Genomic DNA, 57,671 nt, shown 5'->3' on the forward strand with positions numbered 1-57,671 from the left:
AACCGATCTCAGGTTAAATAACAAGATTATATTCATGTGCTATTTCTTTTATTATCTTAATACCCCATTGAGATATTAACAATTAAAATAAATCAAAAGAGACACATAAAATATTATTATTAGTGTTTTAACCTATCAAAAACAAACCTGATCACATAGTAAAACTTAAAATACAATTTCATTTTGAGCGTTTTATTAGTAAATATCACCTTTTATACAGTCACCTACTGATATATCGACAATCATTGGTATTCTCTTATTTATTTCTTATTGGAATGCCTACCATGCGATATCAATCAGCACCTGTTAATACTGAAGAAACGCAAGAAACAACAATAGAAAGAGCTGCGCGACAGCAGCAAGAACGCAGAGCTGAATTAACTTATTCATCAAGCGACTATAAGCGCTGGAATGATAATCGAGATAAAGTAGTCGCGGACCGTAAAGTAGAAGAGCAGAACAACCATATTCACGTAGGCGAAGAACGTGAGTTTCCCGATGCAATTCTGTCACCGATGCCGACATCAAGAAAGGAAATGATTGATGCGGCCGGAACACGTGTGCTACCGTCAGACTTGCTAGGCTCTAGCTTTAATAACCAATGCGTCAGCGCAGAGATCGTTGCTCACCAGATGACATCTCTCAGCCCAGCGACAAAGAAAGAAGTAGAAGAAAGTGGTGAGCTTGTTTTCAGTGGCATGCAATATAAACACGCACATGGAACAGTAGGCACTATCGAAGTCATTGATACCTTTGCAGGGCAACAACCCGACAAAAAAACATCACAGATGGCCTACTGGGTCGCGCAAGGCAAGTATCTCGATATACCTAAACACCCTGACCCTCATCGCGATCATTTGTATGTTTTCACACCAAACTTCAGCGGCTGCTCTTTTGTTGTTGATGATTGGAGTGATGATCTAATCAGGGTTTACCATGTGGAAGGCAGCAAAGAAGATAAGCAATACAATGACTTGAAGGACCATCGCAACGGTTTAATCAATTATATGAGTTTTCGCGACTACGGTTTCTACCAAAAAGGGAACACCACCATCAAGAGTGTGAATGGCTTTGCGTTTATGCGCTACAACATTCAAGCTCGTCATTGGGAAATCCATTATCAAAAGCAAGAGCATGCACCCGCACTTGGGCGGCCAACGACTTCGGCTAAAACATTATTCTCCTCAGAAAAGCACACTGTAAAAGTCATGGTTTCGAAGGAATCTCGTGTGGTTGAAACCGGAACCATCGCGATAAACCGCTAAGGCTGAATTAATAGAAAATAAGCAGTAGCGAGTTTCAAACCAACTCGATAAAACAAAAACGCCCCAAGGTTAACTTGGGGCGTTTTTATTAATCTTATATCAAGAGGTTTTAGGCTGCTTTATCGCGACCTTATTCCCAATCAAGAATAACCTTGCCTGACATACCGCTGCGCATTACGTCGAAGCCTTCTTGGAAGTCATCAATCTTGTAGTGGTGCGTGATGATTGGCGATAGATCCAGACCAGATTGGATCAGTGAAGCCATCTTGTACCAAGTTTCGAACATTTCACGGCCGTAGATACCTTTGATCACCAAGCCTTTGAAGATAACTTGGTTCCAGTCGATACCCATGTCTGATGGTGGAATACCTAGTAGTGCAATACGACCACCGTGGTTCATTGTGGTTAGCATTGAGTTGAATGCCGCCGGGTTACCAGACATTTCTAGGCCTACGTCGAAGCCTTCTGTCATGCCTAGCTCAGCCATTACGTCTTCTAGCTTCTCTTCAGCTACGTTTACTGCGCGCGTTACGCCCATTTTACGAGCAAGTTCTAGACGGTATTCGTTCACGTCTGTGATCACTACGTGGCGAGCACCAACGTGTTTCGCGACTGCAGCAGCCATGATGCCGATTGGGCCAGCACCTGTGATAAGCACGTCTTCGCCAACTAGGTCGAAAGAAAGCGCTGTGTGTACTGCGTTACCAAACGGGTCAAAGATAGACGCTAGATCGTCAGAGATGCCTTCAGGGATCTTGAACGCGTTGAACGCTGGGATCACTAGGTATTCTGCGAATGCACCTTCGCGGTTAACGCCCACACCAATCGTGTTACGACATAGGTGAGTACGACCACCACGACAGTTACGACAGTGACCACACGTGATGTGACCTTCGCCAGATACGCGGTCACCGATTTCAAAGCCACGAACTTCCTGACCAATCGCAACCACTTCACCCACGTATTCGTGACCGACAACCATAGGTACTGGAATTGTCTTCTGTGACCATTCGTCCCAGTTGTAGATGTGTACGTCTGTACCACAGATAGCGGTTTTCTTAATTTTGATCAGAATGTCGTTATGACCAACTTCAGGTTTATCAACCTCAGTCATCCAGATGCCTTCTTCAGGCTTTAACTTTGATAATGCTTTAATTTTCATAGTATTCACCAAACATTGTCCCGCTCTATGCGTGACAAAAAATTCTTTCATCTAATGCGTTTAAAGAGGAAATAAAGGCTTTGCCCATGAGCCGACTCAGAAGAGTTGGGAAAGCCTTTTTATCTTTAAACGTAAGCGCTTTTCTCCTTCCTATCTAATCCCTCTCCTATGTTTTAGGAGGAGGCTAGGAAGAGGAAACAAAACTTAGATGATGCCCATGTCCTTACCAACTTGGATAAACGCGTCGATTGCACGGTCTAGTTGCTCACGAGAGTGCGCCGCAGACATTTGAGTACGGATACGCGCTTGACCTTTTGGTACAACAGGGAATGAGAAGCCAATTACATAGATGCCTTTCTCTAGTGCGCGCTCAGCAAATTCTGCAGCTACTTTTGCGTCACCTAACATAATTGGAATGATCGCGTGGTCAGCACCGCCCATAGTGAAGCCTGCGTCTTCCATACGAGCACGGAAGTGTGCTGCGTTTTCCCATAGACGGTCACGTAGGTCACCGCTCTCTTCTAGTAAGTCTAGAACGCGGATAGAAGCGCTTACGATTGCTGGTGCAACAGAGTTAGAGAATAGGTATGGACGAGAACGCTGACGTAGCCAGTCAATCACTTCCGCTTTACCAGATGTGTAACCGCCTGAAGCGCCGCCCATTGCTTTACCTAGCGTACCAGTGATGATGTCGATACGGTCAACCACGTTGTGGTGCTCGTGCGTACCTGCACCTGTTTTACCCATGAAGCCAACAGCGTGAGAGTCATCAACCATAGTCAATGCGCCGTACTTCTCTGCTAGGTCACAGATAGCCGGTAGGTTTGCTACAACACCGTCCATTGAGAACACGCCGTCCGTTACGATAAGAATGTGGCGAGCACCTGCTTCTTTCGCAGCGATCAGTTGTTGCTCTAGCTCTTCCATGTTGTTGTTTGAGTAACGGAAACGCATCGCTTTACATAGACGAACACCGTCGATGATTGACGCGTGGTTTAGTGCGTCAGAGATGATTGCGTCTTCTTTACCTAGAATCGTTTCAAATAGGCCCGCGTTTGCGTCGAAACATGATGTGTAAAGAATCGTGTCTTCTTTACCTAGGAACTTAGAAAGCTTCTGCTCAAGCTCTTTGTGGATGTCTTGAGTACCACAGATGAAACGTACTGAAGCCATACCAAAACCGTGCTCGTCCATACCTGCTTTACCCGCTTCGATAAGTGCTGGGTGGTTAGCAAGACCAAGGTAGTTGTTCGCACAGAAGTTTAGTACTTCTTCACCAGTAGAGATTTTAACAGCCGCTTGCTGTTGAGACGTGATGATACGCTCTGCTTTGTAAAGGCCTTCCGCCTTCACTTCTTCAATTTGCTGTTCAATCTGTTGGTAAAATGCAGAAGACATTCGCAATTCCTTCCTGTTTATTTTGTCGAGTTTTCACTCGATTAGAATTAGGTTGAGCCTTTATGTGACGGGGGTCACAGGCACTTACTTATCAATTAAGTGTAGTGTAATTCAAGGAAGGAAAGACGATTATCCCTCAAGGTGGAAAAGCATTAATGAATCCGAGGCACGAATCAAGTTAATGCTTTTCTATGAGGTTGTAATGAAAGGAGTTATAACCAAGTCGGCTTAGCTAAAAGTGCTTCAAAGTCCTTAGCAGGTAATGGTCGGCTATAGTGGAAACCTTGTCCGAACTCACAGTTTAAGTTTTTCAGGTAATCCACATGGCGTTGTTCTTCGATGCCTTCTGCAACGATCTTAAGGTTGAGCGCTTTCGCCATCGCAATAATCACGTTAACAAGCTCACGGTCGGATTCGTTCTCAAACATGTTCTGCAAGAAACTGCGATCGATCTTGAGGCGATCAAACGGGAACTTCTGCAAGTAACTTAATGCGGAATAACCGGTACCAAAATCATCAATGGTGAGCTTCGCGCCCAGAGTTCGTAAGTTATCTAGCATCTCCATCAGGTCACTGCTGTGGTTAAACAACAAGCTCTCTGTCACCTCTACATCGAACAATTCTGGAGACAACCCCGACTCTTCTATGTGCTGCTTGATCTGTTCGAAAAGTCGATCACAGTATCTAAACTGCACGCTTGAGAAGTTTACCGACACAAACAGAGGTGTAACGTCCTGCCATTTTGCCGCTTGTTGGCACGCTTGACGAATGGCAAACTCACCCAGTTGATGAATCAAGCCATTCTTCTCAGCAATCGAGATAAACTCTTCTGGATTCACAAAACCAAACTTCTCGTCATTCCAACGCATCAGGGCTTCTGCTCCAACAATCGCCCCGCTGTCGAGATCAATGATGGGTTGATAATAAAGCTCTAACAAATCGTGAGAAATAGCATGACGTAAGCGACTTTCCAAGTCTAAGAAACGCTGTAAATCTTGGTTCATGTTGTGGTCATAGAAGCAGAATGCATTACGGCCGTCTTGCTTCACACGGTACATCGCCATATCAGCACAAGCGAGTAGCTGCTCTGAATTATCGCCATCTTCTGGATAAACAGACATACCAACGCTAGCGGACAAGAAGAATTCATGATTTTGCCAAACAAACGGCTCGTTAAACACAGACAATACAGTTGCGGCAAAGCGCTTAGCACTGTCGGCATTGTCTAAGTCTGGAATCACCAATAGGAACTCATCGCCGCCAATTCGTGCCAACAAATCGGTTTTCCGCACCGCCTGATGAAGCCGCTCAGCACTCAGTTTGAGGATCTCATCACCAACAAAGTGTCCCATCGAATCATTGATTTGTTTGAAATGGTCAAGGTCGATGAACATCACCAGTACATTAGAGCCTGTGCGTTCAGCGCGTGACAGCTCTAAACCAAGGCGTTCAGAACCATAAACTCGATTTGGTAAACCGGTTAATGCATCGTGCTTGGCTTGGTAAGCCAACTCCATTTCTGACGATTTACGACGCTCTATCTCACTGGTTAAACGTTGGTTTTGCTGAGATAAGAAGTCTTTGCGCTTCTTCTCTTCTTCCAGTTTGATCTTCAGCTCAACACGTGTGTTATTAAGGTTGAACGCATACAACAAGCCAAACACAATCAAAATTGCGAGGATACTTAACCCGGAAATAAATATTCGAGACGTGTAGATATCGCGTTCGCTAAGTGACTCAAACCAAGCCATCAATTTAAAGTGATGGTGCTCGATTGGCACTTCGAAATAGATCTTCTCTTTTAGCTCTTGAGCCAGTGCTTCAGGCTCAGTGATGTTTTCCTGTTCCAACTTACGGCTGATAGAATCCCATACTTCCATTTCCACATTATTGATCTTCAGCACCATGCGACTGTAACTGTCTTCATGCTCCTGATTAGTCAATTGGGAAATGACTACCTTCTCGTTGATATCCGCAATCAAATAGCCGACAGGTTTGCCTGAGAACATGACTTGCTTTATCACCTGGATAAGTACTTTGCCATCTTCACGCACCGCTCTGACTTCTTCACTGTGGTCGTGATCATTCAATAAACGCGAAGTATCAACACGATGATCGGACTTTTGACCTGTTGTGATAATGGTCGAGCCATCAAGACCTATCAAAGTTAACTGGTTGTAGATCAATTGATTATTGACGATTTTGGTTTCAGATTTCTCTTGCAGTTTACGTTTTAGATTGATCAAACTTGCGCCTAAGCCATACTCCATCGACATGCCTGAAGCGAGGTTGGCAAAGAAGGTTTGTACCGTTTTATCGGTCGATAAATGGTCTATATCTTCACTGGCAATCGTAAATAAATTATCAAGGGTGCCTGCATAACTTTTCACCTTTAGATCGAGTTCTCGATGCTGTGATTCTTTTAGTTTATGTTGACCTAAACTGGTGACCGTAATAATCATCGCCAAATAGAGCGACACCAATATCGCACTGACTGTGATGATCTTCTGACTTGATATTTTTTTTACAGACTTTCTCATATATCTTTCTTACTATCTTCTAAGAAGTAGTCATTATAAAAATAGTAAATAGATGGGTAGTATTTCTCGACCAAGGCTTGGTACGTCCCATCTTGCTTAATTGAATTTAAGTATTGGTTAAACGCGGTTTTTAATTCAGGAGAGTCCTTACGGAAGGCAACCGCCATTTTTTGGTTTTCTGATACTGGGCCAATGACTTTGATTTCCCCCGGCCACTTTTCAAGTGCAATCAATGTATCTGCAACATCAAGCAACGTACTTTCCGCATCGTTTTTCATTATGGCAGGCACCATTTCGTTCAATCGGCGCTGACCATCCGGCAAAATCACTTTTGCGCCGGTGTCATAGAGGTTATACAAGTTCGGGTCGAGACAAGAATGCTCCATCGCTAAGACTTCACGGCCTTTAATGAGTGACTTCACCATTGAAATATCGTCATCAATAGAACCTGTTGGCTTAATCGGAGTTAATGAAGAGTCAGTGCGTGCTACTAGCCAGACTGCGGATGGGAAATAGTCCTCCGAGAAATCAACAATTTGTGCTCGCCAATCAAGAATCGTGACGCCGTTAGCGATCAAATCGCCTTCAATCGCCATCTTTTCACCAACCATCAATTGCGCATCTTTGTATTCAACTTGCTGCCCAGTCAGTTTACCAACCACATTGTTCCATTGGGCTGGGACGTATTGGTAACGTACGCCAAGCGATTTAGCAAATCCCTTGATGATATCGACATCCAACCCCGTCAATGTTTGCATTTCACCTTGATCGATGTAGGAAACAAAGTTGGCATAAGGCACACCAATATGGCGTAACACGCCACTGTCCTTAATGTCTTGCAGATCGCCAGCAAAGGTCTGAATCGGTAGCAGCGTGACCATCCCTATCGCAAGAGTGGTCATGGTTTGCTTAATTGTTTTCACTGACATGATGAATATCCTTCTCTTTCACAAAGCGCCCAATTAAGGGCGCTTTGATACTTAACAACAGCGTTAGAACGAGTAGTACAGGTCTGCAATCGCTTCGATTAACCCTTCTACATCTCTCTCATCGTGGAACAAGTGAGTAGAGATACGCAGCGCATGCGTTTCAAACGAATCGTCTTTGTGCAACTTGAAGCTTGTCGTACGAATGATGTAACCATAGTCCTCGCGAAGACGATCACGGAACAATGTTAGTCGTTCCTCATCCGTCACATCATCAAACGGGTTAAAGGTCGTCAGACCGCTGGTTAGTCCTTCCACGTTTGGTGAGTACATCTTCGCATAAGGTAACGCTTCACTAAGCAGTGTTTTACATTGGTCACTCAATTCTAAAATGCGTGCTTCAATTCGGTCACGACCAATTTCATCCCACATTTTACAACTATCAGCAAGTGCTTGTTTTGACGGATAGTTATCGTTACCAATGTATTGCATTTGTAGCTGTTTGCCTAGGTAATCAGCATGAGAAAGCGATGAGTTGATCAACCACAATGGATTTTCACGATCGCTCCAGTACTCATTTAAACGGTTACCGTTATCACGTACATACAAGATACCTGTCGCGCCTGGGCCACACTGCCACTTATGGCCAGATCCTGCATAGAAATCACAATCCATATCGTGAAAATCTAGGTCGAACATACCAACAGTGTGCGCGCCGTCAACTAACGTTGGGATGCGGTGTTGCTTTGCTAAAGAACAGATAGCTTTAGCAGGGAGAGTCGTACCGGTTTTGTAGGTAATATGAGAGAACACAATAAGGCGCACATTGTGGTGGGTTTCAATCGCATCGCGGAAGGCTTGAATGTAATCTTCTTCCGTGACGTTTTCTGTACCTGTGAAAACCGGAAGCTGAATTTCTACCACGTCCACACCAAAGCGATGTTTTGCCACGTTCATTGGTGACGTTGCAGCAACGTGTTCATGGTGAGTCGTTAGAATGACATCACCTGGCTCAAAATGCAGGCCATTGATGATAGAACATAAGCCATCGGTGGTGTTGCGGCTTAGAATGATTTCATCTGGGTTAGCACCAAAGCCCGGCGCAACTTGCGTCACCATTTCAGAAACATGAGGCCAAGCACCAAACTTGTCTTTCATGTCCCACGGGTACTTAGCAACGATTTTATTGTTGTCTTCGTACCCTTCTAAAACATGTTTTGGCATCGAACCTGTCGTGCCGATATTCATGTAAGTCGTTCGTTTATCCAATACGAACTGCTTTTGTACTTTACGCCAGAAGCGTTTGTCGTTTTTTCTACCTAGTCCGTTGTTGCTCCAATCAATTTTCGGTTCTTTTGCTTGAACTGTACCGGAAAATGCGGAAGCACTGACGCCAGCCACAACTGCACCAGTTGCACCTTTTAAGAAATTGCGGCGGCTGCGATTAGTCTGAATAGATTCCTTGTCGCTCATCTTTTCGATCCTTGTCGGAAGTTTAGCCATATTATTAATTATGAATCCGTAACTATCTGTTACTAAACCATTATTACCTCATCACCCGATAGTTTAGATCTTTCAGCTGCCATTAAGTGACTTTAGTTCCACTTTTTCATTTCATATGATGATATAAGCAACAATTTAACCCCTTTACAATAAACAACTATAAGCATAATGAAATATTCATTGAAACACTTATCACAAACATAAAAGATGGCGCATTTTATAATCTTTGAATCGCGCAAAAATAAACGTTGTAATATTTTCATCACAATTTGGGCGCCAAGGTTAATATTTAAATTGAATACGTTAAATCTGTAACAAATTCAGGTTCATTCATTACAATTATTAAAGTGCCATCCAAATAACAAATCAATTGAATCATTGTCCGAGAAATAAATAAGGCCTCTATGCACGCCAAAAGATAGCAGGATAAAGAAGGTCGATGAAAGTAAGGCGCTTTTAAGCTAAGCGCCCGAAGACGGAAGTGATACGGCTCGCAAGGTAAATCGCTGTTGGTACTGAGAAGGGGTAACACTGGTTTCTAGGTAACTATGGTGCAGCATCAAAATAGACTGCACAATCTTCGTGCCGATGCCCAAAGAGCCACCTTCAGCATTCTTTTCGATATGGTTAATGAAGGTAAAATGAATTCGAGTCTTATCTTCACTCAAATGTGCTTGGCAATGCACTGCTGAACCAATTGGGCTGTGACGGAGTGCATTCTCCAATAAGTTAAGCACTAAACGCTCTAGCAACCCTTTATCGCCGACAGTTTTAATCTTATCTTCCACTTCAACTTTGAGTTCTACCGTTTTTCGTGAAAACTGGCTTTGCATTGTCTCAGCACATTCGGCCATTAAAGCGCTAAGCTCGACAGGGCAATATTCATAATTCGGCATTGGCGCTTCTTTTCTTGCCGCATCAAGTAACGAATGCAATTGGGTAGAAAGCTTCTCACAATTTCGGAAAGCGACGTCAATCAAAGGATCGGATTCCGGATGTTGCAAGCGCCACGTTTCCAAATAACCAAGCACGCTCGATAACGGCGTTTTCAGATCATGACTCAGTTGCAACAAGCTTTGACGACGATGAGACGATTGATACTCCAACTGTAAAAACTGCTGCTGAATGTGCTTCGCCATCATCTGATAGGAGTGCGCAATCGGTACTAGCTCTGGCACTTGGCGAGTAAAATCAGGTTGTAGGCGGAAGTCATGCTCGGCTTGCTGTTGAAGTTGCTTGGTCACACGCTCAATCGGGTTCAATAGACTACGTTTGACCAGCACATAAGCTCCAAGAGCAAAGCCTAAAATGGACACTAAGACCAATCCTGCCAGCGCGATGTAAGGGGTATCGACTTGAGCATTGGCAATAGAGTCATGTCGAGTACTGCCGATCACCACATAGAGATAACCGACCGTAGAGCCTAATTCCTCTATCGCCGCGACAGAAAAGACTTTGTGCTCACCACGATTACGTGGGTCTTCACCCAAAATAGGAAAAGGCTGGTCATTTAAGAATTGCTTAATGGGATTGAGATCCACCGCTCCCATGATCTCCGCTCCTTCTGGTGCTGCATGGGTGGTGATATTGCCTTGGCTATCGAGGAAGTAGATTTCAAAATCAGGGCCAATCAGCATGAGCGTGTGAAAGATCGACTTAAGTGCTTTAGGGTTGTAATCCGTCCCGATCATCAGCGGATTATCGTCACGCATATGGCTTGCCAGCTCTTTATGCAGGCTTTGCTTAGTGCGTAACTCAATGGTTTCTTTTTGCCAATTGTAAGTCAGTGCAATCACCACCGCCGCGAGGCAGAACCACAAGCTAGTAAATACTACCAAGCGAGATTTGAAGCTCATCCTATCGCCTCCTTAAACAGCGGTGTTTTTGCAACACCCGTGATGATTGAAAAATGACGGTGAAAACAACTGCCGACTTACTGTCTTGGCTTGATGTTTTGACTTACTTTCTTGCATTAGTGTCTTGGCTGAAACTTATATCCAACACCCCAAACAGTTTGAATGAAGTGATGATCAGAGTCAGACAACGACAACTTGCTGCGTAAACGGTTAATGGTGCTACACACCGTGTGGTGATAACCAGAATGACTGGTGTTCCAAACGTGATCGAGCAATTCATCTTTACTGTAGACTCTGCCCGGACGAGTCGCGAGAAACTGCAGCAAAGTAAACTCTGTCGCGGTAAGAGTGACATCTTTATCGTTTAGGGATACTTGGTGCAACTCCGGAATGATTCTCAGCGGACCAAAATCCATCGCATCATCGAGGACTTCATTTGCTACTTTGACTTCTGCGGTTTGGCTGACTCGGCGTAGCACGTTTCGCACTCGTGCTTGGAATTCTAATACGCTAAATGGCTTGGTGATGTAGTCATCAACGCCCGCTTCTAAGCCGTCTACCTTGTCCATTTCACCGTCTCTGGCTGTCAGCATGAGCACTGGGCTCCAATCTTGTTGCTGACGCAAATAATGGCAGATGTCTAGGCCATCACCATCTGGTAAACCTCGGTCAAGGATCAATAAATCAAAGGGTTGTTGCTGATATTGCGCTTTAGCATCGGCGACATTTGTGGCTCGCGACACTTGGTGTCCTTGAAACTTGAGATGCATCTGAACCAGTTCTGCCAAATCATCGTCATCTTCCACCAACAAGATGTTCGCGACTAAATTGATTGCCTGTTGTTCCATGGTCCTTTCCTTGCCTTCGAGTATCCTCACTTTGCACATGACCGGAACAAATTAGAAATTCTTTCAAAAAAGGTTCCGATGACGCCATGAGGGATAAAGCGCTCGGCTACAAGCGCTTTGGAAAGGAGACGTCATCGGAGCCTGTGTTACTCGACTCGAGTGATGGTGACTTTCGCACCTGGGTTCAAGAAACGATGGTTCGCAGAAAGTGCTGAGTTTGCTAATCCATCATCTTGGCTAACTACCCCCGCATGGAATGCAACAACGTCATTGCTGTCATTACGAGCAGCATTGAAGCCCTCACCACCACCTGCTGGGCCCGGAATGGTTGCAGCAAGTTCATCGTTCAGTTCTGTGCCGGAATCCCAAACGTTCATGCTCATTTCGTAGCTTTCACCTACTGCGAGCGATTTGAGCGATAACCCCGTTTCGCCAACAAAGGCATCATTGGTATTCACAAACATAGACGCCACAGACAAGTAACCGTAATGACTAGGGTCAACCGTGATGGTGACTTCGTCCGATGCACCCGGCAACACCAATCCATTGCCCGAAATACCTTGGTAAACACTGTCATTGCTGTTCATCAATTCAATCAGCTCAGCGTTACTACCGCCTTCGGCAAGGTGCTCAAGTTCAACAGATGCGGCTTGTCCAATTTCAAACAGCTGGTAGTCACCATTGTGAGTGAGTACAGCAAGCGGTGACATAGGTTGATTCGCAGTCAAGTTCGCAACGTTGACGGTGTAGCGGTACGATTTCACTACGTCATTATCATCATCGCTTGGACAACCGGCGAGCAAGCCGACTGAAGCTGCTACTAGTAAGATTCTGTATTTCATACATCCCCCTTACTTCACAACGATTGTGATGGTTGCGACTGGGTTTAACCAACGATGGCTGCTGCTGTCTAGGTCACTGATGCCGCCGGTTGGGTCGCTATCACCAAGGTTACCCGGATGCACGTGAACTTTGTCGTTAGTTACCGTTGCTTCAACGCCTGTGCCGCCAGTACCAAAGGTAATGAAAGGTGGGTTTGGCATGCTAGACGCAAGTTCATCGTTCGCTTCTGTACCAGCATCGTAACTTCTTAGCGTTGCTCGGTATGTACCCGCTTCCGTTGGAATCTTCCAACTATCCAGACCGACGAAACCATCATTGGTTGGCAACAACATCGCGCTCAAAGAAAGATATCCGTGGTCACCACTGTCTAAGGTGAAGGTGGTTGCAACACCCGGATTCAAAATACCACCAGCAGGATTCTCAACCACCGCACCACCAGCGTTACCAATCACACTAGCAAGCCCAGAGATATCACCGCCTTCTGCCATGGCTTCTAGTTCCGGAGTCGCTGCTTGACCCGTTCTGAACATTTGAAGCTCAGAGCCATGTGCAGCAACAATAAGTGGCGTAAAGTAGATGCCTTTGGTTGCGTTTGTCACCGTGATTTCCAATTCCGCTGCATTCACTGATGCAGAGCCTAGTGCCATAGCGACTGAAGTCATGACGAGTCCGAGTTGGGTACGTTTTTTCATTGTGATTCCATCCTTTAATGAGGGTTGAACTACCCAAGCCCATATGTACGGCTTTACTTCTTTGTTCGTGACTTGAGTAGGTTAAGCATTACGTTTCGAACGTTTTGCGTTCTTGCCTCTAAGAATGACGAGCAAATCTATCAGCAACTTCATCGAATTCTCATAAAATTCTCACAAGTTCTGTTCGAATTCTGTCAACAGCACTTTTTTACTCTTAATCAGCTATTTACACGTCGCGCTCTCCCCTCCTACAATGCGGTATTCTCTGTTTAAATCACGATTCTCACCATGATTCATAACGTTCTGTCTGCCTACTATGGCGAAATCTACGGCATCGCTTTTTTCAACCACTACTTGAGCCATTACGCCCAAAGTGAACAACAAACACTGTGGCAAACCTTGATTGAAGTGGAAGAACTCACTGCAGAAAAGCTCAAACCTGTACTGCTGACAAATGGCATGGATATCGAAAGTCGACACCAAGAGATGCTGAATAAAGGCTTGGCAGATGCAATCAAGTGGATTGGTTTACCATGGCAAGAGTTGGTGGCGACTCTTCTAAAATGGGTGGAGCCTTATGAAGTCAAGTATCGAGAGTGGCATGAAGAAGTGAAAGCTTCACAGCAGTATTCAACCGCTGAGCAAGAAGCTATCGAGTTAATTGCAGACCACGAAACGGCCATTTATCACTGTTGGCAGCAATACCATACTGGTGAATCTGGCTTGCCTGCACTCAATGCATTTTTGGCAAAATATCGTTAAAGCGAGACGGTGACACTTGAACCTCGTGAAACCGTACCAGACAATATCGTTATTCCGCTGCGCAGAACTGAACAATTATGGTTAATCCAAAACTCATTGCCCTACTTCCTGATCTTGCGTCGTTTATCTTAGTGGTAAACGAAGGCAGTTTTACCGCTGCTGCTAAACAACTCGGCGTGACGCCATCGGCTTTAAGTAAGTTGATCACACGATTAGAACAAGCCCTCTCGGTGAAACTGTTTGAGCGAACGACTCGTAAGTTGATCATTACTCAAGCTGGGCAAAAGGTTTACGACCAAAGCATCGCAATGGTGAATGCCGCGCAGCAAGCCGTTGAGCTATCTGCGGAAGATCATGCCGAGCCAACAGGCGCACTCACAGTGGCAGCCCCTGAAGCATTTCTTAATTCGGTGCTTCAACCGTTTGTGTTGCCATTCCTAGAACGTTATCCAAATATTCAGCTTAAGCTGCGTGCAGCAGACGGTGAGATCGATCTGTTCCGCCAAGGTATTGATGTAGCGTTTAAGCTCACCGACAAACCCGATGAGAATCTGGTACTCAAAGAGATCAGCAAGACCAATCTCGTTTTATGTGCTTCTCCAGATTACCTAACCAAACATGGTATGCCTGAGCACCCAACCGAGCTTGAGCAACACGACTGTATTTACCTTGCCGAGAACGACAAAGACAACATCTGGTCGTTCTTTAAAGAGGAAGCCTTTCATTCGATTGCAGTAAGTGGACGCTACGCCGTCAACCATTCTCAAATGCGCTTGAACGGGGTTAAGTCTGGCTTGGGAATTGGGATCTTTCATGACTTCGTGATCAAAGACGCGTTAGAGCAAGGGGAAGTGGTGGAGGTATTGCCGGATTGGATGATCAAGAGTAACTACCATGGCGCTATCGCGATGCAGTATGCGCAAACCAAATACATGCCTGCTCGTCTGCGCGTGTTTATCGACTTCGTTAAGGAGCATTTAGTCTCCGACGATACTAACCATGCTTGAAGAGGCTAACCATGTTTAATGCCATTCATCACGTCGCGATCATTTGCAGCGATTACTCAAAGTCAAAACGCTTTTACACTGAAGTGTTGGGATTGAAAGTCATTGCTGAAAACTATCGTGAAGCCCGAGACTCCTACAAGCTTGACCTCGCTTTACCTGACGGCAGCCAAGTGGAACTGTTTAGCTTTCCGGGCGCACCAGAGAGACCGAGCTTTCCTGAAGCACAAGGGCTACGACATCTCGCGTTTTTGGTTGATGATGTTGAACAGGTGAAAGCCTACCTAGAATCGAATGACGTTGAAGTTGAGCCAATTCGTATTGACGAATTCACAGGTAAAGCCTTTACCTTCTTCCAAGACCCAGATGGCTTGCCGCTGGAGATTTACCAGAAATAAAAAGAGCCAGCACTTCGCTGGCTCTTTTACTATTCCATTCTTTGTCTTTACTAATTCAACGCCGTTTTCAGCTTCTCGACGCGGTTAAACAACAGCCAATCCAGTGCGAGAACCGTAACAATTGCCAAACCACCCATCGGGAACGCCAGACACAATACTACCAACGTTACTAAACCAAGCTTCCAAATGCCGTCTTGCTGAAACTTAGGTGGCGCGCCCAAGGCGGTACTGCGACTAGGACGACGAATCCACCACATCACCACGCCTGTGATTGAGATTAAGATGAACGCCAAACAGAACGCCACGTTGAGCACTTTGTTAAGCACACTGACATCACCTTGGTGCAATGACACGCCTGCCGCCATGAACTTGGCAAACAGGCTGTAATCTTGCCACGTTACATCTACCAACAAGCGACCAGAATATTGGTCAAAGTGACTAGTGCGATCTTGTCTTGGGTCGGAGGTATCGCCACCCATAGAGTTAGCGGCAACGGTATAAACGCCCGTCTCAGAGCGTGGCAAAAACAGCTTATAGCCAGTGAAGCCCATCATTTCAGCCTTGAGGATGATATCATCAATAGAGAGCGCATCATGGCTGCCTGCGTATGCCATATCTTCCTTCATATTGGCATGATCATGAGCGGGCTTATCTTTCGATTCTGGCACAGCAGCGAGCTCTAAGTTCCATGGCATCTCTTCTGAAGCACCGTGGTTGAGATCTTTGTGTGTCAGTGTGGGTTCCGGTTTCTCACCCCATGTGTAATAGGTTGGGAAGGTATTCCAAGCTTGCACCATTTTCGCACCCCAGATCCCTGCCCACGACAAACCTGAAATCAAAAAGAACAACAGAACAATCGACAGCACACCACCTAAATTCGCATGCAGGTCACGCATCAAAATTCGAGGGCCATTGTTAAGGCGAATTTTCAAAAAGCCGGCGCGGCTTGCGTTGTCTCTAGGTAACCAAAGGTATAAACCAGACACCAACAGCAAAATCCCCAAACTTGCGGCGATTTCAATTAAACGGTCGCCTAGGTCGCCGATGAGCAAGGTGCCGTGAATGCTGTTCATCAGTTCATAGATGCTATCACCACGGTCAATGGTGCCTTGTACGTCTCCTGTGTAAGGATTTACTGCAACAATCAGCGAGCTGCCTTCTTGGTTTTGAATCGAGAATCGGTTGGCAATATCGGCCGTTTTAGCAGGTACAAATTGAGTGACATTAAAATCGGGATACGCCTGCTTTACGGTTTCCAATTGTGCAGAGACAGTAACGGTTTTTTCGTGTGGTATGACGTGCAATGTCGTCTCGTATCGAGCCAGTTCGATTTCATCATCAAACAGCATCACCAACCCTGTAAGGGAAAGCATGAGCATGAACGGGATAACGAATAACCCTGCGTAGAAGTGCCATCGCCACGTCATAAAGTAGATGGATTTTGCGCGCGAGGCTTCCTTAAGTTGAGGCTTTGCCGAGTTTCTCAACATATGTATTTTCCTTTTTTCATAGTTAAACGCCCAAATTCAGCCAAAAGAATCCTGCACATACGCATTGGTATGCGACTCTATTTTGACTAAGGTTCGGGAGTACCACTGCTCGAAGTGGCAGTGTTGCTGACTATATACCCAAGTGACTTCAAGATGCTGGATTCAGAGCGTTGTCATTGATTCGAGTGCAAAAGAAAACAACGCTGTGTAATAGACAACTCTTTCCAAGTTGTTTGAAGCAGCAATCGGAGCAATGACACGCTCCCGAAGGGCGAGTTGCCTTGGCTTGTATACTTTGTTGTCGATATCTTGATTTAGACCCACTAGACCTTTAAATCGCCGCCGCGTCTACAAACCAAGTCATTCTCGCTGAACCAAGCATCTCGAGGTTACTTGGGTATCGTGTAATGGTTTTTGTTATGAGAAAAGGGAAACTGGCGGCGCTCTAGGAACTGGTGTTTCAAATCGCACACTTAGAGCCAAATAAGCGTAGCTGTCAGAAATCACCAAGCTCTGTCTTGAAAGTATCGGTGTCGTTGGAAGTGTATCGTGATGAAAAGTCGAGAAGTGGCTAAAAGGACAAGGCTTACCTTTGTGGCTGACAGAGTTGTCACCCTCTTCTATTTGAACCAACTCAAAACCGTTAAGCGTACATAGCGTCGCCCACACGCCCATGCTGTTACCATGAGCATTGATAACAGGCATCAGCGTCACTAGCACCCAACTGAGAGCACTAGCAAATAACATCGAGCGGTAAAAAGGAATTAATCTACGCATAACGGTGACTTAACAAATTTCACACAGCGTAACCAATTCTGAGTGGTAGCTCAAAAACAGGATCAATAAGTGGCTGCTACCTCACAGGTTTTCTTGAATACCTCGATTGACAGGCACAAAAAAGCCCGCCGAAGTGGCAGGCTGATGGTCATTTCTTCAAGTTGGATAAACGGTTAGCTAAACAGTTTGCTCCAGATACTTGGGTTGCGTTTGTCGTGGTACTCTTCACGAAGGCTATCGATTTCACGCAGTTGGTCTTTCGCTTCTTCTAGCTTGCCTGCATCAAGATCCGCTTCAATCTTATCAAGCGTTACCGTCAGCTTGTTAAAGCCTTCTAAGTAGATATCGAACTTCTCTGGTGGGTAATTACCACGCTTAGATTGTTCAACGATCGCTTGCAAACTATCAATCGCAGATTTCATGGTTTCAACATCAGACGCTTCTGCCGCCTGTTTGAATTCCATCTTCATCTGCTTCATGTTTTGTTTTAAGTCGACGGCTTCTGCCATTGCGTACGTTGAGCCTAACGCAATGACACACCCCAACACTAAAGGACGTAACATCTTCACTTCTCCATTGAATGCCGAATTCTGAGCCGGCTTTTTAATGCCAGCAGTGTAAAGCAATCCCTTAACACTTGCATAACCAAAAATGTAATCAAGTTTATGCGTTGCGAATCTCGTCATACTCTGCAATTGGCGTGCGGCCACGCAGCTCTAAGAAGGCTAAGAATTGTTGTGCTGAGTGCGTAATAACTTTACCACTATCGATGCCGACTCTATCCATTAACTCACCCACCAAGCTCAGGTTACCCACATCGTGGCAGAAGTGCGCATCACTGCCTGTGGTGAAGAAGACACCGAGCTCTTTACCGATTTGGGCAATCTCATGGCAACGGTCTACGCTGCCAACACGGCTGTTACCTTTCAATGTGGTGTTATTGATTTCAATCGCGACATTGTGCTCTTTAGCGCACTTCAGTACAGCTTCAAAATCGAAGTCAAAGTTGGGGTTACCTAAATGGCCTAGCGCATCAACGCGACCGTTTTTGATGATGTTCAACAGAGCTTCAGTGTGCGTAGCACTATCTGCTGGGCGGAACACTGGCTCATGAAAGCTAGCAATCACCCAATCCAAGTTGCGATCAACGCTATCTGGAATATCGATGTCACCCTCGGTGTTCATGATGTTAGATTCAACACCGCGAATAATGGCAACGCCTTCAAGAAAGCGAGGCAGAATTTTCTGGTTAGAGAAGAACCAGTAATGAGGCGCACCCGGCATTGATTCCGCGTGGTCGGTCGTGCAAAACATATCCAGCCCGTTCTCTTTTGCCGATTTAGCGTTTTCAATCAACGTACTGTAAGCGTGACCGCTAGCGTACGTATGCGTGTGGGTATCAACCTTAAATTCCATCATCAACTCTCTTGGCGCACAAACTGGCGGCTATTGTATACCCACATGTCAGTGATCGTCAGCCCAATATTGGGACGAAATCTAATCTTATTCCTCACAGATCGTTTTAATCAGCGGCAATGCTTTCTCCCAACCATGATTGAACATCGACACAAAATCACTATGGGTAGAAATGGTGATACTGAGCAACAAGCGATCTTGCAGCACATCGATCTGGTAGATCTCCCGTGATCCGATCCACTTAGAAGCCAAGTCAGCGTCTAATTGCTGCCTATTGTCTGGGTTGAAGATGGCAACATGATGAAACTCAAGTTTATGCAGTGGCAAAACAGTGTCCACTACTGCCCGAGTCCCCCCCATGTCTGGGTCGTAAAAAGTAATATCCCCTCCCTCTTCCCAGTCGCCATCAAATTGAGATTGCGGTGAAAAAGCTTGTGCCCATCGTTTGTACAATTCGATATCCGTCAGCACGCTCCATACGCGCTGCGGCGTGGCTGCAATCTCGACGTGATAATTTAAAGTCAGCATGTTCTCTCCCTTAGCTACTTTCTTGACGCTAGTTCATCCTGATTAAAAATCAAACAATTCGGTTGTAACCAGAAGAAGAATTGCGAGGCCCGACATCAATGGGCAAGTTCGCATGCAAAGGAGCCACGAAGGCGACATTTAGCAGTCGCTGCATAATAAATACAACTCTGCCAACTCAATATTTGGTGCTTTTCATTAAACTTCGCCATATGGATCGAGATAGAAACAAAGTGAAGCACTAACAACGGACAAAACATGAACGGCTTAAAAAACGGTGAATTTCAATATATAAAACAATGCATTAATGAAATGAAGCCGGAACAATTACGCGAAATAAAAGGCGTAATTGAATTTAGAAGGAAAGCGTTAATCGATGAGAAACCGCTTATCTCTGACGAAGAGATGGAGTTTATCACCATCATGTTCAAGAAAATGGAATAGCAAACACATGTGTTTTTTGATTGAAGACTATTTAAACAAAAAAAACAACGGCATCGACATCAATTACAAACTGCAAGAAATTGTCGATGAAGGCGGAGTAAACCTCGGATATGAGGTGCTTATTAACCCCGCTAATTTAACAGATAGCGCAGCAAACGAAGTGTATGATCGAGAAATCAAATACCCGCACATGAGCCGAGCATTAATCGCACGCTTAGATAGGTATATTGCTCGCCATGCATGCGACTTTAAAGGGAAACATCTATTCATAAACCTTGAGCGAAGTAACCTATGCGATAAATATTTGCTGTGTGATATCGTCATTCTCAAGAACAGCCTAGTAAATCTAAAGGCGAATTTGGTGATTGAAATAACGGAAAGAGATTCATGTAAGCGCTGTTCCGAGATCAGAAAAGGATTTGAGTTTCTGCAAAAACAAAAAGTGTTACTGGCCGTTGACGACTATGATTTAAACTCTGACTTTCGAGAAGAAGAGCTCCTTTCCGGCTTCTATCACTTCCTGAAAGTAGAACACTCTGATGAAGCAGATTACTACAACAGAGTGCTGGCACTGAGCAAGAGGACACGAACAAAATTAATCATCGAACGTGTTGAAACGCAAGTGGCACGCAAGCAAATTACCCAAAGTGATGTCCAGTTCTGGGGTTTACAGGGGTTCTTGTATACCACTATCGCAGTGAGCCTTTGAGAAAAATCACTCCTGACGGAAGTCCTTGAGATTACATCTATTGCATTCTACAAAATTACACAATTCCAAACAGCGAAGTTTCTTTTTAATTTTTGGAATTAAAACAGGATTAGAAATTGCTCTAATAATATCGAACTTCACAAGGTACAACCCCATTCTTTGGTTATTATCAACAGGGGGGTAATATTTTATTTCTTCTGCGTTAAATACTTTTTTTGAAAATTCTAGAATTGGATATCCGGTAATAAAAATATAGACATAATCTTTAAACTTACATTGTCTTAGCAAATAATAGCAAATAGCTTTAACAACTAACTCAAAGAAATGCTCTGAATTCATAGCATGGCCCAACATGACCAAACAACTGCGCTTTAGTTCGTTTTCTGGAATAGGAATAAAAGATGGAAGATTATCTAACTTCTCTAAGTTTAAGATGCCAGCCCAATGTCCAACTATGTCACCTTGACTGTTTTTTAATAGGATTCCCTTGTATTTAACCTCATTTTTTAACGCGTACAATTCGTCAATAAAGCCACGTAGCGCAGACACATTGTCATAGAAGTCATGAAATAATTCGATATGTTCATAGTATGTGTGAGATTTAATTTCACTGGTCACTTTGTCTGGCATACGATTATAAGACATAGCGGTTAACGAGAAATCAAACGCTTTTATAAGGTTCGTCAAGACTGCCGAGTAACGAGACGGGCTCTTTTGTTCATTTTCGTCAATGGTAACGATGATGTCCGCAAGATCCTGTTCAAGAGACTTAGCAATAAGAAACTGCTTGTACAATGGAGGGACGACTTTTCCTGTTAGCCACCGACTTAATGTAATTGAGTCTAAGCCTTTAAAGTCATCGTAATATGATTGTTGTAATATCGCGATCAACTCTTTTCTAGAAATTTCTCGCTCCTCTAACCAAGAAGCAAGTTCCCTTTCGAAATTGTAACTCATAATCTCACCACTAAAACTGTATTTTTATTTATTAGCGAATAATATTAACCAGTATCTTTGCCAATAACAAGCCAGCCATACAGTCATTCATGTTTTTCTTTCGATATTTAACCATGACTGACTAAGATTAATAGATTTTAGTCATGAGTAGATCATACACTAAGATAATAAGGCGTCAGGTTAGCAGCTCCGTCGATACTAAAAAAACGATGCTAACACAGTTGATTTTTGTTAAAGATATTATCCCATATTTACTAGTGGGTATTATAAGATAAAATACGAAACAACTATTAATATATAACATAATTATTGAAATCACTCTAAACAATGTTGTCGAGAACGATTTCCCATTTAATGTTCACTAATCAATACGTTTAAACAAATTAACGGTTCGCTTTTGATCCATATACGCAACTAACAACCGGACCCAACAAGTGTTCAGCACTGTCGCAAGGACAATCAAAGTCACGCCTATAATTTGTCTGTGGCTCATTTGGTCATCGAAAAACGCCCATTGCCATAGTGCAGTAAACAGGAGATTGGTGAATATCAGCGGTGCGAGCTGCGAACCACTACTAGCCAATTGATACGCTTTCGAACGAAATACCTGTGTATTGATGATCAAAAGAGACATCAAAAAGACAAGCACTGTATTCGGTGTTTCAAATTCGTGTAATGAAAGCGAGTGCAATAAAACATTTGCATCATTGAAGAGCACCAGCGGTAATATCAGTAAAGCAGCGCAACCGAACGTCCAGAAGTTGATTTCTAGTGGCGACATTCCGCTCTTACTAGCTTTATAAAGTGTCAGCTGCGAACCCGAGTTAAACAAACCACCCGCCAAGCCCAATAACAGGTCGACTCGCCATGTAAACTCACCATCAGAGCCTGCCAACAGAATGACACCAGTAAATGCCATAACAAGTGCCATTATGGTCGATATTCGTATCTGACCGCGCATAAATAGCTTCTCGACGATTGGCATAAACAGTGGTCCAGTAGCGAAAAGGACCACGCCTTCAACAAGAGTGAGCGTTTGTAACGAGGCAATAAAACAAAGCTGACACAGCCCAATACAAAAAGCTCGAAGTAAAATGGGTTTAAACGTACTGGCTGTCGGTAGCCTCAGTCTTTTGAACCTTAGCATCACTAACAGAATGAGCGCTGGAGTAAAGAAGCGTAAAAAACTGAACATGGTGACCGAAAAATCATTGCTAAGCTGCTTTGCTAACAAACCAGTAACAGATAAGCTTAATGTAGACATCAACATGAAGACGATGGGTTTGTTTTCTACGTTCATTGGATACTCCTTAATTCATGGAGTATTTTAGGCAAAGGCATTAATCATAAATAGCGAGTTATTTTAAACGCTAATGTAAGAAAAACTTACAGATTGAGAGTTAACCTACCACTAACTACAAAGGTAATAGGAGTGAAGACACTATGCGCAAATTAGTCCCATTGAAGTCGATCTATGCCTTTGTTGCTGTAGCAGAGACTGGCAGCATGACAGAGGCGGCTCAACTGCTCTCTGTTAGCCATTCCGCTGTTAGCCAAGCCATTAAATCTCTAGAAAACCAAGTCAACAAACCTTTATTTGATCGTGTTGGTCGCCAAGTTCGCCTCAATAATGAAGGCAAAAAATACTACCGAAAAGTAGCTCCGGCACTTGAACAAATCGTTGATGCCACCGAAGCCTTAATCCACGACCAAAATTCCAAACGGATAACACTTAATATGGTCAACTCACTTGCGTTGCACTGGTGGATCCCACGCATGTCGAGCTTGCAAGATTTCGCTCCTCAGTTAGATGTCCGCCTATCCAATCTGATTGGGCAGTTCCGTTTAGAGCAGGAAGGCATTGACGCCGCAGTGGTGCATGGCAGCCCTCAAGAGTGGCAAGATTACTATTGTGAAAAGTTGAGCGAAGATGAGTTAGTGTTGGTGTGCAGCCCCGAGTTACTAGCGCAACCTGATAATCGAGACATTCAACAACTGCTATCAACTTACCCCATTATTGAAGTCACTAACGATCGCAGAAAGCACGACTGGCAAGTTTGGGAAGAAGAGACAGGATTACTGCGGCCTACCAACAAAAAACCAATGACCTTCAATATGTCGATTCAAGCTGTGCAAGCCACAACACGACGGCTGGGCTTATTGGTAACACATCGCTTGTTTGTGAAAGACGACATCAAATATGGACAATTAGTGGAATTGGGTGAGCCTATCACTAACCCCTATCAACAATTTTACTTTGTATGCCCACCCCATAAGCTCAAACAAGAGGCATTTCATTTGTTGAGATCTTGGTTGAGGCAAGAGTTCAGCTAATTCGAGCGCAGCCCGTCGTTTCGTCGTCTATAGGCGTTATGAAATATATTCGTTTCTGTAGTGAATAGATTAATGCCGGAATTGGTATAAAGTAAAAGAAGTACTTTTGAACTCCAAGGATGGCTTTATGAGGTTGTATCATGTCTTAATAAGTGGCGTTTTACTCATTGTGCCAATGACAAGCTCCGCAGAACAAACAGTCAGTGCAAATGACTCGGATTTAAAAACGTTTATTATTGGCGGCCAACAAGCCACTGCCAATCAACTTCCTTTCTTTGCTCGCCTGATATTGCACCGTACTGGCTCGAGTCAGTTTGCCAACATCTGTGGTGGTACCATCGTCAATGATAGATACATCATGACCGCCGCACACTGTGTCGAATCCGACGTGTTTACCGATGGTTGGACAATCGATGATCTTCGAGTTTTAGTCAAAAACCCAACCATGAATGATGTGTTTGTTGAAGAATTCAAAGACGTACGCGCTATCACGATTCATCCCGATTACAACGCGAGTAACTTGTGGAGCAATGACATCGCGATATTGGAACTAACCCGCCCTATCACAGACAACGTCCAATCCATCACATTGCCACAGGATTTTGGTGACTACAGTAACCGGTCAGTGTTCCAAATCTTTGGCCTTGGTCAAACCTCTACCAACGATGCGACAGGACCGAATTACCTGCGCTGGGCAGAAATCCAACCTCTTACAGATTCACAATGTTCTTCACTGGTTTCAGGTTTTAACTCTCAAGAAAGTTTGTGTGCGAACGGCTTCCCAAACCAAGCTTACACGGGGATATGTAGTGGTGATTCAGGCGGCCCGTTAACGTATCAAGATGGTAGCGGTAATTATCAACAAATCGGTATCGTCAGTTACGGCTCATCGGTTTGTGAGTCCCCTGCCATTCCAAGCGTGTTTACTGAAGTGCTCAATTACACCCCTTGGATAGAAGCCCAAACCAGTGCTGGGGCGAAGACAAATTACGACGCTGCTTTAGCGGCAAGGGAAGATTATCACAGTCAAGGCGACTCTGGGTTTGACCCAGAAGACACCACAAGCAATGACTTCGGTAATAATGGCAGTGATGGTGGCTCTGTCGGTTTTGGCCTACTGACGCTTGGCAGCTTATTCGTATGGTTACGTCGCCGCCAGCCCTTGTAGCACGTAGCTTCATTCACAGTTACACTTTGTAGAATAAAAACTCTAAAAGTGCGTATATTCCAGTTCATTTGATGCCGATAATCCTGTTATTATCGGCTACCCAACTATTTTCAGATCAAACTAATGAATAATGCCGCATCGAGTCGCCATATGAGTGCGATGCTGTTCCTGACTCTCGGCGTCACGTTGTCCATCTTTGCTGGCTTTGCCCTCTCGCAAATGTTTGTTATCCAGAAAGATGCGTTTCAGCTTATCTCTGTGGTCAGCTCCGTGATGATCGTCAGCTGCTTGCGCTATCAATGGCGTGCATTGCCTGCCATTATTCTGAGTTTATTGGCTTACTATATCGGAACGGGACGTAGTCTAGAACATGCCTCACTCTACGCTCTCACCGTCCCTCTATTGCCTTTTGTTTTTTCGAGTTTGTTCCACTACCTCAATAACCGCTCACTTCATCAACCAGCCGCACAACGGATCAGCTTATTTTTTGTCATCGTAGGCTGCTTGTTCCCGTTCGCAAATACCATAAAAATGATGCTGGTGAATACCTTCGTTGACGGGCGCTTTTTGAGTGCTGACTTTTTGTTTTATGCCACACTTGGCAATTACTTGACCCAATTACTCGTCACCCCAATTTTGTATGTAATGGTCAGCCTTATTACCGATACAGACACTCAATCTTATCTCGCACTCGATAAAAGGCTTAGGGTGTCCAACTCTCGCTGCCGTGAGTATTTAGCTTGGTTGGCAAGCTGCGTCATTTTATTTGTTGCCGCCGCTCTTTCTTCATCCTCATTTATGCTCAACTCGTTAAGCTTCTTTGCGGTTTTACTGGTCGTAATTGGATTAGCCAAACACGGATTAATTCGACCGCTGTTTGTGGGCTCTCCATTCATTCTGTTGGTGATTCATGACGGCATCAGTCACTACAATGCCGACCGAATTTATGCTGACCAGTTTTATGGCCTGCTTGTCATCATTGCGGTATTGACCACGCTCGCGTATTTGTTGGGCGGTTACTCAGTGAAGCTCTTCGAGATGACTCAACGACAAATCCGCTCAGAAAGGATTGACCCGTACACCGGCCTGTCAAACATCGCTCAATTAAAAGAAGACATCAGCCATCAGTCTTATTCATTGCTGATTTATCTCGACCTGACACCAACGCTGTCGATGCTGACGGACTTAGGTCATGAGGGGAAATCACAACTCATCATGCAATTGAGCGAATTTTTATATTCGCGAAATGAAAGCATCAATCGTTGCTATCGTCCGCCTTTTTCCACAGGGTTGCTGAGTTTCACTCACTATTCCGATGTTGCAGAACAAGAACTTCAAGAAGTCGTGGAATATTTAGAAAGCTTCCAGTTTTACTGGCGTGGAACGTCTGTCGCCTTGGTCTCACCAACCGTTTATTGCTCGGTCGTTAACCAAGGGCAAGATATTGAAAAAGTCGTATCAATTCTGTGCGATCAACCACCACAGAGCGACAGCAGCATTCATTGGGTCAACGTGCAATCTTTTGAAATGGACCGCGTCGACAAGTTGAACCACATTCAGCAAGTGTTTAAACGAGAACAGTTCGAACTGTTCTGCCAACCATACATGCGACTTTCAGGCCCTGAAGAGAGTAAACAAAGTTTTGAAGTGCTGCTTCGCCTAAAAGAGCAAGATGGAAAAGTACTGCCACCTTCCGCATTTTTTCCTTTGATCAATCAATTCGGATTGGAAATCAAACTCGATCATTGGGTGATTCTGAATACCTTCCGTATGCTGAGCAATAAAGTCAAAAACTGGGATACGATAGGGCATTGTGCTATTAACCTTACGGCTAAAACACTAAGCGCGGAAAACCTTGCTTCTCGTATCATTGAGAGTTCACACAGCTTCGATATTCCCTTAGATAAGATTTGTTTTGAGATCACCGAATCGTCAGCATTGATCAATGAACAACAAGCTATAGAGACCTTGAATCTTTTACGTAAACTCGGTTGTAAAATCGCAATTGATGACTTTGGCACCGGTTACGCAAGCTTTGCTTACTTGCGTCGTCTACCGCTGGATATCTTGAAGATCGAGGGGGCATTCGTTCGTGAAATCACAGAGAGCGAGACCGATCGTTTGATTGTCAGTTCGATTGCGACTGTCGCTAAAGAGATGCACTTAGAAACCGTCGCTGAATTTGTCGAAACTCCCGCACACAGCCTGATTCTACGAGACTTAGGCATCGACTTCGCACAAGGGTATGGTGTCGCGAAGCCCTTACCTATGAATGCTTATTTGAATACATTGTTTGAAATCGAAGAACAGAGACAACATCTTACAAGGTCGGAAGCGGTCACATTATGACGCTTCACGCTATCAGATTTCGTCTATAAGATTTTGCTCTTTAAGCGAGAGTTAATGATGTCTTCAATCAGCTTTTGCTCTTTCTTCAATTTTTCGTAGTTCTGCTTGTTGCGCCAGCGTTCGAGGACTTTGTCTAACCCTTGAACTCGAGCATGTTTGTATTCAAGATGCTTTTGTACCGAAGCACACTCAGCCTGCATTACCGCTTGTTCTTGCTCATGGTGACGCAACATCTTTTGTAGCATCTGGTCGACACGATTTAAGTTCATCAAGGTGGCACTATTGAGCACTGGCGTTGTCAACGCCGATTGTCCCGCATGAACTTTAAGAGCGGAAAGCTGTTCTAACTGAACGGCAAGATGAGAGTGACGCTGACGCATCACATTTAATTGCTCCCCTACTCTATCCCGTTGCTTTTCTTCCATTTGGCGCAACTTGCCGACGGCTTTTAGTTTTGATTCCATTTGCTACCTCATTGCTGCTCACTTTGGAACATTTGTGCCAATGCGGTCAAACTGGTTGGGTAATCAATAGACTCATTTGCCGACTGCTGTAAGTACGCTCTAAGATGCGGATACATAGAAACCGACTGATCCAGTTCCGGATCTTGTCCTGGTTGATATCCGCCAAGTGGCAAGAGTTCTTTAACTTGAAGGTAATTGGAGTACATTTGACGGAAGTTGTTCGCTATCGTGCTGTGCGCTTCATGGGTACAGGCGTTCATGCAGCGGCTTATCGATGCGTTAATGTCGATCGCTGGATAATGCCCTTGTTCTGCGAGTTGACGTGAAAGCACCACATGCCCATCAAGAATCGCACGTGCAGAATCCACAACAGGATCTTGTTGGTCATCCCCTTCCGCCAATACCGTATAAATCGCCGTCAAACTACCATGTGGATTTTCACTGTTACCTGCACGTTCCAACAGCTGTGGTAACACGCTGAACACTGAAGGCGGATAACCACGTGACGCTGGCGGCTCCCCTAAAGACAGCGCTATCTCACGCTGCGCCATTGCATAACGTGTTAAAGAATCCATCAGTAACAACACGTCTTTACCTTGGTCACGGAAATACTCCGCCACACGGTGACAAAGCAGAGTCGCGCGCAAACGCATCAAAGGGGATTCATCGGCTGGCGCGGCGATAATGACCGCTTTCTGACGGGCCTCTGGTGTTAAGTTACGTTCGATAAACTCTCGAACCTCTCGACCACGTTCGCCAATTAAGCCGACAACAATAACATCAGCTTCGGTGTTTTGAGTGATCATCCCCATCAAGACACTTTTACCGACACCACTGCCCGCCATTAAACCAATACGCTGCCCTTTGCCAACGGTTAATAAACCATTAATGGCACGAACACCAACATCCAGCGGAGTATCGACAGGGCGTCGCTTAAGTGGGTTAATCGGTTTTGGTTCAAGTGAAACACGATCTCCCCCTTTAAGCGGCGCGCCATCATCGAAAGGTTCACCTAGACCATTCACTACTCGACCAAGCCATTGTGAGCTGAGTTGAACGGTGCTATCGCCATCCAGCGGGATCACTTTTGCTCCCGCAAACAAACCACCTAGACGACGAATCGGCATCAGGTAAGCAACGGTATGATCAAAGCCGACGACTTGCGCTTCAATCATGTCGCCTTCTGCGGTTTCGACTAAGCAGCGTTGTTCAAGCTTGAATCGACAACCCACGGCTTGCAGCATTAAGCCGTTAACTTTGATTAGTCGCCCTGTCACTCGTGCAACCGGAATCGAATCGAGCGACGCGAGTGCATCACTCAAGCGTTCGTTCAACAACTCGTGGCTGGAAGTACTACTCATGTGCAACATCAACCTGTGGCAATACGGCTTCATCCAGCAAGTGTTGTTTCACGTTATCCATACAAGCTTGTAAGCGAGAATCACAGCTCGCATCGGCTTCTGCATCCTCAGTCACTAACTGACACCCACCAACAGGTAACTCCGCGTTTGCGACAAGCTTCCAAGCGGTTGGTAAGTCAGCATTGATTTGCGTGATTCGCTCTAGGTCTTGTGGATTCAGATGTACAATCACGCTTTCTGCTTTGCCCGGCATAGCGGATAAGGTTTCATCCACCAAAGCCAAAATCTGTTGTGGCATCAGAGTCAGCTCAGCACGAATCACTTGCTGTGCAACCTTCTGTACCAATTCACAGATCATATGGCGTTGCTGTTGTTCTTTCTCGCTTTGCCAACGCGATAATGCTTGGAACAACTCATGAACGGGTTTTGCCGCTTCCACAAAGCCTTGCTTGCCAGATTGCTCTCCAGACACAAATCCTTTTTGAAAGCCTTCTTTTTGGCCATCGAGCAGACCTTGTTGCTTGCCTTGCTCAATACCTTGGCGAATGCCCTCGTCATGCCCTTGCTGCAAACCTTGCTGAAACCCCGCTTCCAGCTGTTGTTGAACGTCGGCTTGAGTATCTTGCCAGCCTTGGTTCTCCATCGCGAAATCGTCTTCGATGTTCACAGGTTGCGCCAAAGGAGGAAAACGATGTAAGCGGTATCCACTTGGTGGTAATCGCATGGTGTTATTTGCTTTTTCTGCCATGGTCTTACTCCACTGTTGGCTCTTCGTAGAGCAGTAGCTGAATTTCACCCGCTTCATCCAACTCGCGCACCATCTGCATAATATCCTGACGCGCGCGCTGTACTCGGCTCAACACGACGGCTCCACGCAGTTCCATATCGTCTTCTAACGCTTTCACCATACGTTGCGGCATAGAACGCTTGATCGCCTGTTGCAGTAGGATATCGGCACCTTTCAATGCCACCGCCCACAGTTCCAATGGGATCTGTTGCACCAACGCATCCATGGTTTCTTCGCGCTGACGGCCCAGCACCATGAAATCAAACATATTCTCTTCGATTTCGTTTACCACATTCTCGTCATGCAACTTAAGCATTTCCATCAAGGACGCGCGGTCGCCTTCAAATCGGTTAATGATGTCAGCAGCTTGTTTCACGCCCGACAGCGGGGTGCTTTGACTTGCAGACACTTTCTCGATACAACGTTCCACCAATTCGTGCAAATCGTTCGCAACCTGATGGTCAATATCTTGCAACTGGGCAATACGGAACACGATTTCATCATGGTAGTCTTGCGGCAGGTGCTTCAAAACAGCCGACGAACTGTCTGCTGGTAAATACGCCAAGAAAATCGCCTGCATTTGCGGATGTTCATTAACAATGAATCGCGCTAATGTCTCGGCCTCTACCCATTGTAAGCGCTGCATGTTGTTACGAATTTCATCGCCATACAGGTTGTTCAGCAAACCTTTTGCCAAATCGTTACCTAAAGCTTTGCGTAAAGTGTTCGACAAGTATTCTTTCGATGCGCCACGAATGCCGCTGTGCTCGCGAAAATCTTCAAAAAAATGCTGAATCACACCGCGAGCAGAATCACTTTTGATGCCATTTAACTTTGCCATCGCACGTGTCACTCGCTGGGTCTCATCACGGCTGAAGTGCTGCAACACTTTTGCTGCGGCATCCTCACCCATGCCCAGCAGCACGAGCGCGGTTTGTTCTACATAACTAAGCGTCTGCTTTGACGTTGACTGAGCTGTGTTCATTGATATTTACCCATTGTTTCAGAATTTCGGCTACACGCTCAGGCTCTTCATTAGCAATAAGCTGTAGGTGTTTCAATTGGATTTCTAATGGAGAGCCGGCTGGCGGTAACATGTCGCTGTTGACGTCCAAACCAGAGGAGACGGCAATCCCTTTCTCGGACAGTCGGCGATTCAATACTTCTTCACGTTCACGCTCTTCACGCGTTTGCAGATTGTCGTATTGCGGCTCTTCCTGTGGTTCAGCAAACTCCAGTTCCTGTGACGGTTTATCAGCTCCAGTTAAGTGCATGATCAAAGGACGAAGCACAAAAAAGATCATCGCTAATCCCAACATCCCGCCAATCACATAACGCAAGGGTTGTTGTACGGTTGGATCTTGCCACCAAGGCAGTGCTGGCGGCGCATCAATCTCGATTGGTGTGAAGTTGAAGCTCATCAAACTCAAACTGTCGCCACGAGTCGCAGAAATGCCGACAGCGTCCATGATCATTGTTGAGATTTGGGACTTGTCCGCTTCGCTCCATGCCACACCATCTGGTGATGCTTGTGAATTCAAGAGGACTGACACACTTAGCTTGTCAATTTGCCCTTGCTGATATTGAGTACGACGAACACTGCTGCCAACCGCATATTGACGATTGATCTCTGAGCGCGCGTTAGTGTTTTGGCTATCGTTCGTTGGCGTTTCACCCGTAACCGGAGGTTGATTGCTTAGTGAGCCAGGGATGCCCAAAGCAATTTGATCAATTGAGTTGTTTTGAATGGTATGTTCATTGCGAACCACTGGCGCATTATCGAGGATCTCTTGCGTCTCTTCGACTTGACTAAAGTCCATATCGGCTGCAACTTGCACGCGGAAGTTACTTGGGCCAACAATCGGCGTTAGCATGTCTGAAGCACGCTGGATGATTTGCTTCTCGACACTCTTTTGGTATTCAAGGTATTTAGCGTTAACTTTACCCGCTTCTGCAGAGGCAACATCTGCACTCAATAGTCGGCCATATTGGTCAATCACCGAAACAAATTCTGCCTTCATTGCCGTCACACTACCCACCACCAAATTGATGATGGCTTCCACTTGTTCTGGCTTGAGATCTTCACCTGGTTTCAGTTCTAACATCACTGATGCAGAAGGGTTTTCTGTACTCTGGCGGACAAACAAGGTTTGACGAGGAATCGCTAAGTGCACACGCGCATTCGCGACTGCATTAAGCGACATGATAGTGCGTACTAACTCACCTTCTAAACCATGACGATAACGCGCCGTTTCCATAAACTGACTGGTGCCAAGAGAGCTGTCTTCTTTTAGCGAATCTAAACCCGTAGGCAATTTCGCTTTAACACCTTTTGATGCCAACAACATGCGGATACGAGCGACTTCACCTTCTGGCACTAATACTTGCCCATTTTGCTCTTGCATGCGGTAGCTGATGCCTTCGCTTTCCAGTACCGACACAATCTCACCGATATCAAAGCGCTCTTGCTGGCTGTAAAGCGGACGGAAACTTTGGGAAGAGCTCCATAACGCAACCACGATAATCGCAGCAACAATCGCGGCTAAAACCGCAGACAACACCAGATTGCGTTGGCTGCTAGACCACAACTGTTTGATTTTATTTGTGACATCATTCATCCCATTATTCGATGAAAGCGTCTGTGTCGTGCCGGAATGCATCGCAGAATTTCCGGCCACTTGAGTGGTAAGTTCTGACATGGATTACACCGGCATCTTCATTATATCTTCAAACGACATCACTACTTTGTTGCGCACTTGCATCAAAGCATTGAAAGAGAGACTCGCCTTCTGACTGGCGACCATTGCTCCTACTAAATCATCACTTTTACCCGTCTCAACGGCTGTCATTTTTTGACTGGCGACCGATTGGTGTTGGTTAACCGTGTCCAAAACGCTGGTCATTGCTTGCGAGAAAGACAATGGTGCATTCAAAGATTGCTGATCCAAAGGGTTAGCACTCACTACAAATTCTGGCGGCTGAACATGCGTTCGCATCGCCTCCATTTTCGACAGCATTAATTGCTCTGCTGAGACCGCATTGGTAGGTTGACTTGCCATCTACATTTCTCCTTTTAGGCAGCCGAGCCAAGCGCCGACTGTAAATCAATACCGTGTTCGCGCATTGCTGCAAGCTTGTAACGTAACGCTCGGGTAGACACACCCAAGGCATTTGCGGTTTTGGTTCGGTTTCCACCAAACTGACGTAATTTATCGAGGATGAACTGGAACTCAGCTTGCTTCTTCGCTTCAACATGACCAAAACTTGAGGTTGGCTCTGTGCAAGGGACTGGCGTCAGCAATTCAATTGGTAGCATCAGATCATGCGCAGTGATGTAATCACCGTGGCGCATGACCAAAGCGCGTTGAATGACGTTTTCGAGTTCACGAATATTACCCGGCCAGTGATATTGGCTTAGGGCAGCAATCGCATCTTGAGAAAGGTGACAGCGACTGCCATCTTGATATTTCCCAATAAAGAATTGGCTGATCGGTAAAATATCTTCTTTGCGTTCACGAAGCGGTGGCCAGTGCAGTGGCAAAACATCTAAGCGGTAGTAGAGATCTTCGCGGAACGTGCCTTTCTGCACTTCTTCACGCAAGTCTTTGTTGGTCGCAGCAATCACTCGAATATCGAGTTGAATGGCTTTGTGGCTACCAACGCGTTCCACTTCACGCTCTTGTAATACACGTAACAACTTCGCCTGTACCGCAGGTGACATCTCACCAATCTCATCTAATAAAATGGTGCCACCGTTGGCTTCTTCAAACTTACCGCTTTGGGAATTGGTCGCCCCCGTAAACGCCCCTTTAACGTGGCCAAACAGCACGGCTTCCAGCATGGATTCCGGAATCGCAGCACAGTTCACCGCAATAAAAGGCCCATCAAGGCGAGAAGATTGCTCATGGACATAACGAGCCAGCACTTCTTTACCCGTTCCCGACTCGCCGGTGATCAATACACTGGCGTTGGTGCAAGCTGCACGATGAGCCAGTTGTAAAACTTGTTTACTGCGCCATGACTCTGCAACAATGTTCGCTAAAGGTTTACCCAGAGCCTCAACACGCTTGAGCAAATTGAGTAACTGATTGGTCTCAAAAGGACGAAGCAAGTAATCGGTCGCACCGGACTTCATAGTCTCTGCGGCCAAAATACCTTGGTCTTGATCTACAATCGCAATCACGACACCCGAATTACGCTGTTTCTGATGACAAGCAACAAACTCGCGTACACACATATCCGGCAAGGTTGAGCTCACCAAGGTGATGCTCGCTCGCTCTTCCAGCAATGCACTTCGCCCAGTACGACTGTGCCTAGCGGTATACCCTGCGCTCCCCAGTACATCCAGTACCGGTTGAGCAAGACGTTCATTTGGCTCAACCAACAAAATATCCGTTTTCGTCATCATTGAACCTTTACCTTCTCTTGTTGGGATTGTTGTTTTACTTCTGAGTTGTTGTTAGCAAACTCGTTTTTGGTAATCACACGCTCGTTATCTCGAACTAAGCGCAACGTCACGCGGCGGTTCTTAGCCTGCCCTGCTTGGGTGTTATTGCTTGCAATTGGGTAGCGAGCTCCGTGCGCACGAACTTCAATCAAGTGAGGAGCAATGCCATTTGCAATGAGCTCATCTGCGACTTGTTGAGCTCGTTGGCGTGAAATCTTCAGATTAATTAATTGAGCACCAACATTGTCGGTATAACCGTCAACTAAGATTTTAGTGACGCGCTCATCAACAACAACATAACTATGCAAAGCAGCTAATGTGTTTTTTTGAGATGAGTTCAGTGCCTGTTGGCCAAACTGAAAAGGAAGAATCAGATCTCGAGCTTGAGAAAACGACAGCTTAGGTAACTGTTCTCGACATTGATTGAAAGACGCTAGTGCATGTTGGATTTGAATGGTTGGCAACGTGACACTATCTATGGCGGAAGGATTGCTTCCACTTAGTGACAGTGTAACCCAATTACCTGATGCCATTTCAAGAATGAGCGAATCTGCACCAGTTAAGAACTCAAATCGGTGAGTAGGCTGCGCAAACGTATGCGATGCCTTTTCCTTTCTATAAAGCTCTTTATGCCACGGAGCACTCTGACTTCCTAACACAGCCTTTTCCCATTTATTGTTGTTATCTTGAACATCAGCAATAAAGAGAACTCGGTTGTTTGGCTCTGCACGGAAATAAAACTTCCCCTGCGGAACAGTTGAATGCACTAAGTTGCATTCAAATTTATCACCCTTATATGACCAAGTGGAAATATCCATAGGTATTGTGACACTCTCACCAGCCAATGTGAAATTAGTTGATGATAATCCAAACAGAAAAATTATTTTTAAAAATATAATTAAGCACCTTCCACCTTGGTATATCTTACATACCTCTGACTTAGATGGTTTAATTAAAAATGCCATTGAATTAGAAGATTCGGCATAGGTAATCATATTAATTCCCTATTCTGAAATATAAAAAATGGTCATTAAACGTTCAAGAAAGCTTAGAGAAATGCTTAAAAAAACGAACTTAATACCATAAAAACAAAGAGTTAAAAAACTCAAGTTCTAAAACTTATTCTACAACCACCGACTGCACTTGGTTGAAATAACAACGAATTAGCTCACTACTTGTTATAATTATTAATAACTGATTTATTAGTTCAAACTACCGTTTTTTAATTTTTATTAAAAGTGCCTATGCTTCGATTCAAATCAACATATGAACTAAAGTCACAATCTTTAAAGTTGAAACTAAAAGAATCTAAAAAAGTCTGTGTATGCTGTGCGCAATTAAGTTAAAACAATTTCGTTTGTTAAGGCACGGTAAAATATAAATGGAAAGTAGAGTTAATGAGCCTATTTCTGACATCAAATTGCTTGATGTAGAACTGCTAGGCAAGCCAATTCATATCATTCGTGAAAAGCTCGAAATTTTAATTTCAGAATCTTGTACTAGCCTGACCAACGAGTTACAAAATTGGCTCAGCTCCAACAAAATTGAGGCGACCTTAACTTCGGTAGAGCTACATCGCTTCTCACCAACCTTGTTGGATAAAGACCAAACATCGAGCTATCTGCATCAAGAGGGTGGCATGGTCTTTATCCACAGTGATGCCCATACCTTAGTCAAACTCGCCGACCGCTTTTATGGCGCAAGCAACGACCGCGCCTCGACCACGTTGACGGCCAGTGATCTTCGCCTTCAAGAACGTATCAGCCGTATCATTACCAACTGGCTTGCCCCCCAAGAGATGTGGCAAACCTGCGAGTACGAAACGCCGCGCGGAATTGGTTTGCATGCGGAGCTTGCGATCACATTCGAAGACTACCAAGGTGCCATTCATCTCAAACTCGATAGCACATTAATCCAAACCTTAATTGAGCAGCTTGAGCTTCATACTGATGCTGATCTCTATCAACCGTTTTGTCGTTCATTGGAAACGACGCCTGTTCGCCTCAATGTCGTACTGAGCAAAAAGACCATGGCGCTCAGTGATGTAGCGGGCTTACAGCCTAACGATATTCTGCCTATCGAGCTGCTCAATACCGTACCAGTCAGCATCGGTAATCAACCTCTTTTCACTGGTCGTGTTGCAGAACAAGACGGTCAGCTTGTATTGATTTTTAACCCAGATAAGGAATCGCAGCGATGAGCGAAGCGCAAGAGAACCAAGCATTCGACGCCGATGAATTAAATTTTGACGACTTTCAGTTAGAGGATTTTGAAACGGAGCAAGCCTTCAAACCGGAGCCTGCCGCTGAGCGCGATTTAAGCTTTTTCAAAAGCATTCCCGTCACTGTGACCTTGGAAGTCGCTAGCAAAGAAATCCCATTGGGGGATTTGATGAAAGCGGGCGAAGGAACCGTGATCGAATTGGATAAACTCAATGGCGAGCCTTTAGATGTAAAAGTAAACGGGTCTCTGATGGGGCAAGCGGAAGTCGTGGTCATTAACGACAAATATGGTCTTCGTCTTATTGATGTACACGACTCAGCGTTGAGCGGTGTTGGACGCTAAATTCCGGTGGGTTGCGTAATGAATTGTCTGAGTGTTTGGCAGCGTCGTTTGCCGTTACTAGTATTGGGGTTGGTTGGCGTGCTGTTGTTTGCCTTCCCAGCCATGGCGGCAGATAACGGCTTGACCATTTTGTCGGTGTCCGATGGGGGCACGCAACAAGAATACAGCGTTAAGCTCCAAATTCTGTTGCTCATGACCGCACTCAGTTTCTTACCAGCCTTTGTTTTGATGGCCACCAGCTTCACGCGAATCATTGTTGTTTTGGCGATCTTACGCCAAGCCTTGGGCCTGCAACAAAGCCCACCGAACCGCGTGCTGGTTGGCATTGCATTGACACTCACTCTGCTCATCATGCGTCCGGTTTGGACTGACATCTACGATAATGCCTTCCAACCTTACGACAACGGTGAAATTACCTTGATACAAGCGTTCTCCGTTGCAGAAAAACCGGTCAGAAACTTCATGCTGGCGCAAACGCATCAAAGTTCTTTAGAGCAGATGCTACGCATTGCCAATGAACCCATCGACCAAAACGTCGAGGATATTTCTTTCGCCGTTGTACTCCCTGCGTTTGTCATCAGTGAACTGAAAACCGCCTTCCAAATTGGCTTCATGCTGTTCATTCCGTTTTTGATCATTGACCTTGTGGTCGCCAGTGTATTGATGGCAATGGGTATGATGATGCTTTCACCTCTGATCATTTCATTGCCATTCAAGTTGGTGATATTTGTTCTTGTCGATGGCTGGGCAATGACGGTTGGCACGCTTTCCGCCAGTTTCGGTTAGCAGGAGGCAATATGACACCTGAGTTAACCGTTACACTGTTTTCTGACGCAGTATGGCTGATCATTTTAATGGTAGCAGTCTTAGTCGTTCCGGGATTGATCGTCGGTCTTGGCATTGCGGTATTTCAAGCCGCAACCCAAATCAACGAACAAACCTTAAGTTTTTTGCCACGTCTACTGGTCACCCTGTTGATGGTGATTTTTGCAGGGCATTGGATGCTACGAAAAATCATGGAGCTGTTTGATTTCTTGTTCCATAACATTCCGGGAATGATCGGCTAATGGCGATCACGTTTGCGGAACTGTCTGTGATTCTCGGTCAACTTTGGTGGCCGTTTTTTCGCATCGGTGCGGTCTTTATTTCCATGCCATTCTTTGGCGATGCGTTGATTCCAGTTTGGGTCCGTAGCTTACTCGCCTTCTCTATCGTGGTGATCACCGCACCACTGATGCCACCCATGCCAGCAGTCGAACTGTTTTCTATGACTTCCTTGTTCCTTGCATTCGAACAAGCGATATGGGGGCTGATGTTTGGCCTTATTCTGCACATGCTATTCAATGTTTTTACCATGCTTGGTCAAATCGTTTCTTTGCAAATGGGATTAGGCATGGCAATGATGAATGACCCGGTCAACGGCCTTTCCGTGGCGATTCTTGGTCGCATGTTCTTAATCTTCTCGACCTTATTATTTCTCGCTCTGGAGGGGCACTTGTTGGTTATCGACATCGTCATACAAAGCTTTGTCGTCTGGCCCGTTGGCTCTGGGTTAACCGCACTCTCGCTGAAAGGCGTGGTCAGTATTTTCGGCTGGATATTCGCTTCTTCACTTGCTTTGGCTCTACCTGCCATTGTATCCATGCTGCTTGCAAACATTAGCTTTGGTGTGATGAATCGCGCCGCGCCTTCATTAAACGTTTACGCTCTGGGCTTCCCTATGACTATGCTGCTAGGTTTGTTCAGCGTCTTGATATCCGTTTCTGGTGTCCCTAGCCGTTACACCGCATTAGTGCATGACACCATTCGCCACTTGAATAACTTTATGTTGGGGGGCGCATGAGCGATCAGTCATCACAAGACAAAACCGAAAAAGCCTCCCCCCAGAAAGTCAAAAAAGCTCGCCAGGAAGGACAAATTCCTCGTGCAAAAGAATTCACCACCGCCGTGATTTTCTTAGCGGTCGCATTGTACTTTTACTCTCAGCTCAGCAGTATTTGGGAAAGCATGACAGGTATATTCCGTTACAACATGGCCTTAACCCGTGCTGATTTAGACAACCCAAAACAAATGGTAGAGCAACTTGGGCAGAGTTTGGCGGTCATCATTGAAATGCTATTACCCCTCTTCACAGTCATCATTATCGTGACATTTGGCAGCAGCATGATCTTGGGAGGTTGGATGTTCCGACCAGCCAATGTGTTACCAAAGCTCTCCAAACTCAATCCTATTTCGGGCATCAAACGTATTTTCTCAACCCGCTCAGTTGTAGAACTGGTGAAATCGACATTCAAGGTCGCGGTCATCTTTGGCATTCTCTATGGCTACTTAGATAATCACCTCCAGCCTTTACTTGGTATGCAAAATTTGCCGCTTAGCCAAGGCTTTTCAATGGTCATGTCGATACTGTTTGAAGGCTTATTATTGATGGGGTTTGCCTTACTTCTGTTTGGTGTGATTGATATTCCCTACCAACGTTGGGAGCACCTAAAAGAACTGCGCATGACGAAGCAGGAGCTCAAAGAAGAGTTCAAAAATAACGAAGGCCGTCCAGAAGTCAAACAGCGTATTCGCCAGATTCAACAACAGTTCGCGCGACGTAAAATCGACAAGATGGTGCCCACTGCAGATGTGGTCATCACCAACCCAACCCACTACGCCGTCGCATTGAAATACGAACCTTCACTTTCAGACGCCCCATTTGTGGTCGCAAAAGGCGTCGATGAAACGGCCATGCACATCCAACGCATCGCACGCGAGAACAAAGTCGAGATCATCAACTCGCCGCCACTGACTCGTTCGATTTATCACACAACCGCGATTGAGCAAGCCATTCCGAGCCAGCTCTTTATCGCTGTTGCACACATTCTTACGTATGTTTTGCAATTGAAAGCCTTTCGTAAAGGCGACGGACAAGCGCCGACGCCTTTGCCTCATTTTTCAATTCCAAAGCATTTGCAGCACTGATTAACCCGCGTTTACCCAAGGAAACGAAAGTATGCTTAACCGGTTAAAACAACTTCAATCCTCCACCAAAGGCTACATTGGTATTCCAATCGTCTTGTTGATGGTGTTGGCAATGGTCATATTGCCGCTACCGCCACTACTGCTGGATGCGCTGTTTACCTTCAATATTGTCTTAGCGATCTTGGTATTGCTGGTCAGCACCACGGCGAAGCGACCGCTCGACTTTTCGATTTTTCCAACCATTCTTTTGGTCGCCACGCTACTTCGCCTTACGTTAAACGTCGCATCTACCCGTATCGTCTTGTTAGAAGGCCATAACGGCAGCGATGCCGCAGGTAAAGTCATCCAAGCCTTTGGTGAAGTGGTGATCGGCGGAAACTACGTAGTCGGTATGGTGGTGTTCATCATTTTGATGATCATAAACTTTGTCGTGATCACCAAAGGTGGTGAGCGTATTTCCGAAGTATCGGCACGTTTTACCTTGGATGCTCTTCCGGGTAAACAGATGGCCATCGATGCCGATTTAAACGCTGGCTTGATTGACCAAGAAACCGCCCGTCAACGTCGTAAAGAAGTGGCAAACGAAGCCGACTTCCACGGTTCTATGGATGGTGCGTCTAAATTTGTTCGTGGTGATGCGGTCGCAGGTTTGCTGATCTTGTTCATCAACATCATTGGTGGTATCAGCATTGGTGTGTTTGAACACGGTTTACCAGCATCAGAAGCCTTTAAGACTTACGCACTGCTAACCATCGGTGACGGCTTAGTTGCACAGATCCCATCGCTATTACTGGCAACCGCAGCCGCCATTATCGTTACTCGCATTAACGACAGCGATAACGGCATGTCGGAAACCATGCACAAGCAGCTTCTAGCAACACCTGCTACTCTGTTCACCGTTGCGGTAATCATGACCGTGATTGGTTTAGTTCCGGGAATGCCTCACCTCGCCTTCTTCACCTTTGCTGCCGTATTGGCGTTTGCAGGCTGGCGACAAAGCAAACAACCGGTTCAAGACCCACAAATAGAACAAGTCGAAGCCCTTTCTCAAGCGATGCAGGAAGAAGAAGCCGCACTAACTTGGGATGATATTCCACACGTCCATACCCTATCTTTGGCGCTCGGTTACCGTTTGGTGCACTTGGTAAACAAAGAACAAGGCGCCCCTTTGGCACAGCGTATTCGCGGTGTACGCCGAAACCTGTCTGAGCAAGTGGGTTTTCTGCTACCAGAAGTTCGTATCCGCGACAACCTCAGCCTAAAACCAAACCAGTACACCATCGCGCTAAATGGCGAAGTAATTGAGCAAGGCTTGATTGAGCCAGAACGTTTAATGGCGATCGCCGTGGGGGAAACCTACGGTGAAGTCGACGGTATTTTGGGCAGCGACCCTGCCTACCAACTGCCTGCAGTTTGGATTGAACATCAAGATAAAGCCAAAGCACTGAATATGGGTTATCAAGTCGTTGACGATGGTACTGTCATCGCCACGCACATCAGCAAAATCATGAAAACCAATTTGGCTGAATTGTTTACCCATGACGATGTTGAAGCTATGACTCAACGACTCACGGCACAAGCTCCTAAATTAGCCGAGGCCTTAGCCGCTGCACTGACCCCAGCACAGCAGCTTAAGGTTTACCGTCAGCTTCTGCTCGATCAAGTGCCTCTAAAGGACATTCGTACCATTGCTAACACCATGTTGGAGTCTTCTGAGAACACTAAAGACCCAATTTTACTTGCGGCAGATGTACGCTGCGCACTAAAACGTACCTTGGTGAACTTGGTCGCAGGACAAAAGAACGAGCTCAATGTCTATGCGCTTTCAGACGAGTTAGAGCAAATGTTGATGACCTCTCTGCAACAAGCACAAGCTGCGGGCACCGTGATGCTAGACAGTTTCCCGATAGAACCGAACATTCTTGGTCAGTTCCAACAAAACTTGCCTTTAATTCGTCAACAACTCAAGCAACAGGGCTTACCACCAATCTTATTAGTGATGCCTCAGTTACGCCCATTGTTGGCTCGTTATGCTCGTACCTTTACTCAAGGACTCGCGGTATTGTCCTACAATGAAATCCCAGAAAATAAACAGATCAACGTGGTAGGAAATCTTGGTTAATCTCATATCAACGAAAGCGATGTACGATTATTTATGTGGCCTTGCGCTGCAACACATTGTCACGGACGACGACCAACTGGTGTTTGATGCACTCAAGCACAACGACATTCAACACGTCTGTCAGGCCATCCGTGAAACTAAAACTGGCGAGGTGGAATACCAACACCTCACGTTGCGCTTTGGCCTACGCGGCGAGCAGAGTGTCTATCAGTTTCAGTTATCAGAGCAAATGCAATATTGCTTAGATCTGTACAGCTTTTACTTAGCTCTAAGACAGACTCAATTCCAACTCGAAACCTTTCATCCTGATTTAATCAGCAATGTGGTGGTTCCCATCCGCATTGATGCCCTGCTCTGGCAGCCTGGTGCGCACTTCTTGAATCAGATGATTCAGTTCCATAATGCGGCCTTTCAACATGTTATCCCTTCCCTTCAAGCCGATGAGACCCTATGTCTGCACGATAGAGTGACTCCTTTGGTAGAACAATTGAAAGAGAACGCCTTTGCCTTATGGTTTGAAGTCTCGACACATCAAACACACTTCGAGCGCATCACCGAATTTGCCCCTGATATGATCAAACTGTCCGTGACGATGGAAAACAAACAAGAGCAACATGCATTTCTACCCATTGCGCGATTTTTAAGGGGTAACCACATTTCTTGGGTTGCCGGGAGAGTCGCAAGTCAAAGTGAACTCAACCGCTATCGATTACTTGGTGCGAGTTATTACTTCGGCTATTTCAGTGATATTCCCACCTCATTGTCGTTTAAATCGTTTGATGATGAATAAGCCACCCAAAAGCAAAAGGGCGAATTCTTGTCTCGGAATTCGCCCTTTTTTCTGTCTAATTAACCTTAAACAGTCAATATTCTGGAATGTAAGTCACTAAAAACCATCAAACTAGCGCTTTTCGATAAAATTTTTAAATTTCCAATTAATCATTAAAACGAATCGACCGCCTCTAGTTAGTGAGCAAGGGAGAATCCCGAAGCCTGAAAGAATAGTGAAAAACTAAGGAGACCAAGATGGCTTTATCTATGCATACTAACTTCGCATCGCTTGTAACTCAGAACACGCTGAACAATACAAGTAACCTACTTAACACGTCTATGGAACGTTTGAGCACGGGTTACCGTATCAATTCAGCAGCAGACGATGCAGCAGGTCTACAAATTGCTACCCGTCTTGAGTCTCAAACTCGCGGCATGAGCGTTGCAATGCGTAACTCGCAAGACGGCATTTCAATGATGCAAACTGCGGAAGGCGCGATGGATGAAATGACAAACATCGTATACCGCATGAACGACCTAGCAACACAGGCTTCGAACGGTTCTGTATCGGCAAACGACCGCACGGCACTAAACGAGGAATACCAGCAGCTAGGTGAAGAGCTCGCGAACATCATGGACTCAACGAGTTTTGGTGGTAACAAGCTTCTACAAGATGCTGGTACATTTGGTGCAGCAGCTGTTAACTTCCAAATTGGTACTCAAGCAGGCGAACAACTTGAAGTTGACGTATCAACGCAAGTGCAAGCAATCAACGCTTCAATCGGCACATCTGGTGCACTAGCAGTTGGCGACCTAACATCTGAAGCAAATGCTCAAACTGCAATGACAGCACTGACTGGCGCGACCGGTGATGCAGGTCTTCTAGGTCAAATCGGTACTGCACGTTCAGCATTGGGTGCGAACATCAACCGTCTTGAGCACACAATGACAAACCTAGGCAACATGGTTGAAAATACGTCAGCTGCGAAAGGCCGTATCACTGACGCTGATTTTGCCGTTGAATCTTCAAACATGACGAAGAACCAAATGCTAATGCAAGCAGGCACAACGGTTCTTTCTCAAACAAACCAATTGCCAGGTATGGCAATGTCGCTACTTCGTTAATCAACGATTAAGCTCAGTAGCCCCCAATAAGGCTGTTGATTTAATCCGTCCGAAAGTCAAACCTCCCAGTATTTGGGAGGTTTTTTTGTTCTTAATGATGCCAAACACTTAGCGACGAATATAGATACCGCTAGCATCACGGGTTTGGTTTGCAGTTGGGACACGAAAACCCGCTTTAAGCATGGTGTTATGTAGCACCTTATTAAACAGCTCCAATTCAGCCGATTCAACACCACGGTCACGTTGGTAGCTTTTTAACTCAGGGAAACGAGAAACCGCTTCAATACGGATGCTTGCCAGCTCCTCGGCATTAATGTTCTGTTTACTGCGCAGTTTGGTTCCAATAAATGCCTCGTAAGCACGTGCACACTTCATCAGTCGTAAAACAAATTCATTCATTACTGTCGTTCTTTTAATTTTTAATTGGGGGAAATAGCCAGACGTAAGCAACCACAAAAATTGCAGGGGCATAAGATAACAAAACTTCACCTTCCGACAGGGTCAGAAAAATCCGAATCCTTTAGCAGTAAACACCGAAATCTGCTCACTATGCGTACATCAGCATAGCCAGTCATTTCTCTCCTATTTAATTAAATCATTTGCTTATTCTGGTCGCCTTTTCTCTTTGGGAAACCCCGGGAATTACCAAGGGGAAAGCGGAACCATCAAGGTGGAAAAAGCGCTTCCTCTCAAACAGCAAAAACCACTGCAAGATACTGTTATATATAAAAATAAATAACAGGCACGCATCTTGCGATTGTTCATTTATTACTGGCACAAGACGCCAAATACAGATGAGAGAGGGAGCGACCTCATGAGTTCATTAGATCCAATCACCATGGCAACCCAGTTCGCCACGTTAGATGTTCAGCCATTTCAACAACGCTACCAGTTTCAAGCGGATAAATACCAAGCTCAACTGACAGCACTAGGAAAAGTAGAAAGCGCGCTGCGTGATTTCCGCACAGCCGTCAATGAGATGAACAGCAGCACCAGTAGCATCATCAAGAACACGGCGACGCTCTCTCAAGATGGGTACTTCTCGGCTAACGCCGATGCCAACGCCATGTCGGGCAACTACCAAATTTTCGTTGAGCAAGTCGCGACCTCACATCAGCTCTCTACAGGCATGCCAGCAAATTTGGATGCCACAACAGAAATACCGACCACAGGCACATTGGAATTCACCATTGATGGCGAAACCATGACGTTGGATCTATCAACTGTTGATACCGATGGGGATGGCAAAGCAACCGTGACTGATTTAGTCAGTGCTATCAATAACAATGCTGACAATCCCGGTGTCAACGCCACATTAGTGCGCTCAAACGGTCAAACGCATTTCATGTTGTCGAGCACTGAAACAGGCGTTGCGAACACCATCAATGTAAACGCCTCTGGCACGGGGCAAGCTTGGTTTGAAGATGCCTTTACCAACACAACTGAAATCAGTAAACCACAAGATGCCGTGATTTGGCTCGGCGCGGAAGGCACCGGACTTCAGTTGACTAACGCAAGTAACACCTTTGAAGGCGTGATTGATGGCGTCGACATCACGGTCACGAAAGCACAAACCTCAGGTGAAGCGGCAGTAGGGCTGGGGATTGGCGCTGACAGCGAAGGCACAAAAGAACAACTCAATAAGTTTGTTGAAGCCTACAACTCTCTGGTTTCGACGCTTGATGAATACACTCAAATCGGCGGTGAAGACAAAGCTCGTGGCGTGCTCGCCAGTGACCCAACGCTACGCTCAATTGAAAGCCAGTTAACTAATTTGGTGCGCGGAGAACATGGTGGAATGCGACTGAATGAAATCGGCATCACCCTTGACCGCAGCGGAAAAATGAAAGTGGACCAAGATAAGTTTACCGAAGCACAGAAGAACAACAGTGCTGGATTAGAGGCGATGTTTAATGGCGACGGAGCCTTGTTGGATTCGCTCGATGATATGGCGGAACCTTTCCTAAAATTCTCATCTGGCACCTTTAATTCACGTAAAGACGCCCTGCAAGCCAACTTAGACCGCATCGAGGACAAGCAAACTACGCTAGAGCGTAAATACGAGATGTCGTACAACCGCTACCTCTCCCAATTTACCCAAATGAACACCTTAATGACGCAAATGAACCAAACCATGTCGATGTTTGGTTAAGCCTTTAGGAGAAATAATTATGCTCATGGATTCTGGCTACGACTCATACCAACAAGTCGATCTGGATGCGCAAGCCGCATCCGCCAACCCACACCAACTGGTGGTGATGTTAATTGATGGTCTGCTTGATGAAGTTGAACGTGTTCGAGGCCATCTCGCGGCCAATCGTCTGGCAGAAAAAGGCACAGGCATCAACAAATGCATGAACATCTTAATTGGTTTAAGCAGTGCCCTAGATGAAGAAAATGGCGGCGAAATTGCAGAGAACCTACGCCAACTGTATGACTTCTGCCAAGTTGAGCTGTATTACACCAGCGTACAAAACGACGCAACCCGTTTAGACAATGTCGAGCGAGTAATGGGCAACATTCGAGAAGGATGGGTGAATTTTGGACAGCAAGCATAAAGTGTCGCCAGAGCGATTTCGCCACTTATCAAAACTGATCCAAATCGCCACAAAAACGGCCGATTGGCCAGCACTGAAACGCTACGACCTACAGTTGCGTGAACTGCTGATCAGTCATAAGCCGTATCTTAAAGATCCAAAACTCGCTCCTGAAATTCAGCGGGCAAAAGCGGTGCATGCGTGCGCTTTCACCGCTCTAGAAAAAGCCACCAGCGAATTAAAACAAGAGATGAGCAAGGTGAATGATCAACAAGAACGAGCGATGGCTTATCAGCTCGCGATGACGATGGAGCTCACGCAATGATGGTAACCAATTCAATGCCTGCAAGTGCGCCTTCTCAGTCGTCAGCAGGGAAAATCTCACAAGCGCGTTCAGAGCAAGGCTTTTCGCACCCCAGTTCAACCGCGGTAAACCAACAGCACCAAACCAACGCACCTCTTGTTGTTGCGGGGTTCCGTTTAAATGCGCAAGCCTTACCGACGGAAGTTACCCAGCCAAAAGCTGAAACACCTGAACTCAACGCTGAAGTGACCTCAGCTGAAGCATTGTTGATTGCGGTTCCTGCCACCATGGATCTCGCCACTCAAGCGCAAACCCTAATCCAAGGAATGAGCAAAACCGCGGTTAAGCAAGGCGAAACAAATCAACTTGCGCAAGTATCGGCAGGTAATGCGTCTCAAAGCACAAATGTCGGAAACCAAGTAAACCCAATGCTTAACACCACTGTGCAGGAGAACCAAAGCCCCCCTAAAGCCAGTGCAACGAGCGTATTAAAGGTATCAGCTTCGGACTTGCAAACTCTACTTAATCAACCAGCTCAAGGGCAAGTGCTAGCGGCCAACTCACAAGCGCAAACAGCAACAGCGCCGCATTCGAACCCAACCTCACCACTGGCAGCTACTCAAGCTCAAGGCGCGGAGTGGGCGGCCGTACGTGTTGATACCAACTCTAGTAAATGGGGTGAACAAATGATGCAGGTTTTACACGATCGTGTGACCTTACAAGCGCAGCAAAACTTGCAAGAAGCCAAAATCCGCTTAGACCCACCAGATCTCGGTAAATTGGATTTATTGGTTCGTGTCGAAGGGGATCGTTTGAGCGTGCAAATTAACGCCAACACAGCCGCTACGCGTGAAGCATTAATGCAAGTGTCCGAGCGTTTACGTGCTGAGCTTCAAGAGCAGAACTTTGTTCATGTGGATGTCAATGTCGGTTCGGATCAAGGTCAAGACCGTCATGACCATGAGAGCCCACAAGAAGACACCACTATTTTTGCGGCTCGTGAATCCGGCACTTTTCAATCAAATACAACAACAAACTATTCAGAGCATTGGCTGAACACTCAAGCCTAATTAATCATCGAGGAAAAAGGTTATGACCAAACAACAAATGATCGCCCTGTTTATCGCCATGATCATCACCAGTGCCCTCGTTTCGGCCGCCACGGTGGTTGGCGGTATTTGGTACATAAATAAAAGTTCAGAATCCGCCTCATCGGAATCAGGCGTCAGCGCTTTTTTGGAAGATTCTCCACTCGCGTTCTTAACAGCAGAAGAACCGACCAGCAACGGACCGAGTTTTCACCCATTGGACAAAGTGGTGCTGACTATCAAAGGTAAAAAGCAGACGCACTTTGTGATGCTGGAACTGGCCGTAGAAACGCGTCGTCCAGAGCGCATTAAGAACATCGATAACTACATGCCAATGGTACAAAACTCATTGCTCAAGCTGTTCAGCGATAAAACCTTTGATGAGCTACAGCAGGCGGGGTCTATCGATATTCTGCAAAACGAAGTCAAAGAGACCTTACTCTTAGCGTTTTCGAAAACTGACATCGTGCGTGATATCGATGATGTTCTATTAACCAAATACGTTGTGCAATAACGGAGCACGACTATGTTGGAGATGAACTTACAGGAAAGTTATACCGCGACGGAGGAAGTGAATACGCCGTCTCGCCCAATTGACGAAAACGCACTGCTGCAACGCCATCAAATCATGGTGAAACGCGTCGTAAACCAACTCCGCGTTCATGCTACTTCGCATTGCAGCATTGAAGACATGCAGCAAATTGGCCTAATTGCGCTCGTCGAAGCAGGACGTCGTTATGGGGATGTGGATGACACACACTTCCCCGCTTTTGCCGTTTGTCGGGTTCGTGGCGCTATTTTAGACGAGCTTCGCCGCTTAGATTGGCGCTCACGTAAGACCCGTCAACAAGCACACGAACTAAACGACGTCACACGTGACCTAACCCGTGAACTTGGCAGAATGCCTACCGATGCCGAGATCATTAAAGCACTCGGCACTGATGAGCAAGACTTCTACAACCGCCAAAATGCAGCGCTGGCGGGCGAAATGCAGAGCCTTGATCAATTAATGGAAACAGGGGGAGACAGCCACTTCGGCGGTCAATACGACGGGATGGAACATGAACATATTCGTCGTAGCTTAGATTGCGCACTTAGCAAAATGTCGAAGCGCGACCAGTTGCTACTGACTCTGTTTTATCAACACGAACTCAACCTACATGAAATCGCGCTCGTGCTCGATCTGACGCCACCTCGCATCTGTCAGTTGCACAAACAAGCGCTTAAACAACTCAATCAATTAATGTCCTCTTAGGAGTCAAAGATGCAAAAGTTTTTTGGAGCCATTACCGTCCTGTTGTGTGTCTTTGGTGGATACATGTGGGCAGGAGGTAAACTTGGTGCGATTTGGCAACCGGCCGAGTTTCTGATCATCATCGGAGCCGCAGCTGGCTCTCTGATCATCGGTAACCCGCCTCAAGTGTTAAAAGAAATGCGTCAGCAAGTGCGTGCAACGATTTCTGGCCCGCGTCAGGAATACGAGTACTACATGGAGCTGATGGCACTACTAAATAACCTGCTAGAAACCGCACGCAGTCGTGGTTTTAAATTCCTAGATTCACACATTGAATCACCGGAACAAAGTTCGATCTTCCTCGCGTACCCAAAAGTGAGCAACGATCATCGCCTTATTTCGTTCATTACCGACAATTTACGTTTAATGGCAATGGGACAAATGTCGCCTCATGAATTAGAGGGACTGCTAGAACAAGAAATCGAAGCCATTCAAACCGAGATGTTACTGCCTTCACGCTCAATGCAGCGCACTGCAGAAGCACTTCCCGGATTCGGTATTCTTGCCGCAGTCGGTGGCATCATCATCACCATGCAAGCCATTGATGGTTCCATTGCGCTGATTGGTTATCACGTTGCCGCTGCCCTCGTTGGTACGTTCATTGGTATTTTTGGTTGTTACTGTTGTTTAGATCCACTCAGTAATGCCATGGCTCAGCGAGTCAGACGAAACATGACGGCTTTTGAATGCGTACGCGCCACCTTGGTTGCTTACGTCGCGAAGAAGCCAACATTACTCGCCATCGACGCTGGCCGTAAACACATTCAGTTAGACATCAAACCAACTTTCAACCAAATGGAGAAGTGGCTAGCTGAACAGGAGGGATAATGCAAAAACAAGAACATGTGGTGTTCAAACGCGCAAAAGCACATAACCATGATGAGTTTCATGGTGGCGCGTGGAAAGTCGCGTTTGCCGACTTCATGATCGCGTTGATGGCGCTGTTTCTTGTCCTTTGGGTCATGCAAGTGGTCGACAAGGAAGAGCGCAAAGCCATTGTCGCGCACCTTCATAGTTCGAGCGTTTTTGATAAGAGCTACGGTAACCCTTTCGATACCTCACAAAGTATCTCTCCTATCGACTTGGCACAGGACTCTTCTGTGCCAAGCAAACACAACTCAAACCACGTCGTCAGTTCCTTCTTCCAAGGTGATGGCGATGGCCCAGAGATTGACTCGCTGATCCCAGGCAATTTCGACACTCAAGAGCAACTTGCTCTACTGGCTAAAGTAATTGATGAAGTCGTAGGTCAAATCAGCGCGCAAGGTAACGTGAATGTCACCATTACACCGCAAGGGTTGCGTATTGTGCTGCAAGATGATTACAAACAGCATATGTTCAGCCGAGGTGGCGCCGAGTTGACGCCTTTCTTTGAAGACTTATTACTTGCTTTAGCTCCAGTGTTTGAGCGCATCAGTAACCCAGTCATCATCAGTGGGCACACCGATTCTACTCCGTTTAAAAAACGCTTTGGAAAGCAATCTAACTGGGCGCTTTCGGCTTCACGAGCGGATGTCGCGAGAAACACCTTAGTCGAGGGTGGCATGCCGGATGAGCGTGTGATGCAAGTGACAGGCATGTCGGATCGCGCATTACTTAATCCTGACGAACCCGATTCGAGTGAAAACCGTCGTATAGAGTTATTTATTCTGACCACGCCAGCCGCGCAAGTGCTTGAGACCTTCTTCGGTAATCAAGAAGACAGTGAACTACAGAAAGCCAAGCAAAAAGCAGAATTTAACCAACCCGTGATCAGACAAGAAGTGATTCGCTATTCGGTGGACTCAGAAACGCCAAAAGCGAAAATTCAAGACCTCTAAAATCAAAAAAGGTCACAACAAATACATGGTGTGACCTTTCATCTCGATTGCTGTTTGCATTGCTAATAATTGTTGCTATCACTGTTTAGTTGAGTTCGATATGCCTGTACGCGCGCCCAATAAAACCCAAAAAGATTCGCTCAAAAAAGCCTTTCTTTGGCTGATCATTTTTGATTATCTGTTGCTGGCATTCTTTCTAACTCAACTGCCAAGCCTTAATCTGAATAGTGGCACCATGATCAGCTTATTATTGGTCGTGTATAACATTTTGCTAGTTTCGCTTTGTTACCAACGCACCAGTAAGCAAGACTCTTACATCATTTATCCCGTGCTCTCTGCAACGCTACTGGCATTCGTATGCTTTTTGTATTTCTTCTTTTTGGTGTGAATCTTGAGATGCTGTCGCATTGAAGCATCAACTTAATGGTACCATTTGTACGTTTTTAACTGAGTGACTATCTAATGGCGCTGCACAGTTGGTGAGCGTTCCAACATCAATACGACTCGTTTTTGAAAAAGCCACAATCACGTCAATACACGCTTCCTCATTTTCTGCTACCGATGGGTTGGCACTGATAAAAGCGCGAATTTTGTCCACATAAACCGGATGATCTAAATAAAGGCTCGCCAGCTTTTTTCTACCGATATAAGTATGTTGGCGCTCCTCGCCAATTGGGGACAGTTTATTCTTATGTTCATGCACTAAGTGGTAATTACAATTGTTGCAGCTTCTCACCTGAGTAAGCGTTAAGGTATTTTCTTCGTCTTTGAATACCTTGATGTCGGTTTGAGTTTGGTTGAGAGCAGCATGACTCTTTGTATCGGCTTTTGAATACTCTAACTGCCCTAACAGGTCGGTATTTTTGCTCACTAAGAAAGCCACATCTACCCCAGAAGCACTGATAAGGTGGCTATCAACGGAAGTGGCACTTGAGCATCCATTTAGAACGACCAATCCAAAGAGAAAAGTAAGTAGTTTTGATTTCATATAGGAATCCTTATTGAATGGAAGAAGTCATTTAAAAAGAATAAAGAAACCAAAGACGGATTAATTGTCATTGCATGCCTACCAGAATCCACCCAAAATAAAAAACCCAGCATTATCGCTGGGTTTGCGTTGATACGGCGACTAACAGTCAACCATTAACATGTTATTTGGTGCTCATTAGTTCTTTCTCTGTCAGGTAAGCTTCGATGATCTTTTCTGCTGACAAATCGATATCTTCCTTGGAAGTATGGCAACTTAGTACAGAAAACAGCATGCTCTTAAGCCCCTTATAACCAGAAGTCGATGGATAAAGAGTTCCCTCTTGTTGCAGTCGATGTACAACACGGGCCGTTAGCTCATTGCGATATTCCTCGCCTCCTTCACCAAACTGTGCTGAAAAACGATTCGACACCACATCGTTGAGGATAGTGATGCCATCCACTGTTGAAAGTTTTTCTGCCATACATTGTGCAAGCGCAGTACAACGGTCAACATGGTCTTCGATCCCCTGCTTACCTAATGACTTAAACGCAGCATAAACAGGCACACCACGAGCTCGACGCGAAGCACCAATCCCAAAGTTGATCGCATTGCGATCTGGCTTATCCATCGCGTCATTAAGGTAGTCACCCATATTGCTGCCGCCCATCGCTTGAGCCAGCAAACCTGCGTTCTTCACGATGACCATTCCCGAGTCATAGGGCATGTTAAACCACTTATGACCATCTGTATCAATTGAATCAACTCTATCGATACCATCCAGTAGATAACGATGTTTGGCACTCGCTGCCGCCCAAAGCCCAATAGCGCCATCAACATGCAACCATGCATTACCATGAGCAGCAACGGCATCAGCAAGTGCGTGGAAAGGATCGAACGCTCCTGAGTCGATACAACCTGCTTGCGCGCAAACTAGGGTTGGCCCCTCAAGTGCAGTAATGGTCTCCATCAGGGAATCTGGAATTATGCGTAGGTTTTCATCCGTTGGAACTTTAACAATGTTTTCCAAACCGATTCCAATCATGGAAAGAGCACGTTTAATCGTTGAATGAATTTGATCGCTCACAACAACATTAATACGCGGCGCACCATACATACCTTGACTTGCCACATCCCAGCCTGCACGTTCTAAAAGTGCATTACGAGCGGTAATAAGGCTTGTATAAATCGCCTCTTGGGCACCAGATGTAAAGCCGATACCCGAATTTGGCGCCAAGCCAAGTAGTTGGGTCATCCATTCTGCGGCGGTCTCTTCAACCACTGACAAAGCTGGACTAGTAACATAATACGGTACATTTTGGTCCCATGCGCTCACCAGCCAATCTGCCGCCAATGAAGCAGGGAAAGAGCTGCCAATGGCATAGCCAAAGAAACGTGGTCCCCCCGTTGCGATCAAGCCTGCATCAACATTTTTAACCATCTCATTGATAACGACTGACGGCTGCGTTGGTGTCAATGGGAGTGGCCCACCAATCGCTTGTCTCAACTCCTGAGAAGTGATGCACTTGTCTACAGGTCGCTCATTTAATGACTCTAAGTAGTCAATGGCGTGTTCAAAGGATTGGGTAAGCGGTGAACGGTATTCATGGAATCGATGTGACATGTTTGCTTCTCTCTTTGGTTTCGATACTCCTAATCTTATGGATTGAGAGAAATATAAATTGTCACCTCGTGCCACCAAACTGAACTATTCCGTCGGCACACTCTCTTTAACCGAAATGTCACTTTATGCGCTAAGACGTAAGAAAAGACGATGCCTTCCGATAAGCAGACGGCGTTATTCCCATTTTTCTTCGAATAAATCGAGTAAAGTTTGCTGTATCGGTATACCCCAATGACGACGCAATGGTTGTGATTGATAGATGTGAATCTTTTAATAAGCGTAAACTTCTTTCCAACAGTAATTCTTCAATGACATCGCTATAGGTGACGCCAGCCATACACAAGCGCCGTTGCAAAGTTCGTTTATTGATCCCCAAAATACGCGACGCGTCGAGAATAGAAAGCCGTCCCACAGAAGTATAAGGCTGAACGGCTAATCGAAAAGAGGGAAGAAAAGACGTTGGTATCTCACTAAGAGGCGCTTTCACAACAGATTGTCTTTTACTGGGCATACAAACCGTTTGGCTTAAGATGCCATCATCGAGCTGAATGCCTGTAGCTGCACGATTAGTATAGAACTGAATATGCTGAAGCTGAGAGCAGTTAAAAAACGGTGCCACCCCTGCGCACTTTAGACTCACATTCAACGTTTTTTGCTTAGAGTTCGAGAGCGCATCAACCAACTCATCCATGAAGATAACACTGAATAACTCAGCATATTGGTACCATGATTCAGCGTCACCATCTTTGTATCGAGCAAACCAAAGATGATTGTGGTAACGCTCAAGACTAATACGAGTGTTATTTGAGAACAGGGGAATCACACGGCAAAACTCTTCGATGCCTTCCGCTACCGTCATTGATGGAGTCAGGGATAACTGTTCTAAAATTTTAGGCACATACAAATCACGACACATCCCCAAGATGGTGTAAATAAAGGTTTCTGGTGAGCAAGATTTCCCAAACGCTAAAATAAGATTTTTAAGCGTGGTTTCAGGTAGAAACTCAACATCAGTAATCTGAATATCTTCTGGCGCCTGTGTTACCTTTATAAGCTGATGCACATCGACATCACTCCGCTTATAGAGCTCCGCTAAATAATGCACCCACTCCGATCTAACCAAAGGGACACCTTCAAATACAACCGTCATCCTCTGCCCTTCACTTTGTCTAAATGTCGAAAGGTAAAAAAACCAAAACCGCTTGTCTTGTCATTTCGCGACAACAAAGGGATTCGCAAACACCATAAATGTGTTTTACGTACCGATGTATTTGAAGAGAGGCTTTACTGAACTCTCAAATGCACCGACGCAGATATCACTAACGTGTCAGAGCTGAGCTTCGCAATTTGGAAAAAGCCACCCTTCTCTGAAAGCTGAGAAGCATTCAGTGAGTCGACGTCCAACTTCTTAAACCAATATGGCGCTAACGTGCATTGTGCCGAGCCCGTTGCAATATCCTCATCAATTCCAATTTTGGGTGCAAAATAGCGCAATACGTAATCGTTAGGGCCTCGTTGAGCGGTAACCATCACCGCATGGAAATCTCGGATTTGTTTTAGGCAAGTAAAATTGGGGTGGTAACGTTTCACTTGCTGTTCTGATTCCAACACCACAACAAGATCGCGAGTAGTAAACACATCAACTGCCTGCACTCCTGATAGCTCCAGATTTAACAAGCTTAAATCCAAACTCGTCGGCACTGGCTTACCTTCCCATGATGGAAGTGCCATTTGATACTGGCAACCATGCTTAACGATAGTAATGTCGCCATAATCACTGTGTAACTTAACAGAACGCTGCTTTAGGCGAGCAATCAAGGCCGCACCAGCCCCCATACTGCCATGGCCACACAGGTTGATCTCGCTGGTCAAAGAAAACCAACGAATGCGCCAACAGTTATCGATATGACTAAGAAATGAGGTGACAGGTTGTGCGACACTTTGTGCAATCGACAACATCTCTGAATCACTTAACCAATGAGACAAAAACACCACGCCACAAGGGTTACCTTGCGCTTGTTCAGAACAGAATACATCGTAAACTTGGGTATCGATAACTCACCTCATATCGCTAGCAGCCAAAAACCATAATGTTCATTATTAACGCATTTTCCAAATTAGAGAAAAACACTATTTTTCATCCATTGATAGGGAAAATATCGTGCAACAAATCATTAAGCAAGTGTACACATATCAATAATTGAATTTAGAAGGCTATTTATCTCTCTTGCTGGTTTCAACATTTCGCTCAGATAACAAATCAAAGGAATGAAAAAAGGAAGCATTACATGCTTCCTTAAAACGTGTTATCTATCGTTAACACTCATCGAATCATTAGATAGAAAATAACCCCAGCAGAGAAACCAAGGATAAATATCAGAGACTTGCTGCGTTTACTTAATGCTTCCTTGCCTTGTTTTTGTGTCGCCATGATGACTCCTTGTCTTTGGCTGAATTAGCGCTTAAACCATTGTCTAAGCGAGTACGTGCTCGCTGATCATTTTGTTAAACGATACGAGGTCAAAAGAGCCCCTGATCTCAAAGCGCACTCGCCCTACTTCACTGAGGAACAATTCAATCTCACAATCCAAATCAAGCGTGCCTGAGGTTTCAATCGAGAACGCATTAATCTTGCTGTATGGCAGAGAGGTGTAGTCCACTTTTGAACCTGTAATCCCTTGCACGTTAGCTGCGATAACGCGTTTGTTGGTGAACACCACTTGGTCACGCACCGTTTTGAAGCCAGCGAAAATGCTCTCTCCGTCAATTAAGAATTTGTGGAAATCGTCGCGCACCTTGGAGATTTCAATTGGCTTAAGTTTGAATATCGATGAGTTTTCGAAATCGATCATGGCGTTACCTTAGAATCTAAATAAATCACTCACCAATTAATAGCAAAGTCTCTATCACGAGCCTATTGATTTTGGTGACTTTTCTAACTCCATCTCGTTTTTGGTCATCACACCACGGTTATTTCCATCCTTGTCGCCATTGTTGTGTGTCTTTCAAATCATGCCAATCTAGCTCGCGCTCTCGCTTGGTCATAACCGCTTCAATCACGCATCTCACGACGTTGCCTTCTTCATCAAACTCCATTTCTGAAATGATGAAGTGCTTCTCTTTGTTTACCGGCTCTGTCGCAGTCCATTTGCTGCGAAGTAACTTTTTAGGGTGAATTCGATTCATAACGCTCTGCCATTCATAAGAAAAAGTTTGCTTTTAATACGTATAAATTAGCAAATGCAATCAAATTCAATGTCGCTATTTTTTCTTCAATATGGTGTTTTTTCTTATTGGTTTGATCTCTTTTTCTGATACTTCCTGTTACTTTGAGTGTTCAAACAAACACAACACAACACATAAAACAACGACAATGAAAAAAACAACACTTTTACTTGCTTCCGTAGCACTGGCACTTTCCGGGGTTGCCCAAGCCGATAAGCTGGAAGACATACAAAAATCAGGCACCTTACGTGTTGGAACAACGGGCGATTACAAACCGTTTTCTTACTATGACGGCGAAAGTTATTCTGGTTATGACATTGATGTCGCCAACCACATTGCGGAGCAACTAGACGTCAAATTGAAGATGGTTCGTACCACATGGAAAGATCTACTCAATGACCTTGATGAAGACAAATACGACATCGCCATGGGTGGTATCACACGTAAAATGCAACGCCAACTGAACGCAGAGCAAACACAAGGCTATATGACATTTGGTAAGTGTTTCTTGGTTGCAAAAGGCAAAGCAGCGCAATTCAATACGCTCGAAAAAGTTAACGACCCTTCGGTTAGAGTCGGCGTCAATATCGGTGGTACAAATGAAGCCTTTGCGGATAAAAACCTGCAACAAGCTCATTTCACCCGCTACGAAAACAACTTAGACGTACCGAAAGCCGTCGCGGCGGGCAAAGTTGATGTCATGGTGACAGAAACTCCGGAAGGGTTATTCTACCAAGTCACGGACGAGCGTTTAGAAGCGGTTCGCTGCGAAGACCCGTTCACCAAAGGTCAGTTTGGCTACTTGATCCCTAAAGGCGAACAGCGCTTACTGAATAC

General features: G+C 45.4%; 59 protein-coding genes (1 of these 59 running past the window's edge). 28 read left to right on the forward strand and 31 right to left on the reverse strand.

Translation table 11 applies throughout. The features are described from left to right. The first annotated feature begins 284 nt into the window (after positions 1 to 284). Positions 285 to 1,265: a hypothetical protein gene (locus BCT11_RS19640; RefSeq protein WP_042604835.1), complete on the forward strand. Its 981-nt coding sequence runs from the start codon at positions 285 to 287 to the stop codon at positions 1,263 to 1,265. A 130-nt stretch (positions 1,266 to 1,395) separates the two neighbouring features. On the opposite strand, the gene tdh is transcribed toward BCT11_RS19640, so the two are convergent. The 9 genes from tdh to BCT11_RS19685 form a co-directional block, all read right to left on the reverse strand. Beyond that, positions 1,396 to 2,427, reverse strand: a complete 1,032-nt coding sequence (gene tdh / locus BCT11_RS19645) for an L-threonine 3-dehydrogenase (protein ID WP_005383983.1) — start codon at positions 2,425 to 2,427, stop codon at positions 1,396 to 1,398. A 204-nt stretch (positions 2,428 to 2,631) separates the two neighbouring features. Further along, positions 2,632 to 3,825 (reverse strand): glycine C-acetyltransferase, encoded by a 1,194-nt coding sequence (locus tag BCT11_RS19650; RefSeq protein ID WP_102389052.1) that lies wholly within the window; start codon positions 3,823 to 3,825, stop codon positions 2,632 to 2,634. Positions 3,826 to 4,037: 212 nt separating this feature from the next. Further along, on the reverse strand, positions 4,038 to 6,365 hold the full coding sequence (locus BCT11_RS19655; protein WP_102389053.1) for an EAL domain-containing protein: 2,328 nt from the start codon (positions 6,363 to 6,365) through the stop codon (positions 4,038 to 4,040). After that, the gene (locus tag BCT11_RS19660; RefSeq protein WP_038868423.1) at positions 6,362 to 7,294 is read right to left on the reverse strand and encodes a transporter substrate-binding domain-containing protein; all 933 of its coding nucleotides are present in this window, start codon (positions 7,292 to 7,294) and stop codon (positions 6,362 to 6,364) included. The genes BCT11_RS19655 and BCT11_RS19660 overlap by 4 nt, the downstream gene beginning before the upstream one ends. A 63-nt stretch (positions 7,295 to 7,357) precedes the next feature. Next, on the reverse strand, positions 7,358 to 8,764 hold the full coding sequence (locus BCT11_RS19665) for an aminotransferase class V-fold PLP-dependent enzyme (protein ID WP_102389054.1): 1,407 nt from the start codon (positions 8,762 to 8,764) through the stop codon (positions 7,358 to 7,360). Between the two features lie 491 nt (positions 8,765 to 9,255). Continuing rightward, the gene (locus tag BCT11_RS19670; RefSeq protein ID WP_102389055.1) at positions 9,256 to 10,650 is read right to left on the reverse strand and encodes a HAMP domain-containing sensor histidine kinase; all 1,395 of its coding nucleotides are present in this window, start codon (positions 10,648 to 10,650) and stop codon (positions 9,256 to 9,258) included. Between the two features lie 116 nt (positions 10,651 to 10,766). Next, complete coding sequence (locus BCT11_RS19675) at positions 10,767 to 11,498, reverse strand: response regulator transcription factor (protein WP_198593973.1); 732 nt, start codon at positions 11,496 to 11,498, stop codon at positions 10,767 to 10,769. A 146-nt stretch (positions 11,499 to 11,644) separates the two neighbouring features. Continuing rightward, the gene (locus tag BCT11_RS19680) at positions 11,645 to 12,340 is read right to left on the reverse strand and encodes a spondin domain-containing protein (protein WP_102389056.1); all 696 of its coding nucleotides are present in this window, start codon (positions 12,338 to 12,340) and stop codon (positions 11,645 to 11,647) included. A 9-nt stretch (positions 12,341 to 12,349) separates the two neighbouring features. Next, positions 12,350 to 13,033 (reverse strand): spondin domain-containing protein, encoded by a 684-nt coding sequence (locus tag BCT11_RS19685; RefSeq protein WP_085342552.1) that lies wholly within the window; start codon positions 13,031 to 13,033, stop codon positions 12,350 to 12,352. A gap of 288 nt (positions 13,034 to 13,321) precedes the next feature. On the opposite strand from BCT11_RS19685, the gene BCT11_RS19690 reads away from it, so the two are divergent. From BCT11_RS19690 to BCT11_RS19700, 3 genes are all read left to right on the forward strand, one after another. After that, entirely contained in the window at positions 13,322 to 13,795 is a 474-nt protein-coding gene (locus BCT11_RS19690) for a hypothetical protein (protein WP_102389057.1), read from the forward strand. A 77-nt stretch (positions 13,796 to 13,872) separates the two neighbouring features. Further along, entirely contained in the window at positions 13,873 to 14,802 is a 930-nt protein-coding gene (locus BCT11_RS19695) for a LysR family transcriptional regulator (RefSeq protein ID WP_038895923.1), read from the forward strand. Between the two features lie 11 nt (positions 14,803 to 14,813). Then, positions 14,814 to 15,197, forward strand: coding sequence for a VOC family protein (locus BCT11_RS19700; RefSeq protein ID WP_039975779.1), 384 nt, complete (start codon positions 14,814 to 14,816; stop codon positions 15,195 to 15,197). Positions 15,198 to 15,247: 50 nt separating this feature from the next. Here the strand turns inward: BCT11_RS19700 and BCT11_RS19705 are convergent, their stop codons facing one another. The 5 genes from BCT11_RS19705 to BCT11_RS19725 form a co-directional block, all read right to left on the reverse strand. Continuing rightward, positions 15,248 to 16,687, reverse strand: coding sequence for a PepSY domain-containing protein (locus BCT11_RS19705; protein ID WP_102389058.1), 1,440 nt, complete (start codon positions 16,685 to 16,687; stop codon positions 15,248 to 15,250). Positions 16,688 to 17,104: 417 nt separating this feature from the next. After that, on the reverse strand, positions 17,105 to 17,464 hold the full coding sequence (locus BCT11_RS19710; protein WP_102389059.1) for a hypothetical protein: 360 nt from the start codon (positions 17,462 to 17,464) through the stop codon (positions 17,105 to 17,107). Positions 17,465 to 17,637: 173 nt separating this feature from the next. Then, positions 17,638 to 18,027, reverse strand: coding sequence for a cytochrome b562 (locus tag BCT11_RS19715; protein ID WP_005436021.1), 390 nt, complete (start codon positions 18,025 to 18,027; stop codon positions 17,638 to 17,640). A 100-nt stretch (positions 18,028 to 18,127) separates the two neighbouring features. Next, on the reverse strand, positions 18,128 to 18,880 hold the full coding sequence (locus BCT11_RS19720) for a phosphatase (protein WP_198593976.1): 753 nt from the start codon (positions 18,878 to 18,880) through the stop codon (positions 18,128 to 18,130). A gap of 87 nt (positions 18,881 to 18,967) precedes the next feature. After that, positions 18,968 to 19,408, reverse strand: coding sequence for an SRPBCC domain-containing protein (locus BCT11_RS19725; RefSeq protein ID WP_038868406.1), 441 nt, complete (start codon positions 19,406 to 19,408; stop codon positions 18,968 to 18,970). Positions 19,409 to 19,663: 255 nt separating this feature from the next. On the opposite strand from BCT11_RS19725, the gene BCT11_RS19730 reads away from it, so the two are divergent. Beyond that, a complete protein-coding gene (locus BCT11_RS19730; RefSeq protein ID WP_038876398.1) occupies positions 19,664 to 19,849 on the forward strand; it encodes a hypothetical protein in 186 nt (61 codons plus the stop codon). 7 nt (positions 19,850 to 19,856) lie between these two features. Further along, positions 19,857 to 20,558 carry an EAL domain-containing protein gene (locus tag BCT11_RS19735; protein ID WP_102389061.1) on the forward strand — a complete coding sequence of 234 codons (702 nt, stop codon included), beginning with the start codon at positions 19,857 to 19,859 and terminating at the stop codon, positions 20,556 to 20,558. A gap of 6 nt (positions 20,559 to 20,564) precedes the next feature. On the opposite strand, the gene BCT11_RS19740 is transcribed toward BCT11_RS19735, so the two are convergent. Both BCT11_RS19740 and BCT11_RS19745 read right to left on the reverse strand, forming a co-directional pair. Then, entirely contained in the window at positions 20,565 to 21,515 is a 951-nt protein-coding gene (locus BCT11_RS19740) for a hypothetical protein (protein WP_102389062.1), read from the reverse strand. A 361-nt stretch (positions 21,516 to 21,876) separates the two neighbouring features. After that, entirely contained in the window at positions 21,877 to 22,815 is a 939-nt protein-coding gene (locus BCT11_RS19745) for a DMT family transporter (protein ID WP_102389063.1), read from the reverse strand. 143 nt (positions 22,816 to 22,958) lie between these two features. On the opposite strand from BCT11_RS19745, the gene BCT11_RS19750 reads away from it, so the two are divergent. From BCT11_RS19750 to BCT11_RS19760, 3 genes are all read left to right on the forward strand, one after another. Then, positions 22,959 to 23,849 carry a LysR substrate-binding domain-containing protein gene (locus BCT11_RS19750; protein ID WP_038876406.1) on the forward strand — a complete coding sequence of 297 codons (891 nt, stop codon included), beginning with the start codon at positions 22,959 to 22,961 and terminating at the stop codon, positions 23,847 to 23,849. A gap of 127 nt (positions 23,850 to 23,976) precedes the next feature. After that, entirely contained in the window at positions 23,977 to 25,017 is a 1,041-nt protein-coding gene (locus BCT11_RS19755) for a serine protease (protein ID WP_198593974.1), read from the forward strand. Positions 25,018 to 25,140: 123 nt separating this feature from the next. Then, positions 25,141 to 27,366, forward strand: coding sequence for an EAL domain-containing protein (locus tag BCT11_RS19760; protein ID WP_102389064.1), 2,226 nt, complete (start codon positions 25,141 to 25,143; stop codon positions 27,364 to 27,366). 23 nt (positions 27,367 to 27,389) lie between these two features. Here the strand turns inward: BCT11_RS19760 and fliJ are convergent, their stop codons facing one another. Genes fliJ through BCT11_RS19800 form a run of 8 tightly spaced genes read right to left on the reverse strand, consistent with a single transcriptional unit; the run spans position 27,390 to position 35,420 of the window. Further along, positions 27,390 to 27,830 carry a flagellar export protein FliJ gene (gene fliJ, locus BCT11_RS19765; protein ID WP_102389065.1) on the reverse strand — a complete coding sequence of 147 codons (441 nt, stop codon included), beginning with the start codon at positions 27,828 to 27,830 and terminating at the stop codon, positions 27,390 to 27,392. Between the two features lie 8 nt (positions 27,831 to 27,838). Continuing rightward, positions 27,839 to 29,191, reverse strand: coding sequence for a flagellar protein export ATPase FliI (gene fliI / locus BCT11_RS19770; RefSeq protein ID WP_042601230.1), 1,353 nt, complete (start codon positions 29,189 to 29,191; stop codon positions 27,839 to 27,841). Beyond that, entirely contained in the window at positions 29,184 to 29,939 is a 756-nt protein-coding gene (gene fliH / locus BCT11_RS19775) for a flagellar assembly protein FliH (protein WP_039975788.1), read from the reverse strand. Before fliH ends, fliI begins: the two co-directional genes overlap by 8 nt. A gap of 4 nt (positions 29,940 to 29,943) precedes the next feature. Continuing rightward, the gene (locus BCT11_RS19780; protein ID WP_038868389.1) at positions 29,944 to 30,963 is read right to left on the reverse strand and encodes a flagellar motor switch protein FliG; all 1,020 of its coding nucleotides are present in this window, start codon (positions 30,961 to 30,963) and stop codon (positions 29,944 to 29,946) included. Beyond that, complete coding sequence (fliF, locus tag BCT11_RS19785) at positions 30,926 to 32,677, reverse strand: flagellar basal-body MS-ring/collar protein FliF (protein WP_102389066.1); 1,752 nt, start codon at positions 32,675 to 32,677, stop codon at positions 30,926 to 30,928. Before fliF ends, BCT11_RS19780 begins: the two co-directional genes overlap by 38 nt. Positions 32,678 to 32,680: 3 nt before the next feature. Further along, positions 32,681 to 33,037 carry a flagellar hook-basal body complex protein FliE gene (gene fliE / locus BCT11_RS19790; protein WP_038868386.1) on the reverse strand — a complete coding sequence of 119 codons (357 nt, stop codon included), beginning with the start codon at positions 33,035 to 33,037 and terminating at the stop codon, positions 32,681 to 32,683. A gap of 14 nt (positions 33,038 to 33,051) precedes the next feature. Further along, entirely contained in the window at positions 33,052 to 34,383 is a 1,332-nt protein-coding gene (locus BCT11_RS19795) for a sigma-54 dependent transcriptional regulator (protein WP_045462727.1), read from the reverse strand. Continuing rightward, positions 34,383 to 35,420 carry an OmpA family protein gene (locus BCT11_RS19800; RefSeq protein ID WP_102389068.1) on the reverse strand — a complete coding sequence of 346 codons (1,038 nt, stop codon included), beginning with the start codon at positions 35,418 to 35,420 and terminating at the stop codon, positions 34,383 to 34,385. Before BCT11_RS19800 ends, BCT11_RS19795 begins: the two co-directional genes overlap by 1 nt. Positions 35,421 to 35,806: 386 nt before the next feature. On the opposite strand from BCT11_RS19800, the gene BCT11_RS19805 reads away from it, so the two are divergent. The 9 genes from BCT11_RS19805 (at position 35,807) to lafA (ending at position 43,975) form a co-directional block, all read left to right on the forward strand. Then, positions 35,807 to 36,625 carry a flagellar motor switch protein FliM gene (locus BCT11_RS19805; RefSeq protein ID WP_038876421.1) on the forward strand — a complete coding sequence of 273 codons (819 nt, stop codon included), beginning with the start codon at positions 35,807 to 35,809 and terminating at the stop codon, positions 36,623 to 36,625. Continuing rightward, the gene (fliN, locus tag BCT11_RS19810) at positions 36,622 to 36,990 is read left to right on the forward strand and encodes a flagellar motor switch protein FliN (protein WP_038868377.1); all 369 of its coding nucleotides are present in this window, start codon (positions 36,622 to 36,624) and stop codon (positions 36,988 to 36,990) included. Before BCT11_RS19805 ends, fliN begins: the two co-directional genes overlap by 4 nt. An 18-nt stretch (positions 36,991 to 37,008) precedes the next feature. Next, complete coding sequence (fliP, locus tag BCT11_RS19815; protein WP_102389069.1) at positions 37,009 to 37,776, forward strand: flagellar type III secretion system pore protein FliP; 768 nt, start codon at positions 37,009 to 37,011, stop codon at positions 37,774 to 37,776. A gap of 11 nt (positions 37,777 to 37,787) precedes the next feature. Beyond that, entirely contained in the window at positions 37,788 to 38,057 is a 270-nt protein-coding gene (fliQ, locus tag BCT11_RS19820; protein WP_038868373.1) for a flagellar biosynthesis protein FliQ, read from the forward strand. Continuing rightward, complete coding sequence (gene fliR, locus BCT11_RS19825) at positions 38,057 to 38,833, forward strand: flagellar biosynthetic protein FliR (protein WP_102389070.1); 777 nt, start codon at positions 38,057 to 38,059, stop codon at positions 38,831 to 38,833. The genes fliQ and fliR overlap by 1 nt, the downstream gene beginning before the upstream one ends. After that, positions 38,830 to 39,957, forward strand: coding sequence for a flagellar biosynthesis protein FlhB (gene flhB, locus BCT11_RS19830; protein ID WP_042604856.1), 1,128 nt, complete (start codon positions 38,830 to 38,832; stop codon positions 39,955 to 39,957). The genes fliR and flhB overlap by 4 nt, the downstream gene beginning before the upstream one ends. 31 nt (positions 39,958 to 39,988) lie before the next feature. Next, a complete protein-coding gene (flhA, locus tag BCT11_RS19835; RefSeq protein WP_038868367.1) occupies positions 39,989 to 42,079 on the forward strand; it encodes a flagellar biosynthesis protein FlhA in 2,091 nt (696 codons plus the stop codon). A gap of 19 nt (positions 42,080 to 42,098) precedes the next feature. Further along, a complete protein-coding gene (locus BCT11_RS19840) occupies positions 42,099 to 42,869 on the forward strand; it encodes an EAL domain-containing protein (RefSeq protein WP_198593975.1) in 771 nt (256 codons plus the stop codon). 236 nt (positions 42,870 to 43,105) lie between these two features. Continuing rightward, positions 43,106 to 43,975: a lateral flagellin LafA gene (gene lafA / locus BCT11_RS19845; RefSeq protein ID WP_038868362.1), complete on the forward strand. Its 870-nt coding sequence runs from the start codon at positions 43,106 to 43,108 to the stop codon at positions 43,973 to 43,975. A gap of 108 nt (positions 43,976 to 44,083) precedes the next feature. Here the strand turns inward: lafA and BCT11_RS19850 are convergent, their stop codons facing one another. Then, complete coding sequence (locus BCT11_RS19850) at positions 44,084 to 44,374, reverse strand: hypothetical protein (RefSeq protein ID WP_038868358.1); 291 nt, start codon at positions 44,372 to 44,374, stop codon at positions 44,084 to 44,086. A 415-nt stretch (positions 44,375 to 44,789) separates the two neighbouring features. On the opposite strand from BCT11_RS19850, the gene fliD reads away from it, so the two are divergent. The 9 genes from fliD (at position 44,790) to BCT11_RS19895 (ending at position 51,406) form a co-directional block, all read left to right on the forward strand. Continuing rightward, a complete protein-coding gene (gene fliD, locus BCT11_RS19855; protein WP_042604860.1) occupies positions 44,790 to 46,127 on the forward strand; it encodes a flagellar filament capping protein FliD in 1,338 nt (445 codons plus the stop codon). 19 nt (positions 46,128 to 46,146) lie between these two features. Then, the gene (gene fliS / locus BCT11_RS19860) at positions 46,147 to 46,533 is read left to right on the forward strand and encodes a flagellar export chaperone FliS (protein WP_038876432.1); all 387 of its coding nucleotides are present in this window, start codon (positions 46,147 to 46,149) and stop codon (positions 46,531 to 46,533) included. Next, positions 46,517 to 46,837: a hypothetical protein gene (locus BCT11_RS19865; RefSeq protein WP_038876435.1), complete on the forward strand. Its 321-nt coding sequence runs from the start codon at positions 46,517 to 46,519 to the stop codon at positions 46,835 to 46,837. The genes fliS and BCT11_RS19865 overlap by 17 nt, the downstream gene beginning before the upstream one ends. After that, the gene (locus tag BCT11_RS19870) at positions 46,834 to 47,886 is read left to right on the forward strand and encodes a flagellar hook-length control protein FliK (protein WP_102389072.1); all 1,053 of its coding nucleotides are present in this window, start codon (positions 46,834 to 46,836) and stop codon (positions 47,884 to 47,886) included. The genes BCT11_RS19865 and BCT11_RS19870 overlap by 4 nt, the downstream gene beginning before the upstream one ends. Positions 47,887 to 47,908: 22 nt before the next feature. Further along, the gene (locus tag BCT11_RS19875; RefSeq protein ID WP_102389073.1) at positions 47,909 to 48,418 is read left to right on the forward strand and encodes a flagellar basal body-associated FliL family protein; all 510 of its coding nucleotides are present in this window, start codon (positions 47,909 to 47,911) and stop codon (positions 48,416 to 48,418) included. A gap of 12 nt (positions 48,419 to 48,430) precedes the next feature. Then, positions 48,431 to 49,159 carry a FliA/WhiG family RNA polymerase sigma factor gene (locus BCT11_RS19880; RefSeq protein ID WP_102389074.1) on the forward strand — a complete coding sequence of 243 codons (729 nt, stop codon included), beginning with the start codon at positions 48,431 to 48,433 and terminating at the stop codon, positions 49,157 to 49,159. Between the two features lie 9 nt (positions 49,160 to 49,168). Further along, positions 49,169 to 50,026 (forward strand): flagellar motor stator protein MotA, encoded by an 858-nt coding sequence (gene motA / locus BCT11_RS19885; protein ID WP_038876444.1) that lies wholly within the window; start codon positions 49,169 to 49,171, stop codon positions 50,024 to 50,026. Continuing rightward, positions 50,026 to 51,018 (forward strand): flagellar motor protein MotB, encoded by a 993-nt coding sequence (locus BCT11_RS19890; protein WP_038868340.1) that lies wholly within the window; start codon positions 50,026 to 50,028, stop codon positions 51,016 to 51,018. Before motA ends, BCT11_RS19890 begins: the two co-directional genes overlap by 1 nt. A 100-nt stretch (positions 51,019 to 51,118) precedes the next feature. Then, positions 51,119 to 51,406 carry a hypothetical protein gene (locus BCT11_RS19895; protein ID WP_038868338.1) on the forward strand — a complete coding sequence of 96 codons (288 nt, stop codon included), beginning with the start codon at positions 51,119 to 51,121 and terminating at the stop codon, positions 51,404 to 51,406. A 27-nt stretch (positions 51,407 to 51,433) separates the two neighbouring features. Here the strand turns inward: BCT11_RS19895 and BCT11_RS19900 are convergent, their stop codons facing one another. From BCT11_RS19900 to BCT11_RS19925, 6 genes are all read right to left on the reverse strand, one after another. Further along, positions 51,434 to 52,006: a hypothetical protein gene (locus tag BCT11_RS19900; RefSeq protein WP_102389075.1), complete on the reverse strand. Its 573-nt coding sequence runs from the start codon at positions 52,004 to 52,006 to the stop codon at positions 51,434 to 51,436. Between the two features lie 163 nt (positions 52,007 to 52,169). Continuing rightward, a complete protein-coding gene (locus BCT11_RS19905; protein ID WP_102389076.1) occupies positions 52,170 to 53,609 on the reverse strand; it encodes a pyridoxal-dependent decarboxylase in 1,440 nt (479 codons plus the stop codon). A 130-nt stretch (positions 53,610 to 53,739) separates the two neighbouring features. Further along, on the reverse strand, positions 53,740 to 54,759 hold the full coding sequence (locus BCT11_RS19910; RefSeq protein WP_102389077.1) for an AraC family transcriptional regulator: 1,020 nt from the start codon (positions 54,757 to 54,759) through the stop codon (positions 53,740 to 53,742). Positions 54,760 to 54,893: 134 nt separating this feature from the next. Continuing rightward, positions 54,894 to 55,664 carry a PhzF family phenazine biosynthesis protein gene (locus BCT11_RS19915; protein WP_102389078.1) on the reverse strand — a complete coding sequence of 257 codons (771 nt, stop codon included), beginning with the start codon at positions 55,662 to 55,664 and terminating at the stop codon, positions 54,894 to 54,896. 419 nt (positions 55,665 to 56,083) lie between these two features. Continuing rightward, positions 56,084 to 56,461, reverse strand: coding sequence for a PH domain-containing protein (locus tag BCT11_RS19920; RefSeq protein ID WP_102389079.1), 378 nt, complete (start codon positions 56,459 to 56,461; stop codon positions 56,084 to 56,086). Between the two features lie 118 nt (positions 56,462 to 56,579). Next, entirely contained in the window at positions 56,580 to 56,795 is a 216-nt protein-coding gene (locus tag BCT11_RS19925) for a TIGR02450 family Trp-rich protein (RefSeq protein ID WP_038868488.1), read from the reverse strand. 187 nt (positions 56,796 to 56,982) lie between these two features. On the opposite strand from BCT11_RS19925, the gene BCT11_RS19930 reads away from it, so the two are divergent. Next, positions 56,983 to 57,671, forward strand: the 5' portion of a protein-coding gene (locus tag BCT11_RS19930; protein WP_102389085.1) for a transporter substrate-binding domain-containing protein. Its footprint extends 76 nt past the window's final position; the window shows 689 of its 765 coding nt (coding positions 1-689); its start codon is at positions 56,983 to 56,985; the stop codon falls past the right edge of the window.

The sequence above is a fragment of the Vibrio sp. 10N.222.52.B12 genome, from assembly GCF_002875385.1.
GTDB classification, from domain to species: Bacteria; Pseudomonadota; Gammaproteobacteria; order Enterobacterales; family Vibrionaceae; genus Vibrio; species Vibrio jasicida.

Bases quoted from the DNA above. Each gene is read 5' to 3' on its own strand.
- fliE (WP_038868386.1), bottom strand. From the start codon at position 33,037: ATGGCAAGTCAACCTACCAATGCGGTCTCAGCAGAGCAATTAATGCTG.
- BCT11_RS19910 (WP_102389077.1), bottom strand. From the start codon at position 54,759: ATGACGGTTGTATTTGAAGGTGTCCCTTTGGTTAGATCGGAGTGGGTG.
- BCT11_RS19850 (WP_038868358.1), bottom strand. From the start codon at position 44,374: ATGAATGAATTTGTTTTACGACTGATGAAGTGTGCACGTGCTTACGAG.
- BCT11_RS19670 (WP_102389055.1), bottom strand. From the start codon at position 10,650: ATGAGCTTCAAATCTCGCTTGGTAGTATTTACTAGCTTGTGGTTCTGC.
- BCT11_RS19760 (WP_102389064.1), top strand. From the start codon at position 25,141: ATGAATAATGCCGCATCGAGTCGCCATATGAGTGCGATGCTGTTCCTG.
- BCT11_RS19730 (WP_038876398.1), top strand. From the start codon at position 19,664: ATGAACGGCTTAAAAAACGGTGAATTTCAATATATAAAACAATGCATT.
- BCT11_RS19665 (WP_102389054.1), bottom strand. From the start codon at position 8,764: ATGAGCGACAAGGAATCTATTCAGACTAATCGCAGCCGCCGCAATTTC.
- fliS (WP_038876432.1), top strand. From the start codon at position 46,147: ATGCTCATGGATTCTGGCTACGACTCATACCAACAAGTCGATCTGGAT.
- BCT11_RS19890 (WP_038868340.1), top strand. From the start codon at position 50,026: ATGCAAAAACAAGAACATGTGGTGTTCAAACGCGCAAAAGCACATAAC.
- BCT11_RS19685 (WP_085342552.1), bottom strand. From the start codon at position 13,033: ATGAAAAAACGTACCCAACTCGGACTCGTCATGACTTCAGTCGCTATG.
- fliI (WP_042601230.1), bottom strand. From the start codon at position 29,191: ATGAGTAGTACTTCCAGCCACGAGTTGTTGAACGAACGCTTGAGTGAT.
- fliN (WP_038868377.1), top strand. From the start codon at position 36,622: ATGAGCGAAGCGCAAGAGAACCAAGCATTCGACGCCGATGAATTAAAT.
- fliH (WP_039975788.1), bottom strand. From the start codon at position 29,939: ATGGCAGAAAAAGCAAATAACACCATGCGATTACCACCAAGTGGATAC.
- fliJ (WP_102389065.1), bottom strand. From the start codon at position 27,830: ATGGAATCAAAACTAAAAGCCGTCGGCAAGTTGCGCCAAATGGAAGAA.
- BCT11_RS19755 (WP_198593974.1), top strand. From the start codon at position 23,977: ATGAGGTTGTATCATGTCTTAATAAGTGGCGTTTTACTCATTGTGCCA.
- BCT11_RS19895 (WP_038868338.1), top strand. From the start codon at position 51,119: ATGCCTGTACGCGCGCCCAATAAAACCCAAAAAGATTCGCTCAAAAAA.
- BCT11_RS19750 (WP_038876406.1), top strand. From the start codon at position 22,959: ATGCGCAAATTAGTCCCATTGAAGTCGATCTATGCCTTTGTTGCTGTA.
- BCT11_RS19700 (WP_039975779.1), top strand. From the start codon at position 14,814: ATGTTTAATGCCATTCATCACGTCGCGATCATTTGCAGCGATTACTCA.
- BCT11_RS19805 (WP_038876421.1), top strand. From the start codon at position 35,807: ATGGAAAGTAGAGTTAATGAGCCTATTTCTGACATCAAATTGCTTGAT.
- BCT11_RS19675 (WP_198593973.1), bottom strand. From the start codon at position 11,498: ATGGAACAACAGGCAATCAATTTAGTCGCGAACATCTTGTTGGTGGAA.
- flhB (WP_042604856.1), top strand. From the start codon at position 38,830: ATGAGCGATCAGTCATCACAAGACAAAACCGAAAAAGCCTCCCCCCAG.
- BCT11_RS19840 (WP_198593975.1), top strand. From the start codon at position 42,099: ATGTACGATTATTTATGTGGCCTTGCGCTGCAACACATTGTCACGGAC.
- BCT11_RS19880 (WP_102389074.1), top strand. From the start codon at position 48,431: ATGTTGGAGATGAACTTACAGGAAAGTTATACCGCGACGGAGGAAGTG.
- BCT11_RS19875 (WP_102389073.1), top strand. From the start codon at position 47,909: ATGACCAAACAACAAATGATCGCCCTGTTTATCGCCATGATCATCACC.
- BCT11_RS19695 (WP_038895923.1), top strand. From the start codon at position 13,873: ATGGTTAATCCAAAACTCATTGCCCTACTTCCTGATCTTGCGTCGTTT.
- BCT11_RS19795 (WP_045462727.1), bottom strand. From the start codon at position 34,383: ATGACGAAAACGGATATTTTGTTGGTTGAGCCAAATGAACGTCTTGCT.
- BCT11_RS19780 (WP_038868389.1), bottom strand. From the start codon at position 30,963: ATGAACACAGCTCAGTCAACGTCAAAGCAGACGCTTAGTTATGTAGAA.
- BCT11_RS19870 (WP_102389072.1), top strand. From the start codon at position 46,834: ATGATGGTAACCAATTCAATGCCTGCAAGTGCGCCTTCTCAGTCGTCA.
- fliD (WP_042604860.1), top strand. From the start codon at position 44,790: ATGAGTTCATTAGATCCAATCACCATGGCAACCCAGTTCGCCACGTTA.
- BCT11_RS19710 (WP_102389059.1), bottom strand. From the start codon at position 17,464: ATGCGTAGATTAATTCCTTTTTACCGCTCGATGTTATTTGCTAGTGCT.
- fliR (WP_102389070.1), top strand. From the start codon at position 38,057: ATGGCGATCACGTTTGCGGAACTGTCTGTGATTCTCGGTCAACTTTGG.
- BCT11_RS19740 (WP_102389062.1), bottom strand. From the start codon at position 21,515: ATGAGTTACAATTTCGAAAGGGAACTTGCTTCTTGGTTAGAGGAGCGA.
- BCT11_RS19690 (WP_102389057.1), top strand. From the start codon at position 13,322: ATGATTCATAACGTTCTGTCTGCCTACTATGGCGAAATCTACGGCATC.
- BCT11_RS19680 (WP_102389056.1), bottom strand. From the start codon at position 12,340: ATGAAATACAGAATCTTACTAGTAGCAGCTTCAGTCGGCTTGCTCGCC.
- tdh (WP_005383983.1), bottom strand. From the start codon at position 2,427: ATGAAAATTAAAGCATTATCAAAGTTAAAGCCTGAAGAAGGCATCTGG.
- BCT11_RS19800 (WP_102389068.1), bottom strand. From the start codon at position 35,420: ATGATTACCTATGCCGAATCTTCTAATTCAATGGCATTTTTAATTAAA.
- fliP (WP_102389069.1), top strand. From the start codon at position 37,009: ATGAATTGTCTGAGTGTTTGGCAGCGTCGTTTGCCGTTACTAGTATTG.
- lafA (WP_038868362.1), top strand. From the start codon at position 43,106: ATGGCTTTATCTATGCATACTAACTTCGCATCGCTTGTAACTCAGAAC.
- BCT11_RS19705 (WP_102389058.1), bottom strand. From the start codon at position 16,687: ATGTTGAGAAACTCGGCAAAGCCTCAACTTAAGGAAGCCTCGCGCGCA.
- BCT11_RS19920 (WP_102389079.1), bottom strand. From the start codon at position 56,461: ATGATCGATTTCGAAAACTCATCGATATTCAAACTTAAGCCAATTGAA.
- BCT11_RS19715 (WP_005436021.1), bottom strand. From the start codon at position 18,027: ATGTTACGTCCTTTAGTGTTGGGGTGTGTCATTGCGTTAGGCTCAACG.
- BCT11_RS19925 (WP_038868488.1), bottom strand. From the start codon at position 56,795: ATGAATCGAATTCACCCTAAAAAGTTACTTCGCAGCAAATGGACTGCG.
- BCT11_RS19640 (WP_042604835.1), top strand. From the start codon at position 285: ATGCGATATCAATCAGCACCTGTTAATACTGAAGAAACGCAAGAAACA.
- fliF (WP_102389066.1), bottom strand. From the start codon at position 32,677: ATGTCAGAACTTACCACTCAAGTGGCCGGAAATTCTGCGATGCATTCC.
- BCT11_RS19745 (WP_102389063.1), bottom strand. From the start codon at position 22,815: ATGAACGTAGAAAACAAACCCATCGTCTTCATGTTGATGTCTACATTA.
- BCT11_RS19735 (WP_102389061.1), top strand. From the start codon at position 19,857: ATGTGTTTTTTGATTGAAGACTATTTAAACAAAAAAAACAACGGCATC.
- BCT11_RS19660 (WP_038868423.1), bottom strand. From the start codon at position 7,294: ATGTCAGTGAAAACAATTAAGCAAACCATGACCACTCTTGCGATAGGG.
- BCT11_RS19905 (WP_102389076.1), bottom strand. From the start codon at position 53,609: ATGTCACATCGATTCCATGAATACCGTTCACCGCTTACCCAATCCTTT.
- BCT11_RS19900 (WP_102389075.1), bottom strand. From the start codon at position 52,006: ATGAAATCAAAACTACTTACTTTTCTCTTTGGATTGGTCGTTCTAAAT.
- BCT11_RS19725 (WP_038868406.1), bottom strand. From the start codon at position 19,408: ATGCTGACTTTAAATTATCACGTCGAGATTGCAGCCACGCCGCAGCGC.
- BCT11_RS19655 (WP_102389053.1), bottom strand. From the start codon at position 6,365: ATGAGAAAGTCTGTAAAAAAAATATCAAGTCAGAAGATCATCACAGTC.
- motA (WP_038876444.1), top strand. From the start codon at position 49,169: ATGCAAAAGTTTTTTGGAGCCATTACCGTCCTGTTGTGTGTCTTTGGT.
- flhA (WP_038868367.1), top strand. From the start codon at position 39,989: ATGCTTAACCGGTTAAAACAACTTCAATCCTCCACCAAAGGCTACATT.
- fliQ (WP_038868373.1), top strand. From the start codon at position 37,788: ATGACACCTGAGTTAACCGTTACACTGTTTTCTGACGCAGTATGGCTG.
- BCT11_RS19650 (WP_102389052.1), bottom strand. From the start codon at position 3,825: ATGTCTTCTGCATTTTACCAACAGATTGAACAGCAAATTGAAGAAGTG.
- BCT11_RS19720 (WP_198593976.1), bottom strand. From the start codon at position 18,880: ATGGAATTTAAGGTTGATACCCACACGCATACGTACGCTAGCGGTCAC.